The organism is Streptomyces sp. NPDC015139, from assembly GCF_043079785.1.
GTDB lineage: Bacteria > Actinomycetota > Actinomycetes > Streptomycetales > Streptomycetaceae > Streptomyces > Streptomyces albidocamelliae.
Map to the genome: position 1 here is coordinate 57,069 of NZ_JBIBUW010000004.1, position 57,671 is coordinate 114,739.

Below are 57,671 nucleotides of genomic sequence, written 5' to 3' on the forward strand. Positions count from 1 at the left end.
ACCCCGGCGACGTACACCGTCGACGTGCCCGGCGGACGCCTGGTCATCACCGAGCGGCCCGACGGCGAGATCGAGATGACCGGACCCGCCGTGATCGTCGCCGAGGGCGAGATCGACGCCGAATGGCTGGAAAACGCCGTCCGCTGATCCGGCCGGACCGGGAGCCGGCGGCCCCGCCCACACGGACCAGCACGTACGCACGGCCGGGGTCGTTCGAAACCCCGGCCGACTCAAGGGCACTTGGCGTAAACCCTAAACCTCGGTGCGGTCGCTCGAATGGGTGATCCGTTTCACGCTCGCCCGGAGGCGGTCGGTCGGGCGTGTTGGGCTCGGTAGCATCAAGCACCGGCACGGACGGGGGAACGTCGCCATCCCTGAGCCTCGTACGCCCTTGGGGCCCCGTCCACCGGTCCACGAGCCGGAGGTGCCCATGAGTGCGGAGGCCACGAACCCTGCGACGCCTGGCCCGGTAGCGCCCCCGGCGCCACAGGCGCTGACGCCGTCCGTGGCGCCCACGGCGGCCCGCCGGAAGTCCCGGCCCCGGATCGACCTGCGCCGGCTCGGCCGCGTCGCACTGCTCGGCCCCGCCGTACGCGGCAGACTGCCCGACGCGATCAGCCATGTCGCGGACGCGCACCGAGCCCACCATCCCGACGCCGACCTCGAACCCCTGCGCCGCGCCTACGTCCTGGCGGAGTCCTCGCACCGCGGCCAGATGCGCAAGAGCGGGGAACCGTACATCACGCACCCGCTCGCCGTGACCCTCATCCTCGCGGAACTCGGCGCCGAGACGACGACGCTGACGGCCTCGCTGCTGCACGACACGGTCGAGGACACCGATGTGACGCTGGAGCAGGTGCGGGAACAGTTCGGCGAAGAGGTTCGTTATCTCGTCGACGGGGTCACGAAACTGGAGAAGGTCGACTACGGGGCAGCCGCCGAACCCGAGACCTTCCGCAAGATGCTCGTCGCCACCGGCAGCGACGTGCGCGTGATGTCGATCAAACTCGCCGACCGCCTGCACAACATGCGCACCCTCGGCGTGATGCGCCCCGAGAAACAGGAGCGGATCGCCAAGGTCACCCGTGACGTCCTCATCCCGCTCGCCGAGCGCCTCGGCGTGCAGGCCCTCAAGACCGAGCTGGAGGACCTGGTCTTCGCCATCCTCCACCCCGAGGAGTACGAGCACACCAGGGAACTCATCGCCGGGAACGCCGCGCGCGAGGCCGATCCCCTCGCCGAGGTCGCCGAGGAGATGCGCGGTGTGCTGCGCGAGTCCGACATCCAGGCCGAAGTCCTCATCCGCCCCCGGCACTTCGTCTCCGTCCACCGCGTCGCCCGCAAGCGGGGCCAGCTGCGCGGCGCCGACTTCGGCCGGCTGCTGGTGCTGGTGGGAGAGGACGCCGACTGCTACGGCGTCCTCGGCGAACTGCACACCTGTATGACGCCGGTCGTCTCGGAGTTCAAGGACTTCATCGCCGTACCCAAGTTCAACCTCTACCAGTCGCTGCACACCGCCGTCGCCCGACCGGACGGCCAGGTCGTCGAAGTCCTCATCCGTACCCACCAGATGCACAAGGTAGCCGAGGCGGGCGTCGTGGCGCTCGGGAACCCGTACGCCCCGGGCGCCGACGACCCGGCCGACGGCGAGCGCGCGGACCCCACCCGGCCCGGCTGGCTCTCCCGGCTCCTCGACTGGCAGCAGGCCGCCCCCGACCCCGACACCTTCTGGTCCACGCTGCGGGAGGACCTCGCCCAGGACCGCGAGATCACCGTGTTCCGCCCCGACGGCGGCACCCTCGGCCTGCCCGAGGGAGCCACCTGTGTGGACGCCGCCTACGCCCAGTATGGCGAGGACGCGCACGCCTGCATCGGCGCCCGTGTCAACGGCCGCCTCGCCACGCTCAGCACCGTCCTCAAGGACGGCGACACCGTCCAGCTCCTCATGGGCCAGGACCCCGCCTCCGAGCCCTCCCGCGAGTGGCTGGACCATGCCCACACCCCGGCCGCCCGCATCGCCATCCAGCGCTGGCTCGCGACACATCCGGGGGACGACGCCGACACCGGGGAGCCGAGCGGCACCCGCCCCGGACGGCAGGAGGCAGCCACTCCCGCACGCCCCACGGGTGCGCCGGCCGAATCCGCCGCCCCCGCGGACACCGCCCCCGCGTCCCGGCCGCGCGGCGCCGACGTCCTCGCGGACCTGCCAGGCGCCTCCGTACGGCTCGCCCGGTGCTGTACACCCGTACCGCCCGACGAGATCACCGGCTTCGCGGTCCGCGGGGGAGTGGTGACCGTGCACCGCGCGGAGTGCGCGGCGGTGGCGCCCATGAAGAGCCGGGGGCGTGCGGAGATCGGCGTGCGCTGGGGAGACACCGCCGAATGCCGGGTCACGCTGGTCGCTGAATCGTTCGGGCGCCCCCATCTGCTCGCCGATCTCACCGAGGCGATCGCCCTGGAGGGCGCGGAGATCGTCTCCGCCACGGTCGAACCGCCCAGCCAGCAGCGCGTGCGCCACACGTACACCCTCCAGCTCCCCGACGCGGCCCGTCTTCCCGGCCTGATGCGTGCCATGCGGGACGTGCCCGGGGTGTACGACGTGGGCCGGGCCCAGCACTGACGAGCCGTCGGCCCGCGCCGGCCCGGCGAGCTGAGCGACGGCTGTGCCCGGGCCCGCGGCAGGGCGACCGGAGACCTCGGCCCGGGTGCCCGGCATGCGGCAGGAAGGACCTCGCTCCCCAACCCGTTCGGGTGGGTCGGGTGCGCGGCTCCGCCGCAACGCCCGGAGGCACTGGTAGCGGTGGTCCATGCTGCTCACCCCTCGCCTTCGGTCCAAGCCCCGGATCACCCGGCACCGGAAGGCGGCCCTGCTCGCCTCCGCCGTCTCCGTCTGCCTCGTCGCCGCCGCGGCCCCGGCCGAACCCCTGGGCGTCGGCGACCGGCTCTACCCGTACCTGGGCAATCCCGGCTACGACGTTGCCTCGTACGACCTGAACCTCACCTACCCCGGCACCAACGACAAGCCGCTGCAGGCCGTCACCACCATCGACGCCTGGACCACCGCCGACCTCGACCGCGTGAACCTCGACTTCGCCCACGGCACCGTCCAGAGCGTCGAGGTCGACGGACGCCCCGCCGACTTCTCCACGGCCGGCGACGACCTGGTCGTCACCCCGGCCCACTCCCTGCACAGGGGCCTGTGGACCCGGATCACCGTGCGGCACACCAGCGACCCCGTCGCCGGCAAGAACCAGGAGGGCGGGTGGGTGCGCACCACCGACGGCCTGGCCATGGCCAACCAGGCCGACGCCGCGCACCTGGTCTTCCCCTGCAACGACCACCCCTCCGACAAGGCGATGTTCACCTTCCGCATCACCGCGCCGAACGGCTGGACCGCCGTCGCCAACGGCCTGCCCGCCGGAGCGGACCGGGTCGGGACCACCACCACCTGGACCTACCGCACCCAGCACCCCATGGCCACCGAACTCGCCCAGGTGTCCATCGGCCGCTCCGCCGTGGTGCGCCGCCAGGGACCGCACGGCCTGCCCGTCCGGGACGTCGTGCCCAGCGCCGACCGCAAGGCCCTCGAACCCTGGCTCGCCAAGACCCCCGGCCAGATCGCCTGGCTGGAGAACAAGGTCGGCACGTACCCCTTCGAGACGTACGGCGTGCTCATGGCACAGGCGTCCACCGGCTTCGAGCTGGAGACCCAGACCCTCTCGCTGTTCGAGAAGGAACTGTTCACCGAGCCCGCCTACCCCAAGTGGTACGTCGAGTCGGTCATGGTGCACGAGCTGTCCCACCAGTGGTTCGGCGACAGCGTCAGCCCCCGCACCTGGTCCGACGTCTGGCTGAACGAGGGCCATGCCACCTGGTACGAGGCGCTGTACTCCGAGGAGACCGCGAAGCGGCCCATGGTGGACCGCATGAAGGCCGCCTACGGCGCCTCCGACCGCTGGCGCCAGTCCGGCGGCCCGCCCGCGCTGCCCAAGGCGCCCGTGCCCGGCGAGAAGATCAGCATCTTCCGGCCCAACATCTACGACGGCGCCGCGCTCGTGCTGTACGCCCTGCGGCAGGAGATCGGCCGGCCCGCCTTCGAGCGGCTGGAACGGCTCTGGGTCCAGCAGCACCGGGACTCCACCGCCACCACCGCCGACTTCGTGCGGCTGGCCTCGGCCGTCGCCGGCCGCGACCTGGGCGGCTTCTTCCAGGCCTGGCTGTACGGCGAGAAGACCCCGCCCATGCCCGGCCACCCCGACTGGAAGAGCGCACCGCCCGACCAGGCCACCAAGGCGCACACCCGGCGATAACCCGGTGACGAGACGTGCCGTCCCGTGCGACCATCATTCGGTCGGCGCCGCACGGGACACGGGAATCTCCCGGGGTACCCGAGCGTTGGACACCACGAGCGGTCCAGGTACCTCCCGGACGCGCCGCAACGGCATTCCCATCGACGTAAGGATCCAATGACCTCCTCTTCTTCCCCTTCCCAGGACACCCAGCGCCTCGCGCACGCCTATCCCGAAGGTCTTCGGGCCGATGCCCTGATGGAAGAGGACGTCGCCTGGAGCCACGAGATCGACGGCGAGCGTGACGGCGAACAGTTCGACCGTTCCGAGCGCGCCGCCCTGCGCCGCGTGGTGGGACTGTCCACCGAGCTGGAGGACGTCACCGAGGTCGAGTACCGCCAGCTCCGCCTGGAGCGGGTCGTGCTCGTCGGCGTGTGGACCACCGGAACCGCCCAGGACGCCGACAACTCCCTCGCGGAGCTGGCCGCCCTCGCGGAGACGGCGGGCGCGCAGGTCCTCGACGGCGTCATCCAGCGCCGCGACAAGCCCGACGCGGCCACCTACATCGGCTCCGGCAAGGCCGCCGAACTGCGGGACGTCGTCATCGAGACGGGCGCGGACACCGTCATCTGCGACGGTGAGCTCAGCCCCGGCCAGCTGATCCAGCTGGAGGACGTGGTCAAGGTCAAGGTCATCGACCGCACGGCCCTGATCCTGGACATCTTCGCCCAGCACGCCAAGTCCCGAGAGGGCAAGGCGCAGGTCGCGCTCGCGCAGATGCAGTACATGCTGCCGCGGCTGCGAGGCTGGGGCCAGTCGCTGTCCCGGCAGATGGGTGGCGGTCGCGGCGGCCTCGCCACGCGTGGTCCCGGTGAGACCAAGATCGAGACCGACCGGCGCCGGATCCGCGAGAAGATGGCGAAGATGCGCCGGGAGATCGCGGAGATGAAGACCGGCCGCGAGATCAAGCGCCAGGAGCGCCGGCGGAACAAGGTGCCGTCCGTCGCCATCGCGGGCTACACCAACGCCGGCAAGTCCTCCCTGCTCAACCGGCTCACGGGCGCCGGCGTCCTGGTCGAGAACGCCCTGTTCGCGACCCTGGACCCGACCGTCCGCCGCGCGGAGACCCCGAGCGGCCGCCTGCACACGCTGGTGGACACCGTCGGCTTCGTCCGGCACCTGCCGCACCACCTGGTCGAGGCGTTCCGCTCCACCATGGAGGAGGTCGGCGACTCCGACCTGATCCTGCACGTGGTGGACGGCTCGCACCCCGCTCCGGAGGAGCAGCTCGCCGCCGTGCGCGAGGTGATCCGGGACGTCGGCGCCACCGACGTGCCCGAGATCGTCGTGATCAACAAGGCGGACGCGGCCGACCCGCTGGTCCTCCAGCGGCTGCTGCGCGTGGAGAAGCGCTCCATCGCCGTCTCGGCCCGCACCGGCCAGGGCATCGAGGAGCTGCTCGCCCTGATCGACCGCGACCTGCCCCGCCCCTCGGTCGAGGTCGAGGCACTCGTGCCGTACACCCACGGCAAGCTCGTCGCCCGCGCCCACACCGAGGGCGAGGTGCTCTCCGAGGAGCACACCGCGGAGGGCACCCTGCTCAAGGTCCGGGTGCACGAGGAACTGGCGGCGGACCTGGCGCCCTACGCGCCGGTCTCCGCGGCCTGACCCGGCACACCACGAAGGCCCGCCACCCCCTCGGGGCGGCGGGCCTTCGCGCTGTCACGGCGAGCGCGGCTACCGCCCGGCGAACTTCTTGCTGACCGAGTCGTACACGCCCTTGGCCACATCACCCAGCCGGGGACCGGCCAGCCAGCCCGAGCTGACCGGGCCGATGCTGGTGTTGGACACCAGCGCCGGCTTGCCGTCCGCGCCCGTCTCCACCCAGCCACCACCGGAGGAGCCACCGGTCATCGTGCAGCCGATCCGGTACATCGTCGGATCCGCCTTGTCGATCGACAGCCGGCCGGGCTTGTCCTGGCACTGGTACATCAGCTGACCGTCGAAGGGAGCCGCCGCCGGATACCCGGTCGCCGTGATGCTCTGCACCTTCGGCACGGCCGGCGCGTCGAAGTTCACCGGCAGCGCCCCGCCGACCGTCTCCTCCAGCGACTTGCCGTCACTGCCCTGCTCCGGCGTCACATGGATGACCGAGAAGTCGTACGAGGCTCCGTTGCCGCCCGTCTCGCCACCCTGGTCGATCCACTGCTGCGAGGTCTGCGCGGCGTCCGCCCACCAGACGCCGTACGGAGCGACCTCGGCCCGGCTGGCGCCCTCCAGCTGCGCGGCCGACTTGCCCGCGTTGTTGTACGACGGCACGAACGCGATGTTGCGGTACCAGCCGCCCTTCTTGCCGGCGTGCACACAGTGCCCCGCCGTCCAGATCATGTTGGACTTGCCCGGGTGGGCCGGGTCCTTCACGACCGTCGCCGAGCACACCATGGTGCCCTCGGGAGAGTCGAAGAACACCTTGCCCGAGGCGGCGGCACTGGTGTGGTACGGCGGCGCGACGGCCTGCGCCCTCACCGGCTGCGGCGTCGGGTCCGTGACGCCCTGGTCACCGGAGATGTCGTTGTCGTCGACGCCCTTGTCCGGGTCGTCGGCGTCCCGCATCCGGTCCGGGTCCCACAGACCCTTGATGATCGGGTTGATGAAGTCGTTGGCCTCGCGCAGCCAGTCGTCCCGGTTCCAGTTCTTCCAGGCGCCGTCTTTCCACTTGTCGACGTCGATCCCGTGCTCCTTGAGCCTCTCCTTGAGGTCGTCCGGGATCTTGATCTTTCCGTCGCCGGTGCTCGCCGCGGTCGCGGTGGCGGTCGGCTTGCCGTCGGCCTTGTCGTCGCCGTTGCAGGCGGTGGCGGTCAGCGCCAGCGCCGAGACGAGGGCGACCGCCGCCAGCGCGGGGGAGGTACGTCGGCTGCCCCTCCCTCGCCGAGCGGTGAACGGCGGCCGTATGGATCGCATGGTCTTGACTCCCCCTGGGGTGAAGGAACTCGGCGCTTCGGCCGTGCCACCGGCGGCGAACCCCCGGGGAGTTCACGCCGGTCCCACGGCCAACTGGGAACGGCATCACACACTATGCGCTCGCTGTGGGCGACTTCCGACGGATCGGCAACGGTTCGGCTACAAGCCGTCTGACCTGGCCAACCATTACTGGATCTTTCGACTTGACGCCTCCTCATCACCACGCCGTTCCGGAGGGCGGACCTGAAGTCCGGCGAAAATGACTTCGAATCAGGCCGTAACCCGTAGAGCGGTCGGCGGTTGTAGCGGTGGGGGGCCCGCTGCCCAAGTCCGGTCCCCGCCATCAACACGCCTCTGAACAGCGGGGAGGACAACGAGCTGTGTCCGTTACGGAGTCGGTGGCCGAAGGGCTGCCCGGACGAGCGCCGGCCGTGCACGAGGGGATCCTGCGGCGTCAGTCGGCGCGCGAATCCTCGGCGCGCACCTACGCCCGGGCGCTGCCCATCGTGCCGGTCAGGGCACGAGGACTCACCATCGAGGGCGCCGACGGCCGTCGTTACCTCGACTGCCTCTCCGGCGCCGGCACCCTCGCCCTCGGCCACAACCACCCCGTGGTCCTGGAAGCCGTCCGCAGGGTCCTCGACTCCGGCGCCCCCCTCTCCGTCCTCGACCTCGCGACCCCGGTGAAGGACGCCTTCATCACCGAGCTCTTCCGCACGCTGCCGCCCGGCCTCGCCGGACGCGCCCGCGTCCAGTTCTGCGGCCCGGCCGGCACGGACGCCGTCGAGGCCGCCCTGAAACTGGTCCGGGTCGCTACCGGCCGTACCGGAATCCTCGCCTTCACCGGCGCCTACCACGGCATGACCGCAGGCGCGCTGGCCGCCTCCGGCGGCGCCCCCGACGTCCAGGTGACCCGTCTGCCCTATCCGCAGGACTACCGCTGCCCCTTCGGTATCGGCGGCCCGCGCGGCGCCGAGACCGCCGCCCGATGGACCGAGTCCCTTCTCGACGACCCCAAGTCGGGCGTCCCGCTGCCCGCCGGGATGATCCTCGAACCCGTCCAGGGGGAGGGCGGGGTGATCCCCGCACCGGACGACTGGCTGCGCCGTATGCGCCGGGTCACCCAGGACCGGTCCATCCCGCTGATCGCCGACGAGGTCCAGACCGGAGTAGGCAGAACCGGCGCCTTCTGGGCCGTCGACCACAGCGGCGTCACCCCGGACGTCATGGTGCTGTCCAAGGCCATCGGCGGCAGCCTCCCCCTGGCCGTGATCGTCTACCGCGACGATCTCGACGTCTGGCAACCCGGAGCCCACGCGGGCACCTTCCGTGGCAACCAGCTCGCCATGGCCGCCGGCACCGCCACCCTCACCCACGTCCGCGAGAACGGCCTCGCCGCCCGGGCCGCCGACCTCGGCTCCCGCATGCTGACCCGGCTCCGCGACGACCTCGGTCACTTCGTGTGCGTGGGGGAGGTGCGGGGCCGAGGGCTGATGATCGGCGTCGAGCTCGTCGACCCGGAGGCGGACGGCTCCGCCCCGGACCCTGTGTCCGTGACCGCCGGCCCGTCCTCGGCACCGAGCGGGCCGGAGTCCACCCGCACCCCGCGCCCGGCAGCGCCGGCTCTCGCGGCGGCCGTACAACGGGAGTGCCTGCAACGGGGGTTGATCGTCGAACTCGGCGGCCGTCACTCCGCCGTGGTCCGGCTGCTCCCTCCGCTGACGATCAGCGACGAGCAGGCGGCAGCGGTCCTGGACCGCCTGTCCGACGCGGTGGCGGCGGTGGCCCGCGACCACACCCACCACGATCCACGTCACCGCCGAGACCACGGCCCGGCCCGGCGCACCGGCTGAGGACCGGGCACACCCCGTGGGCACGGGCCCCGCCCGCGGGGATTGTGCCTCCGCACACCCTCACCCCTCCAGGAACGTCCAGCCCGACACCGAAATCCCGTGACAACTCCGCTGCCATCCCGCTCACGCCCGCCCGCCGCCGGCCGACGCGGCCCCCGACTCCGCCGTGCCGGCGGTCACCTCTGCCGGGGACGCCGACCGAGCGGACGACAGGTATGGCCCGGCATCGGCACGTCCCCGCATCCCGAGGAGCCGTCATGACCGACACCCCCAACCCGGACGGCCGCTCCGGTGCTCCCGACGAGCAGGGAGACTCCGGCGCCCCGAACTCTCCCGTCCCGCTCGCCGAGTCGGTGCCCCAGCAGAAACGGCGGAGCGTGTCACCGACGCGAGTCACGGAACCCGGCACCGATCCGCTGGAGGATCCCGATCCCGTCACCGCCGCTCAAGCCGCCGCCGTGGAGAACCTTCTGCGGTGCTGGGTACGCGAGACCGACCTCGCCGCCCCCACGACCGGCACCCTCCTCGTTCCGCTGCCCGCCAGCGGCGTCTCCCTGACCGTCCCGGTCCGCTACTGGTCCCTCACCGGATGGCACCGATTCGGACCACCCCGACTCACCGGCGCACCGCCGACCGCCCCTCCCGTCGACGCCGTCACCCTCGCGGCGCTCCTCACCCGGGAGGCCTCGTGGACCTCGGACTCCACGCCCCCGGGTCCGAGCGCCTCCACGGCGGCGGCATCCTCGCCCGTGACGCTTCCCTCCGCGGTCGCGGTGGGCCGGCCCTCCCCGTCCGGCCCCTCCGCGGGGGGCCACGGAGACGGTGGCGACCTCGTGGCCAGGGTGGCCGACTCCCTCCACCGCACCGCGACCTTCCTCGGCGACCGGCGCGCACGCCCCGCCGACACCCCCGACCTCTTCCTCGACGCCGAGCAGGCCCTCCTCCTCGGACACCCCCTGCACCCGACCCCCAAGAGCCGGGAAGGCCTGACCGAGGCCGAAGCCCGCCGCTACTCACCCGAACTACGCGGCTCCTTCCCCCTGCACTGGATGGCCGTCGCCCCCTCTCTGCTCGCCACCGACTCGGCCTGGACCGAGCGCGGCCGTCCCGTCCGCGCCGGCCACCTCACGCGACGCCTCGCCGGCACCGCTCTGCCGCTGCCCGACGGCTACGCCGCCCTGCCCCTGCACCCGTGGCAGGCGCGCGAGGCACGGCACGACACACGCGTCGCGGCACTGCTCGACGCCGGACTGCTCCACGACCTCGGGCCCATCGGCCTCGCCTGGCACCCCACCTCCTCCGTGCGAACCGTCCACCGGACCGGGGCGTCCGCGATGCTCAAACTGTCGCTGGGCCTGCGCATCACCAACTCCCGGCGCGAGAACCTCCGCAAGGAGCTGCACCGCGGAGTCGAGGTGCACCGGCTGCTCCGCACGGGCCTGCTCAAGCAGTGGCAGGCCGTACACCCCGGCTTCGACATCGTCCGCGACCCGGCCTGGCTCGCCGTCGACGACCGGGACGGACGGCCCGTACCCGGACTCGACGCGCTGCTCAGGCACAACCCGTTCGCCCCGACCGACGACGTCGCCTGCGTGGCAGGACTCGTCTCGCCCCGGCCGCACCCCGAGCCGGACACCGACTCGCCGTCGCCTCACCCCGCCGGAACCATGCGGTCCCGGCTCGCCCTGCTCATGGCACGGCTTGCCGCACGCACCGGGCGCCCCGTCGCAGCCGTCGCGGCGGAGTGGTTCCTGCGCTACCTGGAACAAGTCGTCCGCCCCGTGCTCTGGCTGGACAGCGAGGCCGGCATCGCCCTCGAGGCCCACCAGCAGAACACCCTGGTCCTGCTGGACCGCGACGGGTGGCCCGCAGGCGGCCGCTACCGCGACAACCAGGGGTACTACTTCCGCGAGTCCCGGCGAGCCGAACTGGCCGCCCGGCTGCCCGGCATCGGCGAACACAGCGACACCTTCGTCCCGGACGAGGTCACCGACGAACGCTTCGTCTACTACCTCGCCGTCAACAACGTGCTGGGACTGATCGGCGCCTTCGGCTCACAGCATCTCGCCGACGAGCGTCTGCTGCTCGCGGCCTTCCGCCGCTTCCTCACCGACCTCCTCTCGGGCCCCGGCGCACCGCGCACCTCCCTGCCCGGCCTCCTGCTCGACTCACCTGTCCTGCGCTGCAAGGCCAACCTGCTCACCCGGCTGCACGGCCTCGACGAACTCGTCGGCCCGGTCGACACCCAGTCCGTCTACGTGACCATCGCCAACCCCCTCCAGTCCTGAGCCGCTGCCCACCGACGAACCGCCCCGCTTCCCGCACTTCCGAGGACCATGACCCACTCCATCTCCTGAGAGGAGCGCCCGTGCCTCCCACCGACGCGAACGCCGACCGGGGATCCGCCCCCGCCGACCCGGGCCGCACCGGCCCCCGAGCCGTATCCGCCCGCACCAGGGCCGCCGTGTTCAGCCGGTTCGCCGTCGAGGACGACGACGCGGACAGCGAGGACACCCTGGACCTGCACCTCCCATCCGAGTTCGTCGCTCTCTTCACCGCCGGAACGCCCGGCCTCCTCGACCGGCTCCACACCTGGGGGCCGGCCGACACCCCCGTCGGCTCCTTCCATCTGGTGCCCGTGCGCGTCGAACGCGACCTGCCGCTGATCCACGGCTGGATGAACGACCCGGCCGTCGCTCACTTCTGGGACCTGGCCGGACCCCGGAAGCGGATCGAGGACCACCTGCGGACCCAGCTCGACGGCGACGGACGCAGCGTGCCGTGTCTGGGCGCGCTGGACGGCACCCCGATGAGCTACTGGGAGATCTACCGGGCGGACCTGGATCCGCTGGCCCGCCGCTATCCGGCCCGACCGCACGACACCGGGATCCACCTCCTCGTCGGCAGCGCCGAGGACCGCGGGCGGGGGCTGGGGTCCACCCTGCTCAGGGCCGTGGCCGACCTCATCCTCGACCGGCGTCCCGCGTGCGCGCGTGTCGTGGCGGAACCCGATCTCCGCAACACCCCCTCCATCGCCGCGTTCCTGGGCGCCGGCTTCCGGTACGCGGCCGAGGTCGACCTGCCCGACAAACGGGCCGCCCTCATGGTCCGGGACCGGAATCTGCGCGGTGTGCTGTAGCGCCGTGTGATGACCCACGCACCTGCGGTGCAACGGCCCGCTCGCCCCTCCGTACGGTCCGCTCGTCCCGTTCCGCCAGTTCCCCTCGCTCGCCCCGTTCCCGCCGCCCCACCCGTCCCCTCCCAGGAGCCCGGCCGTGATCCCGCCCCCTCTCCTCACCGTGCTCGCCCGTTTGTCAGTGCCGGGCCGTAGGGTGGTCGGGCTATGACGAAGCCCTCACTCCCCGAACTCCTCCATGCCGCCGTCACCGCCGTCGGCGGCACGGAGCGCCCCGGCCAGGTGACCATGGCCGAAGCGGTCGCCGAGGTGATCGACGACGGATCCCATCTCCTGGTGCAGGCCGGCACCGGCACCGGTAAGTCGCTGGGCTACCTCGTGCCCGCGCTCGCGCACGGAGAAAGAGTGATCGTCGCGACCGCCACCCTCGCCCTGCAGCGCCAGCTGGTGGAGCGGGACCTGCCACGCACGGTCGACGCGCTCCACCCCCTGCTGCGCCGGCGCCCGGACTTCGCCATGCTCAAGGGCCGGTCGAACTACCTGTGCCTGCACCGCCTCCACGAGGGCATGCCGCAGGACGAGGAAGAGGGTCTCTTCGACCAGTTCGAGGCCGCCGCGCCCACCAGCAAGCTGGGCCAGGACCTGCTGCGGCTGCGGGACTGGGCGGACGAGACCGAGAGCGGTGACCGGGACGACCTCACCCCGGGCGTCTCGGACCGGGCCTGGGCCCAGGTGTCGGTGTCGTCGCGGGAGTGCCTCGGGGCGTCGAAGTGCGCGTACGGCGCCGAGTGCTTCGCTGAGATGGCCCGGGAGCGCGCCAAGCTCGCCGAGGTCGTGGTCACCAACCATGCCCTGCTCGCCATCGACGCCATCGAGGGCGCCCCGGTGCTGCCCCAGCACGAGGTGCTGATCGTCGACGAGGCGCACGAACTCGTCTCCCGGGTCACGGGCGTCGCCACGGGCGAACTCACCCCCGGTCAGGTCAACCGGGCCGTGCGCCGTGCCGCCAAGCTCGTCAACGAGAAGGCCGCCGACCAGCTCCAGACCGCCGCGGAGGGCTTCGAGCGGCTGATGGAACTGGCGCTGCCGGGCCGGCTCGAGGAGATCCCGGAGGATCTCGGCTATGCGCTGATGGCGTTGCGCGATGCCGCTCGTACGGTGATCTCCGCGATCGGTGCGACGCGCGACAAGTCGGTCCAGGACGAGGACGCGGTCCGCAAGCAGGCGCTGGCCTCGGTGGAGTCGGTGCACGACGTGGCGGAACGAGTCGTGAACGGCTCGGAGTGGGACGTCGTCTGGTACGAGCGCCACGACCGCTTCGGTGCCTCCCTGCGGGTCGCGCCCATGTCGGTCTCGGGGCTGCTGAGGGAGAAGCTGTTCGCCGACCGCAGCGTCGTCCTCACGTCGGCGACCCTGAAGCTGGGCGGTGACTTCAACGGCGTGGGCGCCTCCCTGGGGCTCGGCCCGGAGGGGACGGAGGGCGAGGACCTGCCGCAGTGGAAGGGCGTCGACGTCGGCTCGCCCTTTGACTACCGCAAGCAGGGCATCCTGTACGTCGCCAAGCATCTGGCGCGCCCCGCGCGAGACGGCGACCGCGGTGACATGCTCGACGAGCTGACCGAGCTGATCCAGGCGGCGGGCGGCCGCACTCTGGGGCTGTTCTCGTCCATGCGGGCCGCCCAGCTCGCGGCGGAGGAGCTGCGCTCCCGGATTCCCGAGTTCCCGATCCTGCTGCAGGGCGAGGAGACGCTCGGCGAGCTGATCAAGAACTTCGCGGCCGATCCGCAGACCTGTCTCTTCGGCACGCTGTCGTTGTGGCAGGGTGTCGACGTCCCGGGGCCCAGCTGCCAGCTGGTCGTCATGGACAAGATCCCGTTCCCGCGCCCCGACGACCCGCTGATGAGCGCGCGCCAGAAGGCGGTGGAGGACGCGGGGGGCAACGGCTTCATGGCGGTGGCCGCCACGCACGCGGCCCTGCTGATGGCCCAGGGCGCCGGCCGTCTCGTACGCGCGTCCGGGGATCGGGGTGTGGTCGCCGTACTGGATCAGCGCCTTGCCACCGCGCGGTACGGCAGCTATCTGAAGGCGTCACTGCCGGACTTCTGGTTCACCACGGACCGTAACCAGGTCCGCAAGTCGCTGTCCGCGATCGACGCGGCGGCGAAGGCGTCCGAAGCGGAGCAGATGGCGGCCCAGTGATCGAAAGGTGGCCTGACCGGAAGACGGTCTGGCCACCTCTCGCACGACCGCCCGGCAGTGCCCGAGTGCGCGGTGTGCCGAAAAACGTGGGCCCCGGAACCGGCGCAGGGGTTCCGGGGCCCGGTCAGGGAGCAGGCCGACAGGCCCGTCCGCCGCAGCGGTCACACACGCCGCAGCACGGCGACGACCTTGCCGAGGATGGTCGCGTCGTCGCCCGGGATCGGCTCGTAGGCCGCGTTGTGCGGGAGGAGCCAGACGTGGCCGTCCTCGCGCTTGAAGCGCTTCACGGTGGCCTCGCCGTCGAGCATGGCCGCGACGATGTCGCCGTTCTCGGCGACGGGCTGGCGGCGGACGGTGACCCAGTCGCCGTCGCAGATCGCGGCCTCGATCATGGAGTCGCCGACGACCTTGAGGACGAACAGCTCGCCGTCACCGACGAGCTGGCGGGGGAGGGGGAAGACGTCCTCGACGGACTCCTCCGCGAGGATGGGGCCACCGGCGGCGATACGGCCGACCAGGGGGACGTAGGACGCGGCGGGCTTGCCGGCGGTGTCCGTGGGCTGCACCGTCACGGCCTGGTCCGAGCCGCGCACCTCGTAGGCGCGCGGGCGGTGCGGGTCGCGGCGCAGGAAGCCCTTGCGCTCCAGTGCCATCAGCTGGTGTGCGACCGAGGACGTGCTGGAGAGCCCTACGGCCTGGCCGATCTCACGCATCGACGGCGGGTATCCCCGTCGCTGGACGGAGTCGCGGATGACCTCGATCACCCGGCGTTGCCGGTCGGTGAGTCCTGAGCTGTCGGCCCGGATGCCTGGAGGTCGTCCCGGCAGGGAGCGCTTGTGTCCCTCGGGATTCGTGGCTTCGTTCATCGCGTGTACCGGCTCGACTCGGCCCTGGGGGCGGTCCTGGGCAGTGATGGTGGCACTGTCTGCGGTGGTGGTCACGTCGGCCCCTCTCGATGGTCTCCCTGCTGGACAACGGTAGTTGCTTTCGAAAGGTTGCGCCAAACACACGTTCGAGTGAAAAAGTGAGGTTCACCTGACGCGATCACGTGCCTGGGTGTATGGCTAACGCGGTGCCCCACGGGTGGAAGCGCCCGTTGTTGTACTGTTCACCGCCGGGATTCCGGCCTCGTGAGCCGTGCCCCAGTCTGCCATCCGGAGCCTCGTCGACCGGGACCCGGGCCCGTTCTGTGCCGGAGTCCCACGCGTCCTCCGTGCGGCGCCCACGGTATCTCCGTAAGCACCACAGAGATACGGTGCTGCGTCCGCGTGTTCGGGTGAGTCGCGGGCGGGTACCCGCGTCCAGGGCCGGGCGCGTGCGCGTGGCCGGCCCGCCTTCCACGACACGCGAGTCTGCCTCTGTGTATGAGCCAAGCCCCACATCTAGTGGTTGGATGGCTACAGCAGCCCACAAGTTGTGGTCCCCCGGGTCTGAGAAGGCTCCGCGATCGCCTATGCTTAGGGCTGCTTCGCGGGGCCCATGGGGTCTGACGAGGCTTTTGAGTCTGCTGTGAGGAGGGTTGGAGATCATGCACTGCCCCTTCTGCAGGCACCCCGACAGCCGTGTGGTCGACAGTCGTACGACCGACGACGGCACGTCGATCCGCAGGCGCCGCCAGTGCCCCGACTGCTCCCGTCGTTTCACGACCGTGGAGACGTGCTCGCTCATGGTGGTGAAGCGGTCCGGAGTCACCGAGCCCTTCAGTCGTACCAAGGTCATCAACGGCGTGCGCAAGGCATGTCAGGGGCGGCCTGTCACCGAGGACGCACTCGCCCAGCTCGGCCAGCGGGTCGAGGAGGCGGTGCGGGCCACCGGAAGCGCCGAGCTGACCACCCACGACGTGGGTCTGGCCATACTCGGCCCGTTGCAGGAACTCGACCTCGTCGCATATCTGCGATTCGCCTCGGTCTATCGGGCGTTCGACTCGCTCGACGACTTCGAGGCCGCGATCGCGGAGCTGAGGGAGGCGACGCGGGACCCCGCCGCGGACGGCGACGCGCGGGCGGGGAGCCAGGAAGACGATCGCGGGCGCGGCGGGACGACTCAGGTCCCCGTGCCCGTCAACGCCGCCGACTGACCGGCGGGCCGGAAACCGGGAGGAGACCCGGGTTCCGGCCGGAAGGCGGCGACCCAAGACCTGTTGCGGGCGGCAGCTGAGGATGCCCGCGACACAAGACAGAACACCGTGCCACGGGAACAAACGGGGCACTTCAGGGCGTTTTTTGCCCGTATAGGGAGGCGGCATGACAGAGACGGCGAGCGGTCCGGCACGAGGTTCCCGAGCCAAGGGCACCAAGGCCACGAAGGGCCTGCGTATCGAGCGCATCCACACCACCCCCGGCGTGCACCCGTACGACGAGGTGGCCTGGGAGCGCCGTGACGTCGTCATGACCAACTGGCGCGACGGCTCGGTCAACTTCGAGCAGCGTGGCGTCGAGTTCCCCGACTTCTGGTCGGTGAACGCGGTCAACATCGTCACCAGCAAGTACTTCCGGGGCGCCGTGGGCACCCCGCAGCGCGAGGTCAGCCTCAGGCAGCTGATCGACCGCATCGTGAAGACGTACCGGAAGGCCGGCGAGGACTACAAGTACTTCGCGTCGCCCGCCGACGCCGAGATCTTCGAGCACGAGCTGGCGTACGCCCTCCTGCACCAGATCTTCAGCTTCAACAGCCCCGTCTGGTTCAACGTGGGCACCCCGCAGCCCCAGCAGGTCTCCGCCTGCTTCATCCTGTCCGTCGACGACTCCATGGAGTCGATCCTCGACTGGTACAAGGAAGAGGGCATGATCTTCAAGGGCGGCTCCGGCGCCGGCCTGAACCTCTCCCGCATCCGCTCCTCCAAGGAGTTGCTCTCCTCCGGCGGCAACGCCTCCGGCCCCGTCTCCTTCATGCGCGGCGCCGACGCCTCCGCCGGCACCATCAAGTCCGGTGGCGCCACCCGCCGTGCCGCCAAGATGGTCGTGCTCGACGTCGACCACCCCGACATCGAGGACTTCATCCAGACGAAGGTCAGCGAGGAGGAGAAGATCCGCGTCCTGCGCGACGCGGGCTTCGACATGGACCTGGGCGGCGACGACATCACGTCCGTCCAGTACCAGAACGCCAACAACTCGGTCCGCGTGAACGACGAGTTCATGACCGCGGTCGAGAAGGGCACCGACTTCGGCCTGCGCGCCCGCATGACCGGTGAGGTCATCGAGGAGGTCGACGCCAAGGCGCTCTTCCGCAAGATCGCCGAGGCCGCGTGGGCCTGCGCCGACCCGGGCATCCAGTACGACGACACCATCAACAACTGGCACACCTGCCCCGAGTCCGGCCGGATCACCGCGTCGAACCCGTGCAGCGAGTACATGCACCTGGACAACACGTCCTGCAACCTGGCCTCGCTGAACCTGATGAAGTTCCTGAAGGACGACGGCAAGGGCAGCCAGTCCTTCGAGACCGAGCGTTTCCAGAAGGTCGTCGAGCTGGTCATCACCGCGATGGACATCTCGATCTGCTTCGCGGACTTCCCGACCCAGAAGATCGGTGAGAACACGCGCGCGTTCCGCCAGCTCGGCATCGGCTACGCCAACCTCGGCGCCCTGCTGATGGCGACCGGCCACGCGTACGACTCCGACGGCGGCCGTACCCTCGCCGGCGCCATCACCTCCCTGATGACGGGTACGGCCTACCGCCGCTCCGCCGAACTGGCCTCGGTCGTCGGCCCGTACGACGGCTACGCCCGCAACGCCGACGCCCACAAGCGCGTCATGAAGCAGCACTCCGACGCCAACGGCACGGCCGTCCGCATGGACGACCTGGACACCCCGGTGTGGGCCGCCGCCACGGAGGCCTGGCAGGACGTACTGCGGCTCGGTGAGAAGAACGGTTTCCGTAACTCCCAGGCGTCCGTGCTCGCCCCGACCGGCACCATCGGTCTCGCGATGTCCTGCGACACCACCGGTGTCGAGCCCGACCTCGCCCTGGTGAAGTTCAAGAAGCTCGTCGGCGGCGGCTCGATGCAGATCGTCAACGGCACCGTCCCGCAGGCCCTGCGCCGCCTGGGCTACCAGGAGGAGCAGATCGAGGCGATCGTCGCCCACATCGCCGAGCACGGCAATGTGATCGACGCCCCCGGTCTCAAGCCGGCGCACTACGAGGTGTTCGACTGCGCCATGGGCGAGCGCGCCATCTCCCCGATGGGCCACGTCCGCATGATGGCCGCGATCCAGCCGTGGATCTCCGGTGCCATCTCCAAGACGGTCAACATGCCGGAGACGGCGACCGTCGAGGAGGTCGAGGAGATCTACTACGAGGCCTGGAAGCTCGGCGTCAAGGCGCTCGCGATCTACCGCGACAACTGCAAGGTCGGCCAGCCGCTCTCCGCCAAGAAGAAGGAGGACGAGAAGGCCGAGATCACCGAAAAGGCCGAGGACACGATCCGTGCCGCGGTCGAGAAGGTGGTCGAGTACCGCCCGGTCCGCAAGCGCCTCCCGAAGGGCCGCCCCGGTATCACCACGTCCTTCACGGTCGGCGGTGCCGAGGGCTACATGACCGCCAACTCCTACCCGGACGACGGACTCGGCGAGGTCTTCCTGAAGATGTCCAAGCAGGGCTCCACCCTGGCGGGCATGATGGACGCCTTCTCCATCGCCGTCTCGGTCGGTCTGCAGTACGGCGTGCCGCTGGAGACGTACGTCTCGAAGTTCACCAACATGCGCTTCGAGCCGGCCGGCATGACGGACGACCCGGACGTGCGGATGGCGCAGTCGATCGTCGACTACATCTTCCGCCGCCTGGCGCTGGACTTCCTGCCCTTCGAGACCCGTTCCGCGCTCGGCATCCACTCCGCCGAGGAGCGCCAGCGGCACCTGGAGACCGGCTCCTACGAGCCGGCCGACGACGAGGTCGACGTCGAGGGCCTGGCCCAGTCGGCGCCGCGCACCCAGGAGCTGAAGGCGGTCGCCGCGCCGAAGGCCGAGGCCGAGGTGGCCAAGCCCGCTCCGAAGCAGGCGCACACCAGCGCCGAGCTGGTGGAGATGCAGCTGGGCATCCAGGCGGACGCTCCGCTCTGCTTCTCCTGCGGCACGAAGATGCAGCGGGCCGGTTCCTGCTACATCTGCGAGGGCTGCGGCTCGACCAGCGGCTGCAGCTGACGACTGACGGACCTCCGTAGGGGGTCCTGCAGTATGGGGCGCCGGCACGTGCCGGCGCCCCATACTTATGTGCGGGTGCGTGCTGGGCGGTCCTCAGGAACGGTGTGCCCTGCCCATGACCTGGATGAAGCCCGCGGGGTCCTCGTCGAAGCCGTGGACCCCGCCGTGGAACGTCCACTCGCCCGAGCCGTCCCGGACGAACTCGGCGATCACCGCCGCCGTGGCATCCGGGACCGAGCCGAAGTCGTCCTCGGCGAGGACGGTGTAGCCCTCGCGGATCCGCATGGCCGGCCCCAGGACGTCGGTGAACGTCCGGTGCGCGAGCTGCTGCTGGATGACGACGCCGACCACCACGCGCGCGTAGCGGTCGGCGAGACGGTCGAGTTCGAGCGTCATGGCCTCGTCCCAGCCGAAGCCCTTGCCGTCCTTGCTGTCCCGGTCGAGGTAGATGGTGCCGTCCGGCGAGCGGCTGTCGAAGTGCACCAGATAGGCCGGAAAGCCGTACGCGTCGCCCGACTCGAAGGTCCCGGCGACGATGTCGAGATCGGTGGGCGGCTGACCCGTCGGACTGGGGTCCCACTTGAGCGCGACCTCGATCTTGCGGATTCCCTTGCTGAAGCCGGTCACCGGGCGTTCCTTCCCCCCTGAAGATCTTCTTCTCCCAACTCCCGCGGAGTCAGGGCATCTTGTCCATCGTGCCATGCGCGCGGGAGCGTATGCGCGGGCGATCTCGGCCGGAGCGTGACCGGCGCCACGTCCGCTGGCCTTACGATGGCGCGGTGCTGGTCAAGTGGATTCGCTGCACCGTGGTGGACCGCCGCGGCTTCGAGCGCGGGCAGCGGAAATGGGCGGGGCTTCTGGGGGAGCCGGGTTTTCGGGGACAGGGCGGAGGCTGGAGCCGGCAGCGGCAGGGTGTGGCGCACATCTTCGCCTTCTGGGAAAGCCGTGCCTTCTACGACTCCTTCATGGCCCGCTCCCACGACCGCCTGGCGTCCGCCCAGTCCGGCTCGTTCACGGATCCGCAGGTCAAGCTGTTCGAGTACCGCTTCGACGTGAAGACGGGCTTCGAGCCGCGGTTCACCGACGCCGATCTGATCCGGGTGGCCCTGTGCCGGGTGAACGAAGAGCGGGTCGAGCACTTCACGCTCATGCAGGAGAAGGTCTGGAATCCCGCGATGGCCGGTTCGCCGGGCATGATCCGCGGCATGTTCGCCGAGGCGCCCGCACAGGAGTTCATGATCCTGTCGATGTGGCGGTCGGCGGCCGAGCACGGCAAGTACCGCACCGAGCGGGTGGAGCGCCTGGCCCTGCGTGCCCAGACGGAGGCGGACATAGCGGCGCTGTCGGGTGACATCGTGGAGCTGGAACCGTCCTGGACGGTCTGAGTGCGAGGGGAGAAGGTCCGGAAAACAAATGCACTGTCCGGGTCGCCTCAGCACTCCCCGGCGACGGCCTCGGACGAGAAAACATGTGATCTGCGCCGTACGGGGCCGGTACGAGTGCATGACTCCCTCCCACTCGATCTAGGGTTTTGGCATGGCACGACCACGGCGCATCGTCCTTGTCCGGCACGGCGAGTCAACCGGCAACATTGACGACTCCGTGTACGAACGCGAACCCGACCACGCGCTCGCGCTGACCGAGCGCGGCCGGCGACAGGCCGAGGAGACCGGAAAGGCGCTCCGGGAGGTCTTCGGCCAGGAGCGCGTGAGCGTGTACGTCTCTCCGTACCGCCGTACGCACGACACGCTCGGTGCCTTCCACCTCGACCCCGACCGCATACGGGTGCGTGAGGAGCCCAGGCTGCGCGAGCAGGACTGGGGCAACTGGCAGGACCGCGACGACGTACGCCTCCAGAAGGCCTACCGCGACGCCTACGGCCACTTCTTCTTCCGGTTCCCGCAGGGGGAGTCCGGCGCCGACGTGTACGACCGGGTCGGCGGCTTCCTGGAGAGCCTCTTCCGCAGCTTCGAGGACCCGGACCATCCGCCCAACGTGCTCCTGGTGACCCACGGGCTCGCGATGCGGCTGTTCTGCATGCGCTGGTTCCACTGGACGGTGGCGGAATTCGAGTCCCTGTCGAATCCCGGGAACGCCGAGATGCGGATGCTCGTTCTCGGGGAGGACGGCAGGTACACACTCGACAGGCCCTTCGAGCGCTGGCGGGAGCCGGTGCCGTACTGGGTCACCGGATAGAGTGGCAGTGCGATGACCGCTGACTCCTCTTCCCTCGGGCGCCTCGAGCGCGCTCTGGCGAGCCTGCGCGGACTGGCCGTGGGGGACGCCCTGGGCTCCCAGTACTTTGTCCCGGCGAACTACCCCCTGCTGAAGCGCCGCGAGCTGCCTGCGGGCCCCTGGCAGTGGACGGACGACACGGAGATGGCCTGCTCCGTGGTCGCCGTCCTCGCCGCCCACCAGCGCGTCGACCAGGACGCGCTGGCCCGCTCCTTCGCCGAGCACCACGACTTCGACCGGGGATACGGCCCTGCCGTCAACCGGCTGCTGCGCCTCGTCCGGGAGGGCGAGGACTGGCGTGAGCTGGCCGCCGCGCTGTTCAACGGACAGGGGTCCTGGGGCAACGGTGCGGCGATGCGCATCGCCCCGCTGGGCGCCTGGTACGCGGACGATCCGGAGCAGGCGACCCACCAGGCCGAGATCTCGGCCTACCCCACGCACCAGCACCGGGAGGCCGTGGTCGGCGCCATGGCCGTCGCCGCGGCCGCCGCGCTGGCCGGCTCGCCGGACGGGCCGCCCACGCCCGACGCGCTGCTCGACGGTGTCATCGCTCTGGTGCCCAAGAGCGCGGTCGGTCAGGGCCTCCGCCGTGCTCGGGACATGCTCGACTACGCCGACGCGGGTACGGTCGCGGCGGTCCTGGGGTGCGGCCGGCGCACCACCGCCCACGACACGGTGCCCTTCGCTCTCTGGTCCGCCGCGCGGAGCCTCGGTGACTTCGAGAAGGCGTTCTGGACGACCGCCCAGGTGGGCGGGGACGTGGACACCACCTGCGCGATCATGGGCGGGGTGCTCGCCTCCGGGAAGGCGGGGACGCCGCCCACGGAGTGGGTGGAGCGGACCGAGGCGCTGCCGGACTGGGTGCCTGCGGGGTTCTGACGCTTCCTGCGCCGGATCGCCTGTCCGGGGGCCGGGCCGGGCCGGGCCGAGGACGGGGGCACGGCTGACTCGGCTGCCCTGTCGTGCGGTGTGAACTCTCCGTGCTCGACGGGAACTCTCTGTCACTGTCGCCCGTTCTTCCGGTACACGCCGCATGTCCGGTCGTCCGGTGTCGATGTGGCGAGGCGACGGGTGCGGTGCGGCGAGGACCGGAGGGGGTGTGCGATGGCTTGCGGCGAGTGGTCGAGGCTGGTCCTGCTCCCCATGCCGGCAGTGGCTCTGCTGTGGTCGTGGTTCGTCGCGGTGCGGCCGGCCGGACCGCCGTGCGTGCCGGCTGTTCGTCGGCGGCTGTCCGTCCGGCCGCGTGCGGCGGGGGGTGGGTCAGCCGATCCCCGGGCCCGCGACGCCGGCGAGGGAGTCGAGATCGCTCTTACGGACCTTGATCACCAGCCAGGCCGTGAGGAACGCCAGCACGGCCATCGCCGCGGCCGGGACGAAGGCGGTCGATATGCCGTGGGCGAGGACCTCGTGGCCCCAGGGTGCGGGCAACTGGTGCGTCCTGGCGAACTGCGCCTGCTGCTCGGGCGAGCCCTCGGTGAGGAACCGGGGCACCTGCTTCTTCGTCTCGTCCTTGGCGGCCGAGCCGAAGACGGTCGTCAGGATCGACAGTCCGAGCGAACCACCCACCTGCTGCATGGCGTTGAGCAGCCCGGAGGCCGCGCCCGCTTCGTGCTGGGCGACACCGGAGACCGCGGTCACGGTGACCGTCACGAAGATCAGGCCCATGCCGAAACCGAAGACGAGCATCGGGCCCAGCACGCCGTCGAGGTAGGAGCTGTCGGGCCGGATGAAGGACTGCCAGACCAGCCCGACCGTCACGAGCGCCGAGCCGGCCATCATGAACGGCTTCGGGCCGAGTGCCGGCAGGAAACGCTGGGAGAGGCCCGCGCCGACGGCGATCGCCACCGTCACGGGGAGGAAGGCCAGCCCGGCCTTGATGGCGCTGTAACCCAGCACGTTCTGCACGAACAGCACGATGTAGAAGAACATGCCGAACATCGCCGCAGCCAGGCTCAGCATGATCACGTACGTGCCCCAGCGGTTGCGGTCGGTGAACATCCTGAGCGGAGTGATCGGCTCTTTCGCCCGCATCTCGGTGAAGACGAAGGCGAACAGCAGCAGCACGGCGACGCCGAACGAACCGAGCGTGAGATCGTCCCGCCAGCCTTCCTCGGCGGCGCGGATGAAGCCGTAGACGAGCAGCGCCATGCCTGCCGTCGAGGTCAGCGCTCCCGTGATGTCGAAGCGTCCCGGGTGCCGTTCGGACTCGTTGATGTACAGCGGTGCGAGCGACGCGATGAGCACGCCGATGGGCACGTTGACGAAGAGCACCCACCGCCAGTCGAGCCAGTCGGTGAGCATTCCGCCCGCGAGCAGACCGATGGCCCCGCCGCCCGCGGACACGGCCGCGAAGACGCCGAAGGCCCTGTTGCGTTCGGGGCCTTCGGGGAAGGTGGTGGTGATCAGCGCGAGAGAGGTGGGCGACGCGATCGCGCCCCCCACGCCCTGCAGGGCTCGTGCGGCCAGCAACTGCCAGGGTTCCTGGGCCAGGCCGCCCAGCAGCGAGGCGAACGTGAACAGCAGGATGCCGGTCATGAACACCCGGCGTCGGCCGAGGATGTCACCGGCTCGCGCACCGAGCAGCAGCAGACCGCCGAAGGTGAGCGTGTAGGCGCTGACCACCCAAGTGAGGTCGGTCGTGCTGAACTTGAGCGCGGCTTGAATGTGCGGGAGCGCGATGTTCACAATCGTCGCGTCGAGTACCACCATGAGTTGGCAGGCCGCGATGACGGTGAGTGCGATGCCGGGATGACCCTCCCGGCGGGCCACGCCCGGTTTCTGGTCCTTGAGCAGCTGAGAGGTCGTCACTATGGGTCCCCCATACAGGCTTTAGTGAACGCTCGCGTGCACTACGGCGTCCACGGTAGTGAGTCCCCGCTAGTGAACGCAAGCGTTCACTTAAGTTCGTGCGCCCCGTATCGCGTCCCCCTCTGCTGCCGCGCGGCGCCCGATCCGATCCCCGTAACCCCCCGCTCCCCATGCATGCTGGAGAAACACAGATGGTTACCTCGCGCCGGGCGGCCGAACCCGCCAGGGCGTCTTCACCTCGCAGGCGCGGCGCGGTACTGGAGCGCGCGATCCTGGACGCCGCCCTGGAGCAGCTCGGCGAGGTCGGCTGGAAGGGTCTGACCATGGAGGGCGTCGCGGCCGGCGCCCAGACCGGCAAGGCGGCCGTCTACCGCCGGTGGCCCTCCAAGGAGGACCTCGTCGCGGACGCCCTGCAGAGCGGCCTGCCTCGGGTCGAGGCGGCCCCGGACCTCGGCAGTGTCCGCGAAGACCTCCTCACCCTGTGCCTCCAGGTGCGGCGGGTCATGTTCTCGGCTCCCGGCGCAGCGCTGCGCGCGGTCATTCACGAGTGCGATCAAATGCAGGCGGAGCGCTTTCAGGACGTGATCGTCGGAGGCGTGGTGGAGCCTACCGTCAAGCTGCTCCGCGAAGTCGTCGTCCGCGGAATAGAGCGAGGAGAGGTGCGTCCGGACGCGGCCAACGGCTATGTCTTCGACGCCATCCCGGCCATGATGATGTACCGATCCAAGGTGTGCGCGAGCGAATGGAGCGACCAGGAGCTCGAGGAGATGATCGACCAGCTGATGCTCCCGCTGCTGCGTCCTCACGGGTGCTGACCGGCCTCACCGACGATCTTGGCCGATATCGGCAGACCGGGGTGTCGCGGGCCGATCCCGGCGGCGTACGCTAAGGGCGCCATGCCGTACGAACCGCCTACCCACACCGTCGAGCGCTCCCTGCGCGCCACGACCGGAGCGAAGGTCATCGCCGGTGTTGACGAGGTGGGGCGCGGTGCCTGGGCCGGCCCTGTCACCGTCTGCGCCGCGATCACCGGACTGCGCCGGGCTCCCGACGGCCTGACCGACTCCAAGCTCCTGACGGTCCGGCGCCGTACGGAACTGGCCGAGATACTGCGGACGTGGGTGACCGCCTATGCCCTCGGGCATGCTTCCCACGACGAGATCGACAGCCTGGGGATGACCGCCGCGCTGCGACTTGCGGCGGTCCGCGCCCTGGACGCCCTGCCGGTTCGTCCTGACGCCGTGATCCTCGACGGAAAGCACGATTACCTCGGTGCTCCCTGGCAGGTCCGCACGGTGATCAAGGGCGACCGGTCGTGCGTGGCCGTCGCGGCGGCGTCGGTGATCGCGAAGGTTCAGCGCGACAAAATGATGGCCGAACTGGGTATCGACCATGCAGACTTCGGATTTGCGGACAACGCCGGGTATCCGTCGCCCGTGCACAAGGCCGCACTCGAGGAGCGGGGGCCCACCCCGTACCACCGCTTGTCATGGGCGTATCTTGATGCGCTGCCCCAGTGGCGGCACCTCAAGAAGGCCCGTAGCTGGGCGGATGGAAGCGTTCCGGAAATCGAGGGCCAGCTCGGCTTCGATTTCTGACGCTTCCGCTCGCACTGATGTGCCCCCCGGTCGTCCGTGCCGCACCAACGTTTGATAAATATCAGCTCATGCCTCTCATTCCCGAGGAGCCTCAGATTCACGAGAGTGCCCAGGGTCCCCGCGTCGCTCCGGCCAGTGGCCGTACCGCGCCGACCCCTCGCCCCGTACCCGGCCCCCGCCCCGCGGCGCCGCCCCGCCCCGGTCGTCCCGGCCCCCTGCGGCCCGCGACGCCGGCGCAGCGCACGCCGCGTGACGTGGCGGCTCCGGTCAAGCCGAGCCCGTCCGGCCCGGCCGCTACCGCCGCCCCCGCGGCGACCCCCCAGATCCAGCTGATCCCAGCTTCCGCGGAGGGCGCGCTCGACGCGGCCGAAGAAGCGGTGGACCTTCTCCTGGACTCGGGCCGTGCCCCCGGCGACGTGCTCGTGATCACCACGGGTGCCCGGCACCCGTGGGCCGATCACGAGCTGTCCTTCGGCGAAACCTCCTACTGGGCGCAGCACGACGCCGGTGATGACGTCTTCTACACGGACGCCACCATCGCCTCCCGTGCCGCGACCCGCCCCGTGGTCGTCGTGGCTGTCAACGGGGGCCCCGCTGACGCCGCTGCCATCGCCCTTCCGTTGGCCCACTCCCGGGCCGGTGCGCTGTTGATCGTCTGCGGCGACCCGCAGCAGATCAACTCGGTGCTGGGCGCCGGCGTCTGAGCCGCGTCCGGTACCCCGGGGCACCGGGGTGGCGTAGGGAGCCGCGTCGTCGGTATCCGCACGGTGCGGCTTTTGGCGTGCCCTGATGGCGGGCGGCCGCCCCGGTCGGGGCGGCTCTCCGGCAGCTCAGGGTGGGGCAGCGGGATCGGGCTGATCGGCCCGACCGGCCGCGCCACCGTCCGCCGGGGCCGTGACGCGCACACGGCGGTCCATGCAAGCCGACGGCATCGGCCAGTGGTGCGCGGCCGGTGGGCGCGTTCAGCCGACCTGAAGACGATCTCCAAGACGTTGGATGCTGATGCTGAACGGACCCTGTCGCCCGGGACTCGTCGGAGTCGTCGTAGCAACTGCCCTCTTGCGTGAGCTGCAAGCCCTGCGCGGTCGGCGGGCGCTGACAGTTCTGCGGATGTCCCGCCCCGAAGCCCGACGGCTCAGCGGGCCGCGGCGCGGCGCAGGACCTCCGAGACCGGACCGCCGGTACGTGGCGCGAGCGGCGGGACCTCCGACATGGCGAAGGGCTCCGGTGCGGAGTGGGCGTTGGGCCGGCGTCCGCCGCGTCCTTCGCCGAGCACCTGCCAGCCGTCCTGTGTCAGGGTGATGTACGCCCCGCAGCGCAGCCCGTGCAGCGTGCAGGCGTCGCGCAGCCCCCACATCCAGGCGCCGTCCTCCTCGGTCCAACGCGCGTCGCCGTCACGGCAGTAGAGCAGTACGGCCGTGCGCACGGGTGAGCGGCGCCGCAGGTCGTGCGGAATGACCCGGCGCAGCTGGGACAGGAGCGCGTTGCGGAACATCCAGCCGTCGGCGGGCGCCGGGCGGCGTATGAACGAGGCGCTGGCGCACAGCCGTTCGTCCGGATCGAGTACGGCCACGATCGCCGTGCCCGGCTTCGGGTGATGGCGGGCGTGCAGCCCACTGACGACCTCACGGGGGTTGCGCAGCAGCGGGATCCCGGCGGCAGCCCACTCGGCGAGCTCGAGCAGGCGACTGGCGGAAGCAGCAGATGCGGACGTCGACAACGAGGCCGCCGAGGACGAGGCGAATCCGAAGGTCACGTTCCTCCCTTCGGCTACGCGCCCATACTGCGGGCGAGGTCGGATTCGGGGGAGCGCGCACCGCAGCGAAGCCCAACCGGAGCACGGGGGAGCCGTGCGGGAGCGGATCTCAATTCTTCCTGTCGAACTGGGATGCGGCAACGAGCAATTGGCGCCACCGCCTGTTATCGGGCGGTGCGGGGTTTATATCCCTACCCACAGCGTCGGCCCATGACGCCTGGGGCCTCCGGCCTGATCACGCTCGGCTGCCGTCGGTGGCCGGGCCGTCACCCTTGGACTGCTAGGACCAGCGGCAACACTCCTGTCGCGCCCGACCTTCTGAGCAGGCGTGCCGCGACCGCGAGGGTCCATCCCGTCTCCGTGAAGTCGTCGACCAGGAGGACGGGACCCGGAGCGTCGGCGAGCGCCGACGCCAGAGACGGCGGAACCGTCAGCGCACCGTCGAGAGCCTTGAGCCGCTGAGCGCTGTTGCTGCGCGGCATCCGCGGCGCGTCTCCGAGGTACTCGATGGAACCGAGCAGGGGAAGACGGCCGATCTCGGCGATGCGGGAGCCAAGGGAGTGGACCAGCTGCGGCCGGGTGCGCGAGGCGATGGTGACCACACCTGCCGGACGGGTCTGTGCCTCGGGTGCCCCCGGCGCCCAGCCGCCGGGCCCTCTGGCCCAGTCGGCGAGCACGTCGACCACGGCTCGCGCCACATCGTCCGGGACCGGTGCGTCCGGCGTCCGGGGAGCGAAGAGGGGACGCAGCCTGTTGCCCCACCCGATGTCCGACAATCGCCCCAGAGCCCGTCCCGGGGATGCCTGCTCACCTGCTGGGATACGCCCCTTGAGGGAGATACCCACGGCCGACAGACCGGTCGGCCACATACGGCGAGGCTCCACCTCGACCCCGGCACGGCCCAGATCGCTCCGCGCGGCGTCGAGCGCGGCCGTGGACATGTCCGCGGTGAAGCGCGGTCCCGCGCAGTTGTCGCAACGGCCGCACGGCTTGGCACCCTCGTCGTCCAACTGCCGCTGCAGGAACTCCATCCGGCACTCGTCGGTGGACGCGTACGAACGCATCGCCTGCTGCTCGGCCGTACGCTGACGGGCGACCCAGTCGTAGCGCTCGGCGTCGTACGACCACGGCTGCCCCGTCGCGACCCAGCCGCCCTTGACCCGATGCACCGCGCCGTCCACGTCGAGGACCTTCAGCATGGTCTCCAGCCGGGAGCGGCGCAGCTCCACCAGGGGCTCGAGCGCCGGCAGCGACAGTGGCCTGTCCGCCTGCGAGAGGACGTCGAGCGTGCGGCGGACGAGATCCTCGGAGGGAAACGCCAGGGAGGCGAAGTACTCCCAGATCGCCTCGTCCTCCCTGCCCGGCAGCAGCAGCACCTCGGCGTGTTCGACGCCACGGCCGGCCCGCCCCACCTGCTGGTAGTAGGCGATGGGGGAGGAGGGCGACCCCAGGTGGATCACGAAGCCGAGGTCGGGTTTGTCGAAACCCATGCCGAGCGCGGAGGTGGCGACCAACGCCTTGACCCGGTTGGCGATCAGATCGTCCTCGGCCTGCTGCCGTTCGGCGTTCTCCGTCTTGCCCGTGTACGACGCCACGACGTGCCCGCGCTGTCGCAGGAAGGCCGTGACCTCCTCGGCGGCGGCGACGGTGAGGGTGTAGACGATCCCGGACCCCGGCAGGTCGTCGAGATGGTCGGCCAGCCATGCCATGCGGTGCGCGGCGTCCGGCAGCCGCAGCACGCCGAGGCTGAGGCTCTCCCGGTTCAGCGGTCCGCGCAGCACCAGGGCGTCCGACGTGCCACCCGTGCCCAGCTGCTCGGCGACGTCCGCCGTGACCCGTGCGTTCGCCGTGGCCGTGGTGGCGAGTACGGGGACGCCGGGCGGGAGGTCACCGAGCATGGTGCGCAGCCGTCGGTAGTCGGGACGGAAGTCGTGGCCCCAGTCGGAGATGCAGTGGGCCTCGTCGACGACGAGCAGGCCGGTCGCGGCAGACAGCTTCGGCAGGACCTGGTCGCGGAAGTCGGGATTGTTGAGGCGCTCGGGACTCACGAGCAGGACGTCCACCTCGCCCGCGGCGATCTCGCCCTGGACGGCTTCCCATTCCTCGGTGTTGGCGGAGTTGATGGTCCGGGCGTGAATGCCGGCCCGGGCCGCGGCCTCCACCTGGTTGCGCATCAGTGCGAGCAGCGGCGACACGATCACCGTGGGCCCGCTTCCTTGCGCCCGCAGCAGAGAGGTCGCCACGAAGTACACGGCGGACTTGCCCCATCCCGTGCGCTGCACGACCAGGGCCCGGCGGCGGTCGGCGACCAGTGCCTCGATCGCCCGCCACTGGTCCTCGCGCAGCCGGGCCGCGCCCGTGTCGTCCCCGACGAGCCGGGCGAGGACGGTGTCGGCCTGCGCCCGGAGGTCCGTGTTGCTCGTGTGCTCCATGCGTTCCATACAACAGGACGGGACCGACAAGCGGGCGGCCGCGGCCCGTGACTGTGGACGACGCCGATCACCTTGTCGTGTCCCTGATTCGACTTATCCACAGGTCAAACCGGAATATCCATTTCCGCGGGATCGTCTGCGCATGGCGAATCACAGCGAAACGACCGGACCCTTCGACGACAGCGACATCCCGGGGCGCGAACCCTCGGCGGCAGCGTCCGCGCACGAGACGCAGGTGACCCTGCGTACCCCGGCGGAGCTGGCCGACGCACTGCCCTACCTGCTCGGCTACCGCCCCGAGGACAGCATGGTGCTGGTGGCCCTCCACGACCGCGAGGGGCGGGGCAGGTTCGGCGGCCGGGCCCGGCTGGGCATCCCGGCCGGCGAGGAGGACTGGCAGGCGGCCGCCCGACAACTCGCCCGCGGCCTCGTCGTCGGCAGCGAGCGACGCGGAGCCCGGCCCGAGCAGATGGTGGCCTACGTCTGTCAGGAACCGGCTCCCGGTGAATCCGGCCTGGACGTCAAACGGCGGCTCGAAGGGCTGGCCCATCGGCTGCGCACCGAGTGCGGAGACCTCGATGTGCCGGTCATCGAAGCGCTGTGCATCTCCGGCGGGCGCTTCTGGAGCTACTGCTGTCCGACCAAGGGCTGCTGCCCCGAGGACGGCTCGCCGATGGGCCTCCCCGGCACCTCCGTACTCGCCGCCGCGGCCACCTACGCCGGCATCCAGGTCCGCGGCACCTTGAGGGAACTGCGGGCGAGGCTCCAGCCCTGGGAGACCACGGCCGCCCTGGAGCAGGAGATCGCTCTCGACGCGGCCGGCATGTCCCTGGTGCCTCGCATTCTGGACGAGGCGAGCCGTGCGGCCGTCGCCGACGAGACCCTCGCCCTCGCCGAGCGGATCATCCGCCGCTTCGCCGCCGCGGCGCCCGTCACCGGCGCGCATCCGGCCGACCTGCGCGACGACGACCTGGTCGGACACGACGAGGCGGCAACGCTCATCCTCGGGCTCCAGGACCGGACGACACGCGATCGGGCGGCCGCATGGATGGAGGGCGACGAGGCCGGGCCGGCTCTCCGGCTCTGGCGTACCCTGGCCCGCCGCTGCGTCGGCCCCTATGGCGAGCACGCCGCCGCACCGCTGACCCTCGCCGGCTGGGTCGCGTGGTCGACGGGGGACGAACTGGAGGCCCGGGAGGCGCTGGCCATGGCGCTCGGCGCGGATCCCGACTACCTCTTCGCCCGGCTGCTGCACCAAGCCTGCAACGAGGGACTCGACCCGGAGGCCATCCGCCGCTGCCTCCGAGGGCAAGGCACGGAACGACACGCGGAACGCCCGGGGTGTACGCCGGCAAAACCCTCCGAGCACCCGGGGCCGGATGCGACAGAGCCGGCTCGGCCCGCTCCTGCGCGCATCGCACCCCCGGCCCCGCGTGCGGTCGCTCACCCGGCGGAAGAGCCGGGAGTGACGACGGGCGCGCGGACGGGTACACGACGACGCCGCCGAGTGCGGTCCGCCGACAGCGGCGACGGCCCGCGCACGGCTGGTGCGGCGAATGGACGGCGTCGGCCGACCGGCTCCGGTCCCGCTCCGCGGCGGTCGGCCACCGAAGCCTCACGTCCCGGCAGTCGCGGCGCGGGCGCCACGCGCATCCGTGCGGCGGACCCGGCGGAGGACGGGACCGGTGCGGCACGGGCGCGGAGGGACAACGGTGAGCAGGAGAGGAACTGATAACGGAACGAAGCGGAACCACCATTGATGCGGCCCAGAAGGGAGTGTTTATCGTCAGGCAGACGACTATGATCGCCGCATGCCCTACGACCCGTCAGCGTTTCCGCCCTTCGCCGTCACCGTGGACCTGGTCGTGCTGACCGTGCGCCGCCATGCCCTGTGCGCGCTGGCGGTACGCAGGGGCGAGCCCCCCTTCCAGGGGCGCTGGGCGCTGCCCGGCGGCTTCGTACGGGACGACGAGAACCTCTCCCAGGCGGCGGCGCGCGAGCTGGCCGAGGAGACCGGGCTGCACGCCCACGATGCCTCCGTCCCGGCCCAGGACAACGGAGCGCACCTCGAACAGCTCGCCACCTACGGCGACCCCAAGCGGGACCCGCGCATGCGGGTGGTCAGCGTCGCGCACCTCGCACTCGCGCCCGACCTGCCGGCGCCGCGCGCGGGTGGAGACGCGAGCAACGCGCGCTGGGCACCCGTCGAGGAACTGCTGCAGCAGGGCGGTTACGGCCGCGACGGAGAGCCGGTGGCGCCGCTCGCGTTCGACCATCACCAGATCCTCGCCGACGGGGTGGAGCGGGCCAGGTCCAAGATCGAGTACTCGTCGCTGGCCACGGCGTTCTGCCCGCCCGAATTCACCGTCGGAGAGCTGCGCCGGGTGTACGAGGCGGTCTGGGGTGTGGCCCTCGACCCGCGCAACTTCCACCGCAAGGTCACGGGTACCCCTGGCTTCCTGGTCCCCACAGGAGGTACGACCACCCGCCAGGGCGGCCGCCCGGCGCAGCTCTTCCGCGCCGGCGGAGCCACCCTGCTCAACCCGCCGATGCTGCGGCCCGAGGTCTGAGACGGACGGTGGCGTGGTTACCCGGGCGCCGCTGGGCAGTCCCTCGCACGAGGGTGCCTGGTTCCGTCGAACGGCGTACACGGACGGGGTGGTCGGGACGGGACTCGGCTCCAAATCGCGCTATACATCAAAAAACCGGACATAGCGCGCTATCTTGCTGCAGGTGATCCAGGCCTTCGGACTTACCAGCAACCCCCGCAAGGCGCACCCGCCCGCCGTCGACGACGTCTCCTTCGAGGCGCGCGCCGGCCACGTCACCGTGCTCCTCGGCGGTCCCGGCGCGGGTAAGACGACGGCGCTCAGGCTGATGCTCGAACTTCAAGGCGGCCGTGGCATCACCTACTTCAAGGGGCGGCCCCTGCACCGGATCGCCCACCCCTCGCGTGAGGTCGGCGTGCTGCTCGGGGACGTGCCCGGGCATCCGGCCCGCTCGGTCCGCGGCCATCTGCGCATGCTGTGCGCGGCGTCGGGACTTCCCGCACGGCGCGCCGACGAGGTCCTGGAAGTGGTCGGTCTCGTCAGCCTTCGCGAGGAACGCCTCGGCACACTGTCCCAGGGCATGGACCGCAGACTCGGCCTGGCCTGCGCCCTGCTGCCCGACCCGCACACGCTCGTCCTGGACGCTCCCACCGACGGCCTCTCCGTCCGTGAGGCGCAATGGTTGCACGGCATGCTCCGGGCCCACGCCCGGCAGGGCGGCACCGTGCTCCTCACCACCAGTGACCCCAAGGAGGCCGCGCGCACGGCGGACCGGGTCGTCACTCTGGAAGGCGGCAGGCTTGTCGCCGACCAGGAAGCCCGTGCGTTCGCCCGGACCCGGCTGCGGCCCCGCGTGGCCGTCCGCAGCCCCCACGCGGCGCGCCTCGCGGCTCTCCTCGCCAAGGAGGCCCGTACCGCCCGCCGGTCCGTGGAAGTCGTACGGGAGGGTGGCAACCGTCTTTCGGTGTACGGCAGCACGACGGCCGACGTCGGCGAGACCGCCTTCCGCCACGGCATCCTTGTCCATCAACTGGCGGACGAGGTCGGTGACATGGGACCTGGCGCCGAATCCGACGGGAGCGAGACGGCGCCCCCGACCGGGACGCGACCGGCACAGCGGGACATCGCGGGGCCGGACTCCTCACCGGCGGGTGGGAGGTCAACCACCCGCACCAGCGGTCCAGCCGAACGAGCGGCGGCAGCCTCGCCGTCGGTGCAGCGCAAGCAAGGTACGGCGGACACTCCGGTGGCAGAGCAGGACCGAATCGGGTCGAGCCTTGACGCGCCGGAATCCGCCGCCGGTACCGAGTCCGCCGTCGTTGCGGGGGAGCGACTGCGAACCGCAGGGGACGAGACGCCCACCGGGGATCGGGAGCGCGCCCAGTCCGACGTGCCGACGGTGCGGTGGCCGACGGCGGAGGCCGCCCGGCACACGCCCGAGCGTGGTTCCGCGGAGCGAGGCCCGTCGGCGGTCGAGCCGACCCGCACGGGACGCGCTCAGTCGGCCTCCGAGCCCGTCACCGCGGAACGCGACCTGTCGAACTCCGAGCCGAGCACCGTCGAGCTCCACCTGCCGGTGACGGAATGGCGGGCGGCGGAGTCCGGCTCGCCGACGGGCGCCTCCGCGTTCGGTGTGCCCGCGTCGGAACAGGGTGCCCCGGCGCCGGACGGCGCGGCAACGGCTCAGGGCGCCGCACGGCAGGGCTCCACCTCGAGGGAGCGGCAGCCGAAGACCGGGCACGAAGCCACCGCGGCCGGCCGGGCGGCGATCCCGACCAAGGTGATCAGCGAAGTCGACATCCGGCGGTCGTCCGAGGACACGAGCGGATCGAGCACGGACGACTCCCCGGCCTCGATGGCCGGGACCTCGATGTCCGAAGAGGCGACGAAGGGCGAGGCGGCGAAGACCGGTAACCCGAGCGCTAAGTCGGCGAGCATCCCCGCCTCCCGTACTCGCCGCCTGCCCGGCGCCAGGAATCCCGTCACAACGAAACCGCAGCCTGAAAGCACTTCACCGGCAGACGGTGACCGCACACCCGACCCGCTCTCCCCCCTCCCGCCCCCGATCTCCGTCCGCCCCGCCCCCGCCCCCCTCCGCCCCCTTCGCTACGAGATCCGGCGGTCCAGTGGAATCGGCACCGGCTTCCTCACCTGCGGTGCCGCGCTGGTGGTGTCCGTGCTGACCGCCGTCGTGCTGGCCCGGATCGGGCACACACCGCAGGAGCGGCTGTTCGCCGCGTGGCCGCGAGAGCTGCCGCTGCCGCCCGCGGCGCTCGCGGCGGGCCTGCTCGGCGCGCTGGCCTTCGGGGACGAGTTCCGCCACCCCGCCCTGGCGGCGGACCGCGGCACCGTGCCCCGCCGGCTGGGGCTGCTGACCGCGAAACTCCTCGTCTCCGGAGCCACCGCACTGCTGCTGGCCTTCATCACGGTGGGCTGCAACGCCGAAGTGCTTTATCTCCTCTACGGACGGGAGCTGGCACAAGTTCCCGCGGACTGGCTCTTGCTGACCGCGAGTTGGTTCACGCTCATCCTCGGCTGCGCGTGGGCCGGTGTGCTGGCGGCCGGTGTGTTCCGCTCCACCTCGGCCGGTCTGGCCGCCGTGCTCGCCGTACCCGTCCTCCTCGTACCGCTCGTGCACAGGGCGCTCCAGGGCTCGGGTGCGCGGTTGGCGGCCGGGCTACCGATGCGGATGCGTGAACTTCTGCTCCTGCAGTGGCCCTTCGGAGGGGAGCGCTACCTGGTCGGCGCTCTGCGAATGTTCGCTCAACCCGTGGGCGGAGCACTGATGTTGTCGCTGACGGCACTGCTCTGCGCGTATCTGCGCACGGCGCTGCGCACCAGGGTCCGATGACGATCGCCCGTGCGTTTCAGAACCCTATGTGCGCACAACTCCCCACCGAAAGCCCATTTCTTTCCGATAAGGCGTCAATTGCGACGGGGTGAGCGATCACCCTTTCGTGTGCTTTTCACCAAAGCCCTCAAGGGAGTTGGAGACGACGCCGACAAAGGATCCGTGAGTACCCTTGCGCACACCATGATGACCGCCGCCCGCAACGCCGACTCAGGTCTGGCAGGCCCGGGCGATCTCGACCGCTACCCGTACACCGACGCGCCGGTGACCGACCGCGTCGGCGCGCCCTCCTGGGAGGGCACGGATCCGGATCTGGGCCGCGTCGGCCGGCGGGCCGCCGGCAGCCGCGGCCGCGGGCTCCACGGCCAACTCGTTCAGCAGCTGGGACAGATGATCGTCTCCGGTGACCTGGGCGCGGACCGCCCGCTGGTGCCCGAGGAGATCGGCCAGCGCTTCGAGGTCTCCCGCACCGTCGTCCGTGAGTCGCTCCGTGTCCTCGAGGCCAAGGGGCTGGTCAGTGCCCGGCCCAATGTCGGCACGCGCGTGCGTCCCGTCAGCGACTGGAACCTCCTCGACCCGGACATCATCGAGTGGCGGGCCTTCGGGCCGCAGCGCGACGACCAGCGCCGGGAGCTGAGCGAACTGCGCTGGACGATCGAGCCGCTGGCGGCGCGCCTCGCCGCGGGCCACGGGCGCGAGGAGGTGCAGCAGCGCCTCTGCGACATGGTCGAGATCATGAGTCACGCCATGGCGCAGGGTGACGCGCTGACCTACTCGCGCGCCGACAACGAGTTCCACGGACTCCTCATCCAGATCGCCGGCAACCGCATGCTGGAGCACCTGTCCGGCATCGTCTCGGCGGCCCTCCAGGTCTCCGGCGGCCCGGTCACGGGCTGTGACCGCCCGAACGAGGCCTCCCTCGCGCAGCACGCGCGGATCGTCGACGCCCTCGGAACCGGCGACGGTGCGGCGGCGGAGGCTGCCATGCGTCAGTTGCTGACGACCCACCCCGAGGTGGAGCGCGTCGTTCCCGCACCGCGCGAGCACTGATCCGCGTCGAGTCGGTGCGGCCGCGGGTGTGCGGCGCCGTCGCGGACCTCGTGGCGCGCCGGGTCGTTCCGCGCGACCCGGGAGCCCTGGTGTCCGCCGTCGCCGGACCCCACCGGATCCTTCTGGAGCCCGGTGGGGTCCGGCGGGATCCGGCGGGGTCCAGCGCTGTCCGGTGACGCGAGGATCGCGTTCCTGAAGGCGCACCATGGTGGTGAGGGCAACCGGGAACGAAGCCGGGGATGATCCATATGTCATTATCTGACCGTTTTTGACCGCTTACGGGGTGTGACTCGGGCCACGAAGATTGGGCGTAACGCTCGCGGAAACAGCGCGATGACCTAAGAGGTAACAGCCGCGGAGGGAATACGGACGCCATGACAGGCGCTGTGCATCCTCCCGGCCCCCGCCCGCGCCGTCGGCCCATCCCCAGGCCGGTGGTCGGCTCCTGTCCGCAGTGGACGGGGCCGGAAGCCGTTTTCCAACGTTCCGAGAGGTTGTTCGTGTCGGCCAGCACATCCCGTACGCTCCCGCCGGAGATCGCCGAGTCCGTCTCTGTCATGGCGCTCATTGAGCGGGGAAAGGCTGAGGGGCAGATCGCCGGCGACGATGTGCGTCGGGCCTTCGAAGCTGACCAGATTCCGGCCACTCAGTGGAAGAACGTACTGCGCAGCCTCAACCAGATTCTTGAGGAAGAGGGTGTGACGCTGATGGTCAGTGCCGCAGAGCCCAAGCGCACCCGAAAGAGCGTCGCAGCGAAGAGCCCGGCGAAGCGCACCGCCACCAAGACGGTCGCGGCGAAGACGGTGACCACCAGGAAGGCCACCGCCACAGCTGCCCCCGCCACGCCCGCGGACCCGCCGGCCGTCGACCCCGACGAGGAAGCCGCACCCGCCAAGAAGGCCGCGGCCAAGAAGGCGACGGCCACCAAGAAGACCGCCGCCAAGAAGACCGTCGCGAAGAAGACGGCCGCGAAGAAGACGACGGCAGGCAAGAAGGACGACGGCGAGATCCTCGAGGAAGAGGTTCTCGAGGACACCAAGGCCGCTGCCGACGAGCCCGAGGGCACGGAGAACGCGGGCTTCGTCCTGTCCGACGAGGACGAGGACGACGCTCCGGCCCAGCAGGTCGCCGCGGCCGGTGCCACCGCCGACCCGGTCAAGGACTACCTGAAGCAGATCGGCAAGGTCCCCCTGCTCAACGCCGAGCAGGAGGTGGAGCTGGCCAAGCGCATCGAGGCGGGTCTGTTCGCCGAGGACAAGCTGGCCAACGCCGACAAGCTCGCCCCTAAGCTCAAGCGCGAGCTGGAGATCATCGCCGAGGACGGCCGCCGCGCCAAGAACCACCTCCTGGAGGCCAACCTCCGTCTGGTGGTCTCACTGGCCAAGCGCTACACCGGCCGCGGCATGCTCTTCCTGGACCTCATCCAGGAGGGCAACCTCGGTCTGATCCGCGCGGTCGAGAAGTTCGACTACACCAAGGGCTACAAGTTCTCCACGTACGCCACCTGGTGGATCCGTCAGGCGATCACCCGCGCCATGGCCGACCAGGCCCGCACCATCCGTATCCCGGTGCACATGGTCGAGGTCATCAACAAGCTCGCGCGCGTGCAGCGCCAGATGCTCCAGGACCTGGGCCGCGAGCCCACCCCGGAGGAGCTGGCCAAGGAGCTCGACATGACCCCGGAAAAGGTCATCGAGGTCCAGAAGTACGGCCGCGAGCCCATCTCGCTGCACACCCCCCTGGGTGAGGACGGCGACAGCGAGTTCGGTGACCTCATCGAGGACTCCGAGGCCGTCGTCCCCGCCGATGCCGTCAGCTTCACGCTCTTGCAGGAGCAGCTGCACTCCGTTCTGGACACCCTGTCCGAGCGCGAGGCCGGCGTCGTCTCCATGCGGTTCGGTCTCACCGACGGTCAGCCGAAGACCCTCGACGAGATCGGCAAGGTCTACGGCGTGACGCGTGAGCGCATCCGGCAGATCGAGTCCAAGACGATGTCGAAGCTGCGCCACCCGTCGCGTTCGCAGGTGCTGCGCGATTACCTCGACTAGTCCGCTCGACTGGTTCAGGTCGTACGACGGCGAAGGCCCGGCTCCCATGAGGGAGCCGGGCCTGCGCCGTGCTGCGCGGGTGGGCGCCTCGTGCTGCGCGCGACGGCTCCCTGGATGACTCTGGGTGTCCAGTAGGAGCGCAGAGTGAGGAGCCTGCATGCGTCGTCTCGTTGCCCGGGCACTGATCCGGCCGCTGGCCCTGGCGGCCACGATGGCTGCCATACCCCTGGTGGGCGCGGCCCCGGCGGCCGCCGACAGCGTGGTGGTCGGAGGGTTCCCGATTGATGTCTCCCAGGCCCCGTGGACGGTGGCGGTGGCCAGCCGTGACCGATTCGGGGGTACGCGCGCGGGGCAGTTCTGCGGCGGTGTCGCGATCGAGCGGACCATGGTCGTCACCGCGGCCCACTGCATGGCGGAGGACGTCCTCGGCGACCCTCCCGACCGGGTGGGCGATCTCAGGGTCATCGCGGGCCGTACGGACCTGCTGTCGGGTGAAGGCCAGGAGGTCGCCGTACGGGACGTCTGGGTGAACCCCGGTTACCAGGCCTCGACCAACTCCGGCGACTTCGCCGTCCTCACTCTCGCCGAGGCTCTGCCGCAGAGCGCGGTCGTCGCCATGGCGGGGCCGGGCGACGCCGCGTACACGCCGGGCACACGGGCCCTCGTCTCCGGATGGGGGGACACGACCGGCGGGGGTGCATATCCGCGCCGGCTCCACGCCGCACGGGTGAGCGTACTGCCGGACGATCAGTGCGCCCGCGCCTATCCGGGCGGCTTCGACGGCACCTACCGGGCCGGCACCATGCTGTGCGCCGGTGAGGCCACCGGAGGCCCTGACGCCTGCCAGGGCGACAGCGGCGGCCCGCTGGTGGCCGGAGGCCGGCTGATCGGACTCGTGTCCTGGGGGAGCGGGTGCGGGAGGCCGGGCAATCCCGGCGTCTACACCCGCGTCTCGGAGATCGTCAGGACGCTGCGGCCGCGCGCGGGCGGACCGGGAGGGACCCACACGGGCTCCTGAGGCCCTGCATACGGGTATGAGCACGGGCGGCCGCTCCTGGTGGGGAGCGGCCGCCCGTTCACCGGCCTGTGCCGGGGCTGGCTCGTCGGGTGTGCGAGATTCAGCGCTCTTCTTCGGCGGCGTTGCTGGGAGCGGAGGTCAGCCGCTCCGTCTCGTCCTGTATCTCAGCGGCGATCTTCTTGAGTTCCGGCTCGAACTTGCGACCGTGGTGGGCGCAGAAGAGCAGTTCTCCGCCGCTGAGCAGGACGACGCGCAGGTATGCCTGGGCGCCGCAGCGGTCGCAGCGATCGGCGGCCGTCAACGGGCTCGCGGGGGTCAGAACAGTAGTCACGTCGCCTCTTCTCTAGCTCGACGAGCTGTCGTACCAGGGTCAACATCCAACCAGCCCGAAAACGTTCCCGCTCGTGGCTTTTCCTCGAAAAAATCTTTCGGGGCGGCTGTCTGCTGCCGGTTGGCGGCGAATGTGCCGTATTGCGTGTCTTAGGTGCTTACGGGTTCGCGCTGTCTAGTGTCTCGGTCCTCCCGGCTGGGTTGCCGGTTGTTCATGAGGACGTGCCCGGAGCCTAAATGGTTCATGCCTCCAAGGGAACGTGATGTGTACTTCACTCCATCGAGGGATCGAACATGCATGCGAGCCTGGACTAGTCTGAGTTTCCGAAGAGGGTGGCGTTACACCGGCTCTACCAGGCCTCGGTACCCTCTGTGCGGCGACCGAAGCCGCCCCCTTGCCCAAAAGGGGGCACCTGAAATTCAGCGAGGAGCGAACCGCGTGACCGCCGATACGTCCGTGCCGTCCACAGCGCTGCTGGCAGGAGCAGACCGGGACGGTTCCAACTACACCGCGCGGCACCTGCTCGTCCTCGAGGGCCTCGAGGCCGTGCGCAAGCGCCCTGGCATGTACATCGGCTCGACCGACAGTCGTGGCCTGATGCACTGCCTCTGGGAGATCATCGACAACTCCGTGGACGAGGCCCTCGGCGGCTACTGCGACCACATCGACGTCGTCCTCCACGACGACGGCTCGGTGGAGGTGCGCGACAACGGCCGAGGCATCCCCGTGGACGTCGAGCCCAAGACCGGCCTCTCCGGCGTCGAGGTCGTCATGACCAAGCTGCACGCCGGCGGCAAGTTCGGCGGCGGCTCGTACGCCGCCTCCGGCGGTCTGCACGGCGTGGGCGCCTCCGTGGTCAACGCCCTCTCCGCCCGGCTGGACGTCGAGGTGGACCGTGGCGGCCACACCCACGCCATCAGCTTTAGGCGCGGTGTGCCGGGTGCCTTCCGCGGGAACGGCGCCGAGGCCAAGTTCGAGGCCGGCGTCGGGCTGGTCAAGACCAAGAGGATCCCCAAGAGCCGCGTGGGCACGCGCGTGCGGTACTGGGCCGACCGGCAGATCTTCCTCAAGGACGCCAAGCTCTCCCTGGAGACGCTGCACCAGCGCGCGCGGCAGACCGCGTTCCTGGTGCCGGGCCTGACGATCGTCGTCCGTGACGAGTACGGCCTCGGCGAGGGCGGCAGCAAGGGCGAGGAGTCCTTCCGCTTCGACGGCGGCATCAGCGAGTTCTGCGAGTACCTCGCCAGCGACAAGCCGGTCTGCGACATCCTCCGCTTCTCCGGGCAGGGCAGCTTCAAGGAGACGGTCCCGGTCCTGGACGAGCACGGCCAGATGACCCCCACCGAGGTCACCCGCGAGCTGGGCGTGGACGTCGCGATGCGCTGGGGCACGGGCTACGACACCACCCTGCGCTCGTTCGTCAACATCATCGCCACGCCCAAGGGCGGCACCCACGTCGCCGGTTTCGAGCAGGCCGTCACCAAGACGCTGCTCGAGGCGGTACGCGCCAAGAAGCTGCTGCGTGTGGCCGAGGACGACATCGCCAAGGACGACGCCCTCGAAGGCCTGACCGCGGTGGTCACCGTGCGCCTGGCCGAACCACAGTTCGAGGGGCAGACCAAGGAGGTGCTCGGTACCTCCGCGGCCCGTCGGATCGTGTTCAACGTGATCACCAAGGAACTCAAGGCGTTCCTGACCTCTACCAAGCGTGACGCCGCCGCCCAGGCCCGGGTCGTCATGGAGAAGGTGGTCGCGGCCGCTCGCACCCGTGTGGCGGCCCGCCAGCACAAGGACGCCCAGCGACGGAAGACCGCCCTGGAGTCCTCGTCCCTGCCGGCGAAACTCGCCGACTGTCGGAGCGACGACGTCGACCGCAGCGAGCTGTTCATCGTCGAGGGTGACTCCGCGCTCGGTACGGCCAAGCTGGCGCGGAACTCCGAGTTCCAGGCGCTGCTGCCGATCCGCGGCAAGATCCTCAACGTGCAGCGTTCGTCGGTGACCGACATGCTCAAGAACGCCGAGTGCGGCGCGATCATCCAGGTCATAGGAGCCGGCTCGGGCCGTACGTTCGACATCGAGCAGGCCCGCTACGGCAAGATCATCATGATGACCGACGCCGATGTGGACGGCTCCCACATCCGCTGCCTGCTGCTCACGCTGTTCCAGCGCTACATGCGGCCGATGGTCGAGGCGGGCCGGGTCTTCGCCGCGGTGCCCCCGCTGCACCGCATCGAGCTGATCCAGCCCAGGAAGGGTCAGGACAAGTACGTCTACACGTACTCGGACCGCGAGCTGCGGGACACGCTCATGGAGTTCCGGAGCAAGGGCGTCCGGTACAAGGACTCCATCCAGCGCTACAAGGGTCTGGGCGAGATGGACGCCGACCAGCTGGCCGAGACCACGATGGATCCGCGCCACCGCACGCTGCGCCGGATCAACCTCTCCGACCTGGAGGCCGCCGAGCAGGTCTTCGACCTGCTCATGGGCAACGACGTGGCGCCGCGCAAGGAGTTCATCTCCGGCTCCGCGGCGACGCTGGACCGGTCGCGCATCGACGCGTAGCCGCTGCGCCCGGCTTCGGCCCGGGTTTCTTCAGGTCTGCCGCCCTGTTGACGGGGCGGCCGACCTGCGGGCGCGCACCTGTGTGGGAACGGCTCACTCGGGGCCGCCTCCAGCGACCGGCCGGGTCGCCGCGGCAGGGACCCCACCTGCGCCGGCGCCAGGGGCCGCGCGTCGAAGGTGCGGACCGCCCAGCGGCGCCGAGTCGTGTGGACTGTCCCGGTCCCGGGCCTGCTTCCGGTCCTGTGCGCTCATGCGGACGCGCACCCCAACCCTCGCCTCTCTCCACCCTCACCTCTCTCCACCCTTGGGTGGAGAGAGAGCCCCTTGCGGTTCCACCCGCGATCCACCCCTGCTCCGATCCCCTGACCTGCGGACTTCCGTAATTTCGAAGGCGTCGGCAGCGCTCGCTCCCGGCATGACCTTCTCGCTCACGGAGGCTCTGATGTCCGGGCTCGTCAACGCGCTGGTGATCGTCGCCGTCGCCGCGGTCGTGATCGCTCGGCAGTTCCGTGCCCGCGCGATCGACACGGATCGACGCTGGTGGCTACTGCCGGTGATCCTCGGCGTCGTCGCGTTGCGTGACCCCGGTGTCCTCGACGGCCACCACCGTGCGGAAGCCGCCGTGCTGCTAGCGGTGGAGCTGCTCATAGGCCTGGCCACCGGCGCCGGCTGGGCCTGGACCACCCGGGTCTGGACGGCTCAGGACGGTGCCGTCTGGACCAGGAGCACCAAGGCGAGCGTCGCGGTATGGGGTGTGGGCCTCGCTCTGCGGGCCGGTGTCTTCGCCGTCGGTTCCGCGCTCGGCGTGCACCAGGACAGCGCCGCCCTGATGCTCGGCCTCGCCGGGACCCTGCTCGTCCGCGGCGGAATGCTGGCCTGGCGGGCGCAGTCGCTCGACGACATGAGTCGCCCCGCCCCGGCGTACGGTGACGAAAGGAGGCCGGCGTGGAAGGAGCACGTGTGAGCGGGGACGCATGGACACGCTGGCCGTCTCGCGAAGCGCTCGGCCGCGCGGGAACCACCCGGCCCCGGCGCATGCTCGCCTGGGCCGTCCGGACCCTGGTGCTCGGCACCCTCCTGTGGGGCGCGTTCGATCACCAGCACATCGGGATCTGGGGAGCACTGGCGGCGGCGGCCGGGGTCGTCGGCGCCGGGTTCGTCGCCTGGGCCTTCTTCCGGACGACCTACGCCCACCGGCTGGCACCCTCCCTCGCGCTCACGGCCGTGCTTCTGGCCATCGCGGTGGCCGCCCAGGCCACCGGATTCGCGGTGCCGGCCCTCGTGATCTGGTGCGGCTGCGCGGTGAGCGCTCTGGAGAGACTTCCGCTCGCGGCGGCCACGCCGGTGGCAGCGGTGGCCCTGGCCTCGTACTCCGTGTTCGACACCGACGCCTGGCTGACCACGGCCGTCACTGTGGTGGGCATGGCGCTCGCGGGGTATGTGCTGCGCCTGGACGCGGAGGCCCGGGGCAACGCACAGCGACTGCTCGCGCAGGAGCGTGCCGCCCGGGCGGCCGAGGCCGAGTCGGCAGCGCTGAACGAACGCTCGCGGATCGCTCGGGAGATCCACGACGTGCTCGCGCACAGCCTGTCGGCGCAGCTCGTGCACTTGGAGGCGGCCCGTCTGCTGATCGAGCGGGGCGCCGAACGGGAGCAGATCCTCGAGCGGGTGGTGGCGGCACGGGGCATGGCCCGCGACGGCCTGGCGGAGACCCGGCAGGCTCTGTCCGCGCTGCGGGGTGACCTGACTCCGCTGGAGGACTTCCTCGCCGAGCTCGTCAGCACGGCCGACGGCGCGGCGGTCACCGTCACGGGTGAGCGCAGGGCTCTGCCGGCCGAGGCGTCCCAGGCCGTACGCCGGGTCGCGCAGGAGGCCCTGACGAACGTGCGTAAGCACGCCCAGGGCGCCAAGGTGCACCTGCGACTCGACTACGGCGTCCACGAAGTCACGCTGGACGTCAGGGACTCAGGGGGTCGGACGGATGAACTCGCGGGCACTGGCGGCGGGTACGGTCTGCTGGGTATGCGGGAGCGCGCCGAACTGCTGGGCGGTTCGCTGGACGCGCGGCCGGACGACGAAGGGTTCGTGGTGACGCTGAAGGTGCCCGTATGACGGTCGAGGAGGGGGAGAAGAAGCCCGCACGGGTGGTGGTCGCCGACGACCAGACCGTGGTGCGGGAGGGCATCGTGATGCTGCTCGGGCTGCTGCCGGGCCTGGAGGTCGTGGGTGCCGCCGGGGACGGCGAGGAGGCGGTACGGCTGGTCGGTGAACTGGCCCCGGACGTCGTCCTGATGGATCTCCGGATGCCCCGGTGCGACGGGGTGGAGGCCACGCGGCGGATCCGGGCGCAGTACCCCGGTACGCAGGTCGTCGTGCTCACCACGTTCGGGGACGACGAGTCGCTGTTCCCCGCGCTGCGGGCCGGCGCCCGCGGCTATCTGACCAAGGACGCGGGCGGCGACGAGATCGTGCGGGCCGTGGAGAGCGTGCTGTCAGGGGACGCGGGTCTGTCGCCGAGTGTGCAGCGCCGTCTGCTGGAGCGGCTTTCGCGGTCCGAGCCGCCGGCGTCCGAACCGGCCGCCGCGGAGCCGCCCGACGGGCTGACGGCCCGGGAGACCGAGGTGCTGGTGCTGATCGCCGAGGGCCTCTCCAACCAGGAGATCGCCCGCGCGCTGCACGTCTCCACCGCGACCGTGAAGACACACATCAACAACCTCTTCGCCAAGACCGGCCTCAAGGACCGGGCGCAGGCGGTGCGTTACGCCTACGGCAAGGGCCTGGTGCGGCCTCCCACGGGGTGAATCACTAGATGGGGTGATTTGCTCCCGAAGAAGGGTCGGGGATGTTCCCGATCTGTCCATCCTTGGGCATGCAGTCAAGCAACGGTCGTTCCCGCGGAGCAGGGGACGGTCCCGAGAGCCCGGCCGAGCACGGGGAAGACCACGGAGCGCCCGCACGCGACGTGAGGTACGAAGATCCCTGGTACGACGCGCTGGCGTCCGGCTGGGGTGAACTGGACGGCCCGGGCATGCCGGGGCCGGCCGTGCCGTCGGCTCGGGGCGAGCAGAGCGCTTCGGCGCTGCGGGCAGGCGACGTGTACGTCGAGGTGCAGGGCAGTGCGGCCTTCCAGGAGGTGCGCGGAAGGTACCGGCGGTTCGTGGTGCCGGGCGTGGTCGCCTTCCTGGTCTGGTACGTGGCGTACGTGGTCGCGGCGACGGCCGCGCCCGGACTCATGGCCCGGCCCGTGGTGGGGGCGGTGAACGTGGGCATGCTCGCGGGGCTCGGGCAGTTCCTCACCACGTTCCTGCTCACGTGGGCCTACGCGCGGCACGCGCGGCTGCGTCGGGACCGGGCGGCGCTGGAGCTGCGCTGGGACACCCAGGAGCTGGCGCGCGGTGTGCGGGGAGGTGCCTCGTGACCGGAGGCCATCAGACGCTGGCGCTGATGCTGTTCAGCGGTTTCGTGGCCGTCACCCTCGGGATCACGACGTGGGTGAGCCGCAGGCGGCAGGGTTCGGCGGAGGAGTTCTACGCCGGTGGGCGGCTGTTCTCCCCGATGGAGAATGGTTTTGCCGTCGCGGGCGACTACATGTCGGCGGCCTCCTTCCTCGGGGTGACGGGGCTCATCGCGCTGTACGGCTACGACGGGCTGCTGTACGTCGTGGGCTTCCTCGTGGCGTGGCTGGTCGTGCTGTTCCTGGTGGCCGAACTGGTGCGAAACTGCGGGCGGTTCACGCTGGCCGACGTGGTTGCCGCACGGATGCGTGAACGCCCCGTGCGGATCGCGGCGGGAACTTCCTCGGTCGCGGTGTCCGTCATGTATCTGGTGGCGCAAATGGTCGGCGCGGGCAGCCTGGTGGCGCTGCTGCTGGGCCGGACGAGCGGTGCGGCCCAGTCCTGGACGGTCATCGGGGTCGGGGCGCTCATGGTGGTCTACGTGACGCTGGGAGGAATGCGGGCCACCACCTGGATCCAGATCGTGAAGGCGGTCCTGCTGCTCAGCGGGACGGTCGTGCTGACCGTCCTCGTCCTGCTGCGCTTCCACGGCGACTTCGACCGGCTGCTGGTCATGGCGGCCGAGCGCAGCGGTGAGGGGAAGGCGTTCCTCGCGCCGGGTCTCAAGTACGGCGGGAGCTGGACCGCCCGGCTGGACTTCATCAGCCTCGGGCTGGCGCTGGTGCTGGGGACGGCAGGCCTGCCGCACATCCTGTCCCGCTTCTACACCGTCCCCACCGCCCGGGCCGCGCGGCGCTCGACGGTGTGGTCCATCGGTCTGATCGGCGGCTTCTACCTGATGACGATCGTCCTCGGGTTCGGTGCGGCGGCCGTCGTGGGACCGGAGGCCCTGCGGAGTTCGAACGCGGCCGGGAACACCGCGATGCCCCTGCTCGCCCTCGACCTGGGCGGCGGCGCGGGTTCCACGGGGGGAACGGTTCTGTTCGCGGTCGTCGCCGCGGTCGCCTTCGCCACGATCCTCGCGGTCGTCGCCGGCATCACGCTGGCCTCGTCCGCCTCGGTGGCGCACGACCTGTACGCGTCGCTGCGGCGACGGCGCGGCAAGGCGTGCAGCGAGGTGGCGGTGGCCCGGTTCGCGGCGGTCGGCATCGGCGTCGTCGCGATCGCGCTCGGACTGCTGGCGCGCGATCTGAACGTCGCCTTCCTGGTCGGGCTCGCCTTCGCGGTCGCCGCGTCGGCCAACCTGCCGGTGCTGCTGTACTCCCTTTTCTGGCGACACTTCACCACACGCGGTGCGGTGTGGTCGGTCTACGGCGGGCTGCTCCCTGCGCTCGGGCTCGTGCTGCTCTCCCCGGTGGTGTCCGGCAGCCCCGGCTCGCTGTTCCCAGGCGTGGACTTCCAGTACTTCCCGTTGCAGAACCCGGGGATCGTCTCCATCCCGCTCGGGTTCCTGGCCGGCTGGCTGGGCACGGTCACCTCGGACGAGGTCGCGGACGAGGCCAAGTACGCCGAGACCGAGGTCCGGTCGCTGACCGGCGCCGGAGCCGTGTAGAGCGGCGTCCGGCCACGCGGGACGAGGGAGGGCTAGGGCGCCACCCAGGCGTACCGGTGCTCCGGCCGGCCGGTGTCGCCGTACTTGAGGGAGAGGCGCAGGCGGCCCGCCTGTTCCAGGTGGCGGAGGTAGCGCTGCGCCGTGGACCGGCTAAGGCCCGTGCGGGCGGCCACCTCGTGGGCCGACAACGGATGCTCGGAGTGGTGCAGGACACCGCAGATCAGGTCCGTCGTGGGTTCCGAGTGGCCGCTGGGCAGGCCCGGTGCGGACGGGGCGGGGGCCGTCCGCAGGGCGCCGAAGATCCGGTCGACCTGTTCCTGGCCCGTCAGGCCCCGGCCGCCCACCCGGTCGACGGTGCGGCGCAGCGCGGCGTAGGAGTCGAGCCGGGAGCGCAGGGCGGCGAAGGTGAACGGTTTGACCAGGTAGTGCAGGGCGCCGAGACGCATCGCCTGCTGGACGGTCGTCACGTCACTGGCCGCGGTGATCATGATGACGTCGGTGCCGTGGCCCTGCTCCCGCATGGAATGGACCAGTTCGAGGCCGGTCCGGTCCGGCAGGTAGTGGTCGAGCAGGACCAGGTCGATGCCGCCGCGTTCGACGGCGGTAAGGGCCTGGGCGGCGCTGTGCGCGCGGGCGGCCACCCGGAACCCGGGAACCTTTCCCACGTACTTCGCGTTTATCTCGGCGACGCGGAAGTCGTCGTCGACCACCAGGACGTCAATCATCAGGCCTTCCCTTCGAGGCCGGCGAGCGTTAAGCCCGTGTTTCGGCTCCGCAGTTCTAACGCGAGCAAAACGAGCACAACAGGTCCTTGCGAGCAAAAGAACGGCTTGTGCTCACAAGACTGCTGCTGTGGCAGGGGCCACACCTACCGTCCCGGGCCATGAGCGCACACACCAGCCCCGCCATCGAGCTGCGGGGCGCGAGCAAGACCTTCAGGACCCCGTCAGGGGGACTGCACACGGCCGTGCGCGGCCTGGACCTCACCGTGGAGCGCGGCGAGTTCGTGGCCGTCGTAGGACCGACCGGTTGCGGCAAGTCCACCACGCTGACCCTGGTCAGCGGCCTGGAGGAGCCCTCCGAGGGCGAGGTGCTGGTGGCCGGTGAGCCGGTCGAGGGCGTCGGCGACAAGGTCGGTTTCGTCTTCCAGCAGGACGCCACCTTCCCCTGGCGCACGGTGCTGTCGAACGTCATGGCGGGCCCCCGGTTCCGGGGCGTGCCCAAGGCCGAGGCCAAGGAGAAGGCCCGCGAGTGGCTGGCCCGCGTCGGGCTCGCCGCCTTCGAGGACCGCTACCCGCACCAGCTCTCCGGGGGTCAGCGCAAGCGTGTCGCCCTCGCCGCCACCTTCGTCAACGACCCCGAGATCCTGCTGATGGACGAGCCGTTCTCCGCGCTCGACGTGCAGACCCGGGCGCTGATGTCGGACGAGCTGCTGGAGCTGTGGGAGGGCACCGGCGCCTCCGTCGTCTTCGTCACCCACGACCTGGAGGAGTCCATCGCGCTGGCCGACAGGGTCGTCGTGATGACCGCCGGCCCCGCGACCGTCAAGCATGTCTTCAAGATCGATCTTCCCCGGCCGCGCAAGGTCGAGTCGGTGCGTCTGGAACCGCGGTTCATCGAGATCTACCGCGAGATCTGGGAGTCCCTGGGCGAAGAGGTCCGCATCACCCGCGAGAGGGGTGCCGCTCATGTCGCCTGAGGTTCTCAGCACCCCGGTCGTCGACACGGCCAAGACTCCCGATCGCGCCCGCACCCGCGCCCAGGCGGCCCGCCGCCGCAAGGTCCTGGTGAACGCCGCGCGCGTGCTGCTCCTGGTGGTCGTCCTCGGTCTGTGGGAGGTGCTCTCCCGCGCCGAGGTCATCGATCCGTTCAACTTCTCGATGCCCTCGAAGATCTGGGACCAGATCTGGACCTGGATGACGCACGGTACGGCGCTCGGCTCTCTGGGCGAGCAGATCTGGTACACGCTCTACGAGGCGCTGCTCGGCTGGGGCATCGGCGTGGTCGCGGGTGTGCTCCTCGGTATCGCGCTCGGGCGGATCAGGTTGCTCGCCGAGGTGCTTGGTCCGTACATCAAGGTGCTCAACTCGATCCCCAGGATCGTCCTTGCGCCCATCTTCCTGATCTGGTTCGGGCTCGGGCCGTCCTCCAAGGTCGCCTCGGCCGTGGTGCTCGTGTTCTTCCCCGTCTTCTTCAACGCCTTCCAGGGGGCCCGCGAGGTGGACCGGAACCTGGTCGCCAACGCCCGCATCCTGGGCGCGAGCGACCGCCGGGTGACGCTTCAGGTGGTCATCCCGTCCGCCACCTCCTGGATCTTCACCAGCCTCCACGTCAGCTTCGGCTTCGCGCTCATCGGCGCCATCGTCGGCGAGTACATCGGCGCGACCAAGGGCATCGGTCTGCTCGTCGCGCAGTCGCAGAACACCTTCAACGCCGCCGGTGTCTATGCCGCGATGGTCATCCTCGCGGTCGTCGCCCTCGTCGCCGAAGGGCTGCTGACCTTCGCCGAGCGCCGCATCTTCCGCTGGAAGCCGACCGGCTCCGACAGCTGAAGCCGGCCCTCCGTTCCCCTTCGCCGTTCCCCTTCTCCGTTCCCCGCTCCGCCCTCTCACAAGGACGTGAACCGCCATGCGCAAGACCGCCAGGTACGCCTCGCTGGCCGCCGCCGGACTGCTCGCCCTCTCGTCGCTCACCGCCTGCGCCAACGACGCGGCCAGTTCCACCGCCGACACCGGCAGCGGCGGAGGCGGCGGCAAGGGGGAGAGCGTCAAGATCATGGTCGGTGGCCTGGACAAGGTCATCTACATGCCGGCCATCCTCACCCAGCGTCTCGGCTACTTCCAGGCCGAGGGCCTGAACGTCCAGCTCCTCAGCGAGCCCGCCGGGGTCCAGGCCGAGACCGCGCTCGTCTCCGGTCAGGTGCAGGGGGCGGTCGGCTTCTACGACCACACCCTCGACCTCCAGGTGAAGGGCAAGTCCGTGGAATCGGTGGTGCAGTTCTCCCACGCACCGGGCGAGGTGGAGGTCGTGTCCCAGAATGCGGCGGGCGACATCACCTCCCCGAAGGACTTCAAGGGCCGCAAGCTGGGCGTGACCGGGCTCGGCTCCTCGACCGACTTCCTGACCAAGTACCTCGCGGTCAAGAACGGTGTGGACGTCAGCGAGTTCACGCCGGTCGCGGTGGGGGCCGGCCCGACGTTCATCGCGGCACTGCAGAAGGGCGCGATCGACGGCGGCATGACCACCGACCCGACCGTCGCGACGATCCTCGACAAGAAGGCGGGCAAGATCCTGCTCGACATGCGTACCCCCGAGGGTTCGCAGCAGGCGCTGGGCGGGCCGTACCCGTCGTCAAGTCTGTACATGCAGACGGACTGGGTGAACGGACACAAGGACACCGTCCAGAAGTTGGCCAATGCATTCGTCAAGACGCTCAAGTGGATGTCCACCCACAGCGCCGACGAGATCGCCGCCAAGATGCCCGCGGACTACTCCCAGGGCGACAAGGCGCTCTACGCACAGGCGATCAAGAGCACCCTGCCGATGTTCACCGACGACGGCGTGATGCCCCAGGGCGGCCCGGAGACCGTGGAGAAGGTCCTCAAGTCGTTCAACCCCAACATCAAGAACGCCAAGGTCGACCTGAGCAAGACGTACACCACCGAGTTCGTCGAGGCCGCCAAGTAGGGCCGGTCGCGCGAGAACAGGTCCGCTCAGCCGCGGGTCGCCCACACGTAACGGTGTTCCGGGCGGCCCGCGTCGCCGTACTTGAGGGTCAGCCGGGTCCGCCCCGTGCGCTCCAGGAGCTTCAGATAACGCTGGGCGGTCTGCCGGCTCACCCCCGTCCGCTCGGCGATCTCCTGGGCGGACAGCGGACCTTCGGCGTTCATCAGTGCCTGGCGCACCAGTTCGGCGGTCGTGGGCGAGTGCCCCTTGGGCAGCTCCGGCTCCGACGGCGCGGACAGGGCCCCGAAGATCCGGTCCACCTGGGCCTGTTCGGCCTCGCCCCCGCCGTCCAGGGTCCGCCGCAGCTCGGCGTACGCCTCCAGCTTGGCCCGCAGACCGGCGAAGGCGAACGGCTTCACCAGGTACTGCAGCGCCCCGTGCCGCATGGCCGCCTGCACGGTCGAGACGTCCCGCGCCGCGGTCACCATGATCACGTCGGTCTGATGGCCGCGCCGGCGCATCTCCCGTACGACCGCGAGCCCCGTGTCGTCGGGCAGATAGTGGTCCATCAGGACCAGGTCGAGCCGCGGCAGGGACTCCACCTGGCGCAGCGCCTCGGCCGCGTTGTGCGCCTCGCCGGCCACGTGGAACCCCGGAACCTTCTCGACGTAGGCGGCGTTGACCCGCGCCACCCGCGTGTCGTCGTCCACGACCAGGACCTCGATCATCGCGCCTCCTCCGGGCCTGCCGGAACGTCCGCGGGGACCGCACCCGCCTCGGTGGATCCGGTGAGGGCCGGTTCCAGCCCGGGCTCGGTCAGCGCCTCGGGCAGCACCACGGTGAACTCCGCGCCGCCGCCGTCCGCCGCGCCCACGGTCGCGCTCCCGCCCTGCCGTTCGGCGAGCCGGCGGACCAGGGGCAGCCCGATGCCCCGTTTGCCGTGCGCGGGCGGTTTCTTGGTGGTCCACCCGTCCGTGAAGACCAGCTCCCGCTGGCCCGCCGGGACGCCGGGGCCGGTGTCGCGCACCCGGAGGACGACCGTACGGCTCTCCGTGCGCAGTTCGACCTCCACGCGCGCGTGCGGGGTGCCCGCGACCGCGTCGAGGGCGTTGTCCACGAGGTTGCCGACGACCGTGACCAGCCCGCGCGGGTCGATCAGCCGGTCCGGTACCCGGGTGTGCTCCGACACCCAGAGGGCGACCCCGCGTTCGGCCGCCACGGTGGCCTTGCCGACCAGCAGGGCGGCGAGCAAGGGGTCCTGGATCTTCTCGGTGACCTGCTCGGCGGTGACCCGGTGGTCGCCGACCACCTCGCCGACGAACTCCACCGCGTCGTCGTACATCTCCAGTTCCAGCAGCCCGAGCAGGGTGTGCATGCGGTTGGCGTGTTCGTGGTCCTGGGCGCGCAGCGCGTCGATCAGCCCGCGCGTGGAGTCCAGTTCCCGACCCAGCTGCTCGAGTTCCGTACGGTCGCGCAGGGTGGCCACCGCACCGCCGTCGTCGGTGGGCATCCGGTTGGCGACCAGGACGCGCTGTCCGCGCACGGTGAGCAGATCCGTGCCGCTCACGCGGCCGGCCAGGACGTCCGTCGTGCGGCCCGCGCCCAGCGCCTCGTCGGGCATCCGCCCGACCGCCTCGTCGCCGATGCCGAGCAGCCGTCGCGCCTCGTCGTTGAGCAGGCGGATACGGCCGCCGCGGTCGATGGCGACCACGCCCTCCCGGATGCCGTGCAGCATCGCCTCGCGCTCCGCGAGCAGCGCGGAGATGTCCGAGAAGGCGAGGTCCCGGGTCTGCCGCTGCACCCTGCGGGAGATCAACCAGGCGGCCAGCGCGCCCACCGCGAGGGCGCCGCCGGCGTACGCGAAGAGCCCCGGGATCGCGTTGATCAGCCGTGCCCGCACGCTGTCGTAGGCGATGCCCACGGAGACCGCCCCGACGATGTGGTGCCGGGCGTCGTACAGCGGCACCTTGCCGCGCGCGGAGCGTCCGAGCGTGCCCTTGTCGATCTCCATGACCTCGTGGCCGGACAGGGCCGCCCTGGGACTGGTGGAGACGTGCCGGCCGATCTCGGAGGGCGTGGGGTGCGACCAGCGGACCTGGGTGAGGTCCAGCACCACGATGTACTCCGCGTGCGTGGCCTTCCGGATGCGTTCGGCCTCCCGCTGCACGGGGCCGTCCCGGGTGGGCGGGGTGGTGCGGATCCCCTCGGCGATCTGCGGGTCCTGGGCGGTGGTCTCGGCGATGGCCAGCGCGCGCCGCATCGCCTCCTGGTCCAGCTGTTTGCTCAGGGGCGCCAGGAACAGGCCGGTCGCGAGCACCGCGACCCCCGCGGCGATCGCCACCTGCATCAGCAGCACCTGCGAGAACACCCGCCGGGGCAGACCGAGGCGCAGACGGCGTACGGGGGGAGTGGGGCTCATACCCACGACGGTACGTGGCGGGGTCCGGCGCTCCCCAGGGGGTGTGGCCGGGATCTCCCGACCGGTCCTCGAACGAAGCGCCGACCGGGTCCGGAGGACGTGTCCGGTCAGCTCGCCAGAGCCGTCGGGCGTACTTCGCGCAGGGCCACCACGTCCATCCGGGCGGGCGTCCCGAGCACGGAAGCGTCGCAGCTCTCCGGGCGCGGCGGCAGGGACGCCCCCTGCGCCACGGTGACCCGCCAGCGGCGCCCGTCGGCGTGCGCGACGGTGATCTCCCAGCGCGGGGCCGCACCGTCGGTCCGTAGGACGCTCAGCACGTCGGTCCGGTACTCCCGCGCGGCCGACCGGACGGCCAGCTCGGCCGCCTGACCGGGCCGCTCCCAGGCGGAGCAGCCACGGCACCCCTCGACCACCACACGCCCCTCCTGTGCCCCGTGCAGGGCCTCCTTGACGGTGTGGGCCTCGGCGCGGCCGTAGGCGTAGCCGTACGGCAGCACCAGCACCGTCGGCGAGAAGCGATGTCCACCCAGATGGGTGACCTCCCAGACGCCGTGCACTCCGGAGGCGTCCAGTTCGGCGGCGAGGGGACGGCCCAGGAGGGCGCAGCAGCGGTCGCGCTTGCCGTTGGTGCACACGAGGGCGAGCGGGTCGCCGCGGTGCGGGCGTCCGCCGAGCGCCGTGCCGAAGGAACGGGGGTCGCCCGCCCCCAGGGCGGCGAGGTCGAGGTCGAGCAGCCGCCGCGGATCGCGGGTGGTGGCGGCGTGCAGCCACACGCGGCCCGGGACGGTGTGGGCGGCGTAGACCTGCCGGATCTGCGGGGTGCCGGGGTCCGCGTGCCGTCCGGGGCGCCGGATGAGGGCGACGCGGACGCCGGTGCCCTCGGCGGCGGCCTCCAGGGCGCGGCCGAGGGCGGGGTCCAGGTGGCTCGAAGTGAGCGCCTTGGCACCCCACGGCCCGGACTGCTCCAGCAGCAGCCACGTCCTCGCCGTGGCCGCCGTGCCGGGAACGGGCTCTTCGAGACTCCGGGAGACGGTCGCGCACCTACTCACAGAGGTGAGCCTAACCTGACTTCGCGCAGGGCGACTTCCGGCCGGGCCCGTGTCCTACGCCGGCGGGGGCTGCGGCGGTCGCGGACCGACGTAGTGACCGCTCGGGCGCATGCGCAGCGGGCGCTCGCCGTACTCCTCCAGGGCGTGGGCGATCCAGCCCGCGGTCCGGGCGACGGCGAAGATCGTCTCACCGGCCGTGGCGGGCATGCCGTGCGAGGCCGTGAACACCGCGAGCGCCAGGTCGACGTTGGCGTGCAGAGGTGTGTGGCGGGCGGTCGTGGCGACGACGTCGCGGGCTGCGAGCAGGGCGGGCTCCGCGTCCGGGACCCGCTCCAGGAGGCCGAAGAGCACGCGCGCGCGGGGGTCCTCGCCCGCGTACAGCCGGTGGCCGAGCCCGGGGATGCGGCGGCCGGCGCGCAGCTCGTCCGCGATGACCGGGACCGCGGTGCCCTGGTCGAGGACGTCGAGCAGCAGCCGGTGGGCCAGGCCGCTGGCGGCGCCGTGCAGGGGGCCCTCCAGGACGCCGAGCCCGGCCGAGACGGCCGCGTAGGCGTGCGCGCGGGCCGAGGCGGCGACCCGGACGGCGAGCGTGGACGCGGCCAGGTCGTGGTCGGCCAGCAGGGCGAGCGCGGTGTCCAGGACGCGCAGGGACGCCTCGTCGGCGGGCCGGCCGGTCAGCCGGGCCCACAGGCGCCGCGCCAGCGGGCCCTCGTCCCGGTGATCGTGCCGGACCGGCGGCAGTGCGTCGACGAGCGTGGGGATGAGGACCCGGGCCGTGTTCAGCACGGACTCCTCGGAGAGGTCGAAGCGCAGCGGGTCCTCCGCGGCCGCGGCGATCGCCGCCACGCGCAGCCGGTCGACGGGGGAGGCGTGTTCGGACAGGGCGTCCACGGCCCGGCGGGCGACGTCGACGGTGGCGGCGGGCGCCGTGAAGGTCACGCCCGGGGCGGGCCGGCCCGTCCACAGCCATTCCGCGACCTCTTCGTAGGAGTGGCGGGCGGCCAGCTCCGTGGCGTCGACACCGCGGAAGTAGTACCGGTCCCGCTCGATCAGGGTGATGCGGGTACGGACCGACAGGTCGCCGCCCGTGCCCGGAGTCCCGGCCGCCTCGCGCCGGTTGCGCCGGGCGAGGGCCTCGACCTCCTTGGCCTCGAAGGTGCTGGCGCGGCCGCCGGGTTCGCGGCGGCTGCTGAGCAGGCCGCGGCTCACGTACGCGTACACCGTCTCGGGCTTCACGCCGAGCAGTTCGGCGGTCTCCTTGGTGGTCAGGCGTCCGGCCGGCCTGCCGGCGGGGAGGTGGGGAGCGGGTTCCTGGTCGCGCATGGGGGTCACCGTAGTCGCCTCTGCACACATTGACGGCCATGCATTGATTGGATCAACGTTGACAGGAATCGAGTCAAGCATGGACAGTCGAATCAAGTCCAGGGAGGAGAATCATGACCATCAACAGGACCGCAACCCCGCTGGTCGACGCACCGCGCGGTCTCGCGGGCGTCGTCGTCACGGAGACCGAGGTCGGTGACGTACGGGGGCGGGAGGGCTTCTACCACTACCGCCAGTACTCGGCCGTCGACCTCGCGCGGACCCGCGGCTTCGAGGACGTCTGGCATCTCCTGGTCCACGGGACGCTCCCGGACGCCGAGCGCCGCGCCGCCTTCCTCGCCGAGACCGCGCGACTGCGCCGGGTGCCCGCGGAGGTCCGCGCCGCGCTTCCCGCGATCGCCGCGGCCGGCCGTGTCTCCGGTCCGCTGGCGGGGCTGCGCACGGCCCTGTCGCTGCTCGGAGCGGCGCGGGGGCTCCGGCCGGTCTACGACATCGACCCCGACCGGCGCCGGTCGGACACCCTGGCCGTCTGCGCGGTCGTGCCCACCCTGCTGACCGCGCTGCACCGGCTCGGCCAGGGACTCGATCCGGTCGAACCGCGCGAGGACCTCCCGTACGCGGCCAACTACCTGTACATGCTGACGGGTTCGGAGCCCGACCCGCACCGGGTGCGCGCGGTCGAGCAGTACCTGATCTCCACCATTGACCACGGATTCAACGCGTCGACGTTCACCGCGCGGGTCATCGCCTCCACCGGAGCCGATGTGGCGGCCTGCCTGACCGGTGCGGTGGGCGCGCTGTCGGGGCCGCTGCACGGAGGGGCGCCGAGCCGGGCCCTGGACACCCTGGACGCCATCGGCACACCGGAGCGCATCGACTCCTGGATCCGGGAGCGGGTGCTCGCGGGGGACCGGATCATGGGCTTCGGGCACGCCGTGTACCGCACGGAGGACCCCCGCTCGCGGATGCTCAGGGAGACGGCGCTCTCCTTCGGCGGCCCGCGGGTGGACTTCGCGGTCGAGGTGGAACGCCGGGTGGAGGCGATCCTGGCCGAACTCAAACCGGGCCGCGAACTGCACACGAACGTCGAGTTCTACGCCGGTGTGGTCATGGAGCTGTGCGGGCTGCCCCGCGAGATGTTCACCCCCACCTTCGCCGCGGCCCGCGTGGTCGGCTGGAGCGCCAACATCCTGGAACAGGCGACCGACCCCAAGATCATCCGCCCACTGGCCCGCTACGTGGGCCCGGAGCCGCAGCTCTCGGCCCCCGCGCCCCTCTGAGTCCGGTCCGGGCGCCCCGTGGTCGGGCCCGGTGCCGCCCCGGCACCGGGCCGACGGCCGTGCTAGGCGTCCGGGATGTCCGCCTTCGCGCGCAGGAGCGTGTCGCGGGTGAT

General features: G+C 71.0%; 45 protein-coding genes (2 of these 45 cut by a window edge). 32 read left to right on the forward strand and 13 right to left on the reverse strand.

The window, feature by feature from the left end; genetic code table 11:
- From dapF to hflX, 4 genes are all read left to right on the forward strand, one after another.
- Positions 1-147 carry the final stretch of a diaminopimelate epimerase gene (gene dapF, locus ACF08B_RS12695; RefSeq protein ID WP_392317337.1) on the forward strand. Its footprint begins 723 nt before the window's first position, so only the last 147 of its 870 coding nucleotides appear in the window; the start codon falls outside the window, past its left edge; it ends in the stop codon at positions 145-147.
- Between the two features lie 283 nt (positions 148-430).
- Positions 431-2,620, forward strand: coding sequence for a RelA/SpoT family protein (locus tag ACF08B_RS12700; RefSeq protein ID WP_392317338.1), 2,190 nt, complete (start codon positions 431-433; stop codon positions 2,618-2,620).
- Between the two features lie 187 nt (positions 2,621-2,807).
- Positions 2,808-4,310, forward strand: a complete 1,503-nt coding sequence (locus ACF08B_RS12705; protein WP_392317339.1) for a M1 family metallopeptidase — start codon at positions 2,808-2,810, stop codon at positions 4,308-4,310.
- 156 nt (positions 4,311-4,466) lie between these two features.
- On the forward strand, positions 4,467-5,957 hold the full coding sequence (hflX, locus tag ACF08B_RS12710) for a GTPase HflX (RefSeq protein ID WP_392317340.1): 1,491 nt from the start codon (positions 4,467-4,469) through the stop codon (positions 5,955-5,957).
- Between the two features lie 69 nt (positions 5,958-6,026).
- Here the strand turns inward: hflX and ACF08B_RS12715 are convergent, their stop codons facing one another.
- Positions 6,027-7,250: a trypsin-like serine peptidase gene (locus ACF08B_RS12715; RefSeq protein WP_392317341.1), complete on the reverse strand. Its 1,224-nt coding sequence runs from the start codon at positions 7,248-7,250 to the stop codon at positions 6,027-6,029.
- 380 nt (positions 7,251-7,630) lie between these two features.
- On the opposite strand from ACF08B_RS12715, the gene ACF08B_RS12720 reads away from it, so the two are divergent.
- The 4 genes from ACF08B_RS12720 to ACF08B_RS12735 all read left to right on the forward strand — a co-directional run bounded on the left by ACF08B_RS12720 (position 7,631) and on the right by ACF08B_RS12735 (position 14,438).
- The gene (locus ACF08B_RS12720; RefSeq protein WP_392317342.1) at positions 7,631-9,103 is read left to right on the forward strand and encodes a diaminobutyrate--2-oxoglutarate transaminase family protein; all 1,473 of its coding nucleotides are present in this window, start codon (positions 7,631-7,633) and stop codon (positions 9,101-9,103) included.
- A 257-nt stretch (positions 9,104-9,360) separates the two neighbouring features.
- Positions 9,361-11,391 carry an IucA/IucC family protein gene (locus tag ACF08B_RS12725; protein ID WP_392317343.1) on the forward strand — a complete coding sequence of 677 codons (2,031 nt, stop codon included), beginning with the start codon at positions 9,361-9,363 and terminating at the stop codon, positions 11,389-11,391.
- Between the two features lie 80 nt (positions 11,392-11,471).
- Positions 11,472-12,242: a GNAT family N-acetyltransferase gene (locus ACF08B_RS12730; RefSeq protein WP_392317344.1), complete on the forward strand. Its 771-nt coding sequence runs from the start codon at positions 11,472-11,474 to the stop codon at positions 12,240-12,242.
- Between the two features lie 204 nt (positions 12,243-12,446).
- Positions 12,447-14,438: an ATP-dependent DNA helicase gene (locus ACF08B_RS12735; RefSeq protein WP_392317345.1), complete on the forward strand. Its 1,992-nt coding sequence runs from the start codon at positions 12,447-12,449 to the stop codon at positions 14,436-14,438.
- Positions 14,439-14,599: 161 nt separating this feature from the next.
- On the opposite strand, the gene lexA is transcribed toward ACF08B_RS12735, so the two are convergent.
- The gene (gene lexA, locus ACF08B_RS12740; protein WP_093474133.1) at positions 14,600-15,379 is read right to left on the reverse strand and encodes a transcriptional repressor LexA; all 780 of its coding nucleotides are present in this window, start codon (positions 15,377-15,379) and stop codon (positions 14,600-14,602) included.
- A 587-nt stretch (positions 15,380-15,966) separates the two neighbouring features.
- Here lexA and nrdR point away from each other — a divergent pair.
- Together nrdR and ACF08B_RS12750 are read left to right on the forward strand one after the other, a co-directional pair.
- Positions 15,967-16,515, forward strand: a complete 549-nt coding sequence (gene nrdR, locus ACF08B_RS12745) for a transcriptional regulator NrdR (protein ID WP_392317346.1) — start codon at positions 15,967-15,969, stop codon at positions 16,513-16,515.
- Positions 16,516-16,681: 166 nt separating this feature from the next.
- Positions 16,682-19,576 carry a vitamin B12-dependent ribonucleotide reductase gene (locus ACF08B_RS12750; protein ID WP_392317347.1) on the forward strand — a complete coding sequence of 965 codons (2,895 nt, stop codon included), beginning with the start codon at positions 16,682-16,684 and terminating at the stop codon, positions 19,574-19,576.
- Positions 19,577-19,669: 93 nt separating this feature from the next.
- On the opposite strand, the gene ACF08B_RS12755 is transcribed toward ACF08B_RS12750, so the two are convergent.
- Positions 19,670-20,203: a TerD family protein gene (locus ACF08B_RS12755; protein ID WP_392317348.1), complete on the reverse strand. Its 534-nt coding sequence runs from the start codon at positions 20,201-20,203 to the stop codon at positions 19,670-19,672.
- Between the two features lie 152 nt (positions 20,204-20,355).
- Here ACF08B_RS12755 and ACF08B_RS12760 point away from each other — a divergent pair, with 152 nt between their 5' ends.
- The 3 genes from ACF08B_RS12760 (at position 20,356) to ACF08B_RS12770 (ending at position 22,690) form a co-directional block, all read left to right on the forward strand.
- Positions 20,356-20,961, forward strand: coding sequence for a YdbC family protein (locus ACF08B_RS12760; RefSeq protein ID WP_093474129.1), 606 nt, complete (start codon positions 20,356-20,358; stop codon positions 20,959-20,961).
- 151 nt (positions 20,962-21,112) lie between these two features.
- The gene (locus tag ACF08B_RS12765) at positions 21,113-21,772 is read left to right on the forward strand and encodes a histidine phosphatase family protein (RefSeq protein WP_392317349.1); all 660 of its coding nucleotides are present in this window, start codon (positions 21,113-21,115) and stop codon (positions 21,770-21,772) included.
- Positions 21,773-21,784: 12 nt separating this feature from the next.
- The gene (locus ACF08B_RS12770) at positions 21,785-22,690 is read left to right on the forward strand and encodes an ADP-ribosylglycohydrolase family protein (RefSeq protein WP_093474124.1); all 906 of its coding nucleotides are present in this window, start codon (positions 21,785-21,787) and stop codon (positions 22,688-22,690) included.
- A gap of 381 nt (positions 22,691-23,071) precedes the next feature.
- Here the strand turns inward: ACF08B_RS12770 and ACF08B_RS12775 are convergent, their stop codons facing one another.
- Positions 23,072-24,619, reverse strand: a complete 1,548-nt coding sequence (locus tag ACF08B_RS12775) for an MFS transporter (RefSeq protein ID WP_392317350.1) — start codon at positions 24,617-24,619, stop codon at positions 23,072-23,074.
- A 191-nt stretch (positions 24,620-24,810) separates the two neighbouring features.
- Between ACF08B_RS12775 and ACF08B_RS12780 the strand changes: the two genes are divergently transcribed.
- From ACF08B_RS12780 to ACF08B_RS12790, 3 genes are all read left to right on the forward strand, one after another.
- Entirely contained in the window at positions 24,811-25,434 is a 624-nt protein-coding gene (locus ACF08B_RS12780) for a TetR/AcrR family transcriptional regulator (RefSeq protein ID WP_392317351.1), read from the forward strand.
- 81 nt (positions 25,435-25,515) lie between these two features.
- Positions 25,516-26,217 carry a ribonuclease HII gene (locus ACF08B_RS12785; protein WP_392317352.1) on the forward strand — a complete coding sequence of 234 codons (702 nt, stop codon included), beginning with the start codon at positions 25,516-25,518 and terminating at the stop codon, positions 26,215-26,217.
- 68 nt (positions 26,218-26,285) lie between these two features.
- On the forward strand, positions 26,286-26,921 hold the full coding sequence (locus tag ACF08B_RS12790; RefSeq protein WP_392317353.1) for a hypothetical protein: 636 nt from the start codon (positions 26,286-26,288) through the stop codon (positions 26,919-26,921).
- Between the two features lie 431 nt (positions 26,922-27,352).
- Here the strand turns inward: ACF08B_RS12790 and ACF08B_RS12795 are convergent, their stop codons facing one another.
- Together ACF08B_RS12795 and ACF08B_RS12800 are read right to left on the reverse strand one after the other, a co-directional pair.
- Entirely contained in the window at positions 27,353-27,973 is a 621-nt protein-coding gene (locus ACF08B_RS12795) for a hypothetical protein (RefSeq protein WP_093474117.1), read from the reverse strand.
- A gap of 266 nt (positions 27,974-28,239) precedes the next feature.
- Entirely contained in the window at positions 28,240-30,405 is a 2,166-nt protein-coding gene (locus ACF08B_RS12800; RefSeq protein ID WP_392317354.1) for a RecQ family ATP-dependent DNA helicase, read from the reverse strand.
- 142 nt (positions 30,406-30,547) lie between these two features.
- Here ACF08B_RS12800 and ACF08B_RS12805 point away from each other — a divergent pair, with 142 nt between their 5' ends.
- The 6 genes from ACF08B_RS12805 to ACF08B_RS12830 all read left to right on the forward strand — a co-directional run bounded on the left by ACF08B_RS12805 (position 30,548) and on the right by ACF08B_RS12830 (position 39,921).
- Entirely contained in the window at positions 30,548-32,137 is a 1,590-nt protein-coding gene (locus ACF08B_RS12805; protein ID WP_392317355.1) for a DUF4192 domain-containing protein, read from the forward strand.
- Between the two features lie 79 nt (positions 32,138-32,216).
- Positions 32,217-32,975 (forward strand): NUDIX domain-containing protein, encoded by a 759-nt coding sequence (locus ACF08B_RS12810; RefSeq protein ID WP_392317356.1) that lies wholly within the window; start codon positions 32,217-32,219, stop codon positions 32,973-32,975.
- A 163-nt stretch (positions 32,976-33,138) separates the two neighbouring features.
- A complete protein-coding gene (locus ACF08B_RS12815) occupies positions 33,139-35,805 on the forward strand; it encodes an ATP-binding cassette domain-containing protein (RefSeq protein WP_392317357.1) in 2,667 nt (888 codons plus the stop codon).
- Between the two features lie 162 nt (positions 35,806-35,967).
- Positions 35,968-36,855 (forward strand): FadR/GntR family transcriptional regulator, encoded by an 888-nt coding sequence (locus ACF08B_RS12820; protein WP_392317358.1) that lies wholly within the window; start codon positions 35,968-35,970, stop codon positions 36,853-36,855.
- A gap of 500 nt (positions 36,856-37,355) precedes the next feature.
- Positions 37,356-38,903 (forward strand): RNA polymerase sigma factor, encoded by a 1,548-nt coding sequence (locus ACF08B_RS12825; protein WP_392317359.1) that lies wholly within the window; start codon positions 37,356-37,358, stop codon positions 38,901-38,903.
- A gap of 157 nt (positions 38,904-39,060) precedes the next feature.
- On the forward strand, positions 39,061-39,921 hold the full coding sequence (locus tag ACF08B_RS12830) for a S1 family peptidase (RefSeq protein ID WP_392317360.1): 861 nt from the start codon (positions 39,061-39,063) through the stop codon (positions 39,919-39,921).
- A gap of 100 nt (positions 39,922-40,021) precedes the next feature.
- Here the strand turns inward: ACF08B_RS12830 and ACF08B_RS12835 are convergent, their stop codons facing one another.
- The gene (locus tag ACF08B_RS12835) at positions 40,022-40,252 is read right to left on the reverse strand and encodes a hypothetical protein (protein ID WP_073897693.1); all 231 of its coding nucleotides are present in this window, start codon (positions 40,250-40,252) and stop codon (positions 40,022-40,024) included.
- A 438-nt stretch (positions 40,253-40,690) separates the two neighbouring features.
- Between ACF08B_RS12835 and ACF08B_RS12840 the strand changes: the two genes are divergently transcribed.
- The 6 genes from ACF08B_RS12840 (at position 40,691) to ACF08B_RS12865 (ending at position 47,821) form a co-directional block, all read left to right on the forward strand.
- Positions 40,691-42,814 carry a type IIA DNA topoisomerase subunit B gene (locus ACF08B_RS12840; RefSeq protein WP_392317361.1) on the forward strand — a complete coding sequence of 708 codons (2,124 nt, stop codon included), beginning with the start codon at positions 40,691-40,693 and terminating at the stop codon, positions 42,812-42,814.
- Between the two features lie 442 nt (positions 42,815-43,256).
- The gene (locus ACF08B_RS12845; protein ID WP_392317718.1) at positions 43,257-43,778 is read left to right on the forward strand and encodes a DUF1453 domain-containing protein; all 522 of its coding nucleotides are present in this window, start codon (positions 43,257-43,259) and stop codon (positions 43,776-43,778) included.
- Positions 43,775-44,926: a sensor histidine kinase gene (locus ACF08B_RS12850; RefSeq protein ID WP_392317362.1), complete on the forward strand. Its 1,152-nt coding sequence runs from the start codon at positions 43,775-43,777 to the stop codon at positions 44,924-44,926. Before ACF08B_RS12845 ends, ACF08B_RS12850 begins: the two co-directional genes overlap by 4 nt.
- On the forward strand, positions 44,923-45,615 hold the full coding sequence (locus tag ACF08B_RS12855) for a response regulator (RefSeq protein ID WP_392317363.1): 693 nt from the start codon (positions 44,923-44,925) through the stop codon (positions 45,613-45,615). The genes ACF08B_RS12850 and ACF08B_RS12855 overlap by 4 nt, the downstream gene beginning before the upstream one ends.
- Positions 45,616-45,776: 161 nt before the next feature.
- A complete protein-coding gene (locus ACF08B_RS12860) occupies positions 45,777-46,232 on the forward strand; it encodes a DUF485 domain-containing protein (protein WP_392317364.1) in 456 nt (151 codons plus the stop codon).
- Entirely contained in the window at positions 46,229-47,821 is a 1,593-nt protein-coding gene (locus tag ACF08B_RS12865; protein ID WP_392317365.1) for a cation acetate symporter, read from the forward strand. The genes ACF08B_RS12860 and ACF08B_RS12865 overlap by 4 nt, the downstream gene beginning before the upstream one ends.
- Positions 47,822-47,853: 32 nt before the next feature.
- Here ACF08B_RS12865 and ACF08B_RS12870 read toward each other — a convergent pair whose 3' ends face one another.
- Positions 47,854-48,546 (reverse strand): response regulator, encoded by a 693-nt coding sequence (locus tag ACF08B_RS12870; protein WP_392317366.1) that lies wholly within the window; start codon positions 48,544-48,546, stop codon positions 47,854-47,856.
- Positions 48,547-48,704: 158 nt separating this feature from the next.
- On the opposite strand from ACF08B_RS12870, the gene ACF08B_RS12875 reads away from it, so the two are divergent.
- The 3 genes from ACF08B_RS12875 (at position 48,705) to ACF08B_RS12885 (ending at position 51,508) form a co-directional block, all read left to right on the forward strand.
- The gene (locus tag ACF08B_RS12875; protein WP_392317367.1) at positions 48,705-49,520 is read left to right on the forward strand and encodes an ABC transporter ATP-binding protein; all 816 of its coding nucleotides are present in this window, start codon (positions 48,705-48,707) and stop codon (positions 49,518-49,520) included.
- Positions 49,510-50,373 carry an ABC transporter permease gene (locus ACF08B_RS12880; RefSeq protein WP_392317368.1) on the forward strand — a complete coding sequence of 288 codons (864 nt, stop codon included), beginning with the start codon at positions 49,510-49,512 and terminating at the stop codon, positions 50,371-50,373. Before ACF08B_RS12875 ends, ACF08B_RS12880 begins: the two co-directional genes overlap by 11 nt.
- Positions 50,374-50,449: 76 nt before the next feature.
- Positions 50,450-51,508: an ABC transporter substrate-binding protein gene (locus ACF08B_RS12885; RefSeq protein WP_392317369.1), complete on the forward strand. Its 1,059-nt coding sequence runs from the start codon at positions 50,450-50,452 to the stop codon at positions 51,506-51,508.
- 26 nt (positions 51,509-51,534) lie between these two features.
- On the opposite strand, the gene ACF08B_RS12890 is transcribed toward ACF08B_RS12885, so the two are convergent.
- From ACF08B_RS12890 to ACF08B_RS12905, 4 genes are all read right to left on the reverse strand, one after another.
- Positions 51,535-52,215 (reverse strand): response regulator, encoded by a 681-nt coding sequence (locus tag ACF08B_RS12890; protein ID WP_093474093.1) that lies wholly within the window; start codon positions 52,213-52,215, stop codon positions 51,535-51,537.
- Positions 52,212-53,906: an ATP-binding protein gene (locus ACF08B_RS12895; RefSeq protein ID WP_392317370.1), complete on the reverse strand. Its 1,695-nt coding sequence runs from the start codon at positions 53,904-53,906 to the stop codon at positions 52,212-52,214. The genes ACF08B_RS12890 and ACF08B_RS12895 overlap by 4 nt, the downstream gene beginning before the upstream one ends.
- Positions 53,907-54,013: 107 nt before the next feature.
- The gene (locus ACF08B_RS12900; protein WP_392317371.1) at positions 54,014-54,955 is read right to left on the reverse strand and encodes a sucrase ferredoxin; all 942 of its coding nucleotides are present in this window, start codon (positions 54,953-54,955) and stop codon (positions 54,014-54,016) included.
- A gap of 54 nt (positions 54,956-55,009) precedes the next feature.
- Positions 55,010-56,278, reverse strand: a complete 1,269-nt coding sequence (locus ACF08B_RS12905) for a citrate synthase (protein WP_392317372.1) — start codon at positions 56,276-56,278, stop codon at positions 55,010-55,012.
- Between the two features lie 113 nt (positions 56,279-56,391).
- On the opposite strand from ACF08B_RS12905, the gene ACF08B_RS12910 reads away from it, so the two are divergent.
- The gene (locus ACF08B_RS12910) at positions 56,392-57,558 is read left to right on the forward strand and encodes a citrate synthase (RefSeq protein ID WP_392317373.1); all 1,167 of its coding nucleotides are present in this window, start codon (positions 56,392-56,394) and stop codon (positions 57,556-57,558) included.
- A 62-nt stretch (positions 57,559-57,620) separates the two neighbouring features.
- Here the strand turns inward: ACF08B_RS12910 and ACF08B_RS12915 are convergent, their stop codons facing one another.
- Positions 57,621-57,671 carry the 3' portion of a hypothetical protein gene (locus tag ACF08B_RS12915; RefSeq protein ID WP_093474086.1) on the reverse strand. It continues 186 nt past the right edge of the window, so only the last 51 of its 237 coding nucleotides appear in the window; the start codon falls outside the window, past its right edge; the stop codon is at positions 57,621-57,623.

Excerpts from the sequence above, each read along its gene's own strand:
- ACF08B_RS12705 (WP_392317339.1), top strand. The coding sequence starts at position 2,808 with ATGCTGCTCACCCCTCGCCTTCGGTCCAAGCCCCGGATCACCCGGCAC.
- hflX (WP_392317340.1), top strand. The coding sequence starts at position 4,467 with ATGACCTCCTCTTCTTCCCCTTCCCAGGACACCCAGCGCCTCGCGCAC.
- ACF08B_RS12855 (WP_392317363.1), top strand. The coding sequence starts at position 44,923 with ATGACGGTCGAGGAGGGGGAGAAGAAGCCCGCACGGGTGGTGGTCGCC.
- ACF08B_RS12785 (WP_392317352.1), top strand. The coding sequence starts at position 25,516 with ATGCCGTACGAACCGCCTACCCACACCGTCGAGCGCTCCCTGCGCGCC.
- ACF08B_RS12750 (WP_392317347.1), top strand. The coding sequence starts at position 16,682 with ATGACAGAGACGGCGAGCGGTCCGGCACGAGGTTCCCGAGCCAAGGGC.
- ACF08B_RS12845 (WP_392317718.1), top strand. The coding sequence starts at position 43,257 with ATGTCCGGGCTCGTCAACGCGCTGGTGATCGTCGCCGTCGCCGCGGTC.
- ACF08B_RS12725 (WP_392317343.1), top strand. The coding sequence starts at position 9,361 with ATGACCGACACCCCCAACCCGGACGGCCGCTCCGGTGCTCCCGACGAG.
- nrdR (WP_392317346.1), top strand. The coding sequence starts at position 15,967 with ATGCACTGCCCCTTCTGCAGGCACCCCGACAGCCGTGTGGTCGACAGT.
- ACF08B_RS12870 (WP_392317366.1), bottom strand. The coding sequence starts at position 48,546 with ATGATTGACGTCCTGGTGGTCGACGACGACTTCCGCGTCGCCGAGATA.
- ACF08B_RS12770 (WP_093474124.1), top strand. The coding sequence starts at position 21,785 with ATGACCGCTGACTCCTCTTCCCTCGGGCGCCTCGAGCGCGCTCTGGCG.
- ACF08B_RS12890 (WP_093474093.1), bottom strand. The coding sequence starts at position 52,215 with ATGATCGAGGTCCTGGTCGTGGACGACGACACGCGGGTGGCGCGGGTC.
- ACF08B_RS12905 (WP_392317372.1), bottom strand. The coding sequence starts at position 56,278 with ATGCGCGACCAGGAACCCGCTCCCCACCTCCCCGCCGGCAGGCCGGCC.
- ACF08B_RS12910 (WP_392317373.1), top strand. The coding sequence starts at position 56,392 with ATGACCATCAACAGGACCGCAACCCCGCTGGTCGACGCACCGCGCGGT.
- ACF08B_RS12800 (WP_392317354.1), bottom strand. The coding sequence starts at position 30,405 with ATGGAGCACACGAGCAACACGGACCTCCGGGCGCAGGCCGACACCGTC.
- ACF08B_RS12885 (WP_392317369.1), top strand. The coding sequence starts at position 50,450 with ATGCGCAAGACCGCCAGGTACGCCTCGCTGGCCGCCGCCGGACTGCTC.
- ACF08B_RS12715 (WP_392317341.1), bottom strand. The coding sequence starts at position 7,250 with ATGCGATCCATACGGCCGCCGTTCACCGCTCGGCGAGGGAGGGGCAGC.
- ACF08B_RS12780 (WP_392317351.1), top strand. The coding sequence starts at position 24,811 with ATGGTTACCTCGCGCCGGGCGGCCGAACCCGCCAGGGCGTCTTCACCT.
- ACF08B_RS12735 (WP_392317345.1), top strand. The coding sequence starts at position 12,447 with ATGACGAAGCCCTCACTCCCCGAACTCCTCCATGCCGCCGTCACCGCC.
- ACF08B_RS12830 (WP_392317360.1), top strand. The coding sequence starts at position 39,061 with ATGCGTCGTCTCGTTGCCCGGGCACTGATCCGGCCGCTGGCCCTGGCG.
- ACF08B_RS12895 (WP_392317370.1), bottom strand. The coding sequence starts at position 53,906 with ATGAGCCCCACTCCCCCCGTACGCCGTCTGCGCCTCGGTCTGCCCCGG.
- ACF08B_RS12790 (WP_392317353.1), top strand. The coding sequence starts at position 26,286 with ATGCCTCTCATTCCCGAGGAGCCTCAGATTCACGAGAGTGCCCAGGGT.
- ACF08B_RS12880 (WP_392317368.1), top strand. The coding sequence starts at position 49,510 with ATGTCGCCTGAGGTTCTCAGCACCCCGGTCGTCGACACGGCCAAGACT.
- ACF08B_RS12875 (WP_392317367.1), top strand. The coding sequence starts at position 48,705 with ATGAGCGCACACACCAGCCCCGCCATCGAGCTGCGGGGCGCGAGCAAG.
- ACF08B_RS12765 (WP_392317349.1), top strand. The coding sequence starts at position 21,113 with ATGGCACGACCACGGCGCATCGTCCTTGTCCGGCACGGCGAGTCAACC.
- ACF08B_RS12810 (WP_392317356.1), top strand. The coding sequence starts at position 32,217 with ATGCCCTACGACCCGTCAGCGTTTCCGCCCTTCGCCGTCACCGTGGAC.
- ACF08B_RS12700 (WP_392317338.1), top strand. The coding sequence starts at position 431 with ATGAGTGCGGAGGCCACGAACCCTGCGACGCCTGGCCCGGTAGCGCCC.
- ACF08B_RS12805 (WP_392317355.1), top strand. The coding sequence starts at position 30,548 with ATGGCGAATCACAGCGAAACGACCGGACCCTTCGACGACAGCGACATC.